At 54.1% G+C, this 57,671-nt stretch carries 55 protein-coding genes and 1 pseudogene (1 of these 56 running past the window's edge); 23 read left to right on the forward strand and 33 right to left on the reverse strand.

Annotated elements, in window-relative coordinates; genetic code table 11:
• Positions 1–89: 89 nt before the first annotated feature.
• Together rpmA and rplU are read right to left on the reverse strand one after the other, a co-directional pair.
• The gene (gene rpmA / locus JJB97_RS08275) at positions 90–347 is read right to left on the reverse strand and encodes a 50S ribosomal protein L27 (RefSeq protein WP_017374871.1); all 258 of its coding nucleotides are present in this window, start codon (positions 345–347) and stop codon (positions 90–92) included.
• A 15-nt stretch (positions 348–362) separates the two neighbouring features.
• Positions 363–674: a 50S ribosomal protein L21 gene (gene rplU / locus JJB97_RS08280; protein ID WP_238713558.1), complete on the reverse strand. Its 312-nt coding sequence runs from the start codon at positions 672–674 to the stop codon at positions 363–365.
• 261 nt (positions 675–935) lie between these two features.
• Between rplU and ispB the strand changes: the two genes are divergently transcribed.
• Positions 936–1,907, forward strand: coding sequence for an octaprenyl diphosphate synthase (ispB, locus tag JJB97_RS08285; RefSeq protein ID WP_238713559.1), 972 nt, complete (start codon positions 936–938; stop codon positions 1,905–1,907).
• A 192-nt stretch (positions 1,908–2,099) separates the two neighbouring features.
• A complete protein-coding gene (gene sfsB, locus JJB97_RS08290) occupies positions 2,100–2,366 on the forward strand; it encodes a DNA-binding transcriptional regulator SfsB (RefSeq protein ID WP_238713560.1) in 267 nt (88 codons plus the stop codon).
• A gap of 425 nt (positions 2,367–2,791) precedes the next feature.
• On the opposite strand, the pseudogene tnpA reads toward sfsB, so the two are convergent.
• The 8 genes and pseudogenes from tnpA to mlaF all read right to left on the reverse strand — a co-directional run bounded on the left by tnpA (position 2,792) and on the right by mlaF (position 8,127).
• Positions 2,792–3,193: pseudogene (gene tnpA, locus JJB97_RS08295) on the reverse strand (IS200/IS605 family transposase).
• Positions 3,194–3,329: 136 nt separating this feature from the next.
• Positions 3,330–4,589 carry a UDP-N-acetylglucosamine 1-carboxyvinyltransferase gene (gene murA, locus JJB97_RS08300; protein WP_238713561.1) on the reverse strand — a complete coding sequence of 420 codons (1,260 nt, stop codon included), beginning with the start codon at positions 4,587–4,589 and terminating at the stop codon, positions 3,330–3,332.
• 52 nt (positions 4,590–4,641) lie between these two features.
• Positions 4,642–4,896, reverse strand: a complete 255-nt coding sequence (gene ibaG / locus JJB97_RS08305) for a BolA family iron metabolism protein IbaG (RefSeq protein ID WP_238713562.1) — start codon at positions 4,894–4,896, stop codon at positions 4,642–4,644.
• 124 nt (positions 4,897–5,020) lie between these two features.
• The gene (mlaB, locus tag JJB97_RS08310) at positions 5,021–5,320 is read right to left on the reverse strand and encodes a lipid asymmetry maintenance protein MlaB (protein ID WP_238713563.1); all 300 of its coding nucleotides are present in this window, start codon (positions 5,318–5,320) and stop codon (positions 5,021–5,023) included.
• Positions 5,320–5,949, reverse strand: a complete 630-nt coding sequence (mlaC, locus tag JJB97_RS08315; protein ID WP_238713564.1) for a phospholipid-binding protein MlaC — start codon at positions 5,947–5,949, stop codon at positions 5,320–5,322. Before mlaC ends, mlaB begins: the two co-directional genes overlap by 1 nt.
• A gap of 16 nt (positions 5,950–5,965) precedes the next feature.
• Complete coding sequence (gene mlaD, locus JJB97_RS08320) at positions 5,966–6,520, reverse strand: outer membrane lipid asymmetry maintenance protein MlaD (RefSeq protein WP_238713565.1); 555 nt, start codon at positions 6,518–6,520, stop codon at positions 5,966–5,968.
• 4 nt (positions 6,521–6,524) lie between these two features.
• On the reverse strand, positions 6,525–7,307 hold the full coding sequence (gene mlaE, locus JJB97_RS08325; protein WP_238713566.1) for a lipid asymmetry maintenance ABC transporter permease subunit MlaE: 783 nt from the start codon (positions 7,305–7,307) through the stop codon (positions 6,525–6,527).
• 7 nt (positions 7,308–7,314) lie between these two features.
• Positions 7,315–8,127 (reverse strand): phospholipid ABC transporter ATP-binding protein MlaF, encoded by an 813-nt coding sequence (gene mlaF / locus JJB97_RS08330; RefSeq protein ID WP_238713567.1) that lies wholly within the window; start codon positions 8,125–8,127, stop codon positions 7,315–7,317.
• A 228-nt stretch (positions 8,128–8,355) separates the two neighbouring features.
• Between mlaF and JJB97_RS08335 the strand changes: the two genes are divergently transcribed.
• The 11 genes from JJB97_RS08335 to npr all read left to right on the forward strand — a co-directional run bounded on the left by JJB97_RS08335 (position 8,356) and on the right by npr (position 16,292).
• Positions 8,356–9,330 (forward strand): calcium/sodium antiporter, encoded by a 975-nt coding sequence (locus JJB97_RS08335; protein WP_238713568.1) that lies wholly within the window; start codon positions 8,356–8,358, stop codon positions 9,328–9,330.
• Between the two features lie 13 nt (positions 9,331–9,343).
• Complete coding sequence (gene kdsD, locus JJB97_RS08340; RefSeq protein WP_238713569.1) at positions 9,344–10,330, forward strand: arabinose-5-phosphate isomerase KdsD; 987 nt, start codon at positions 9,344–9,346, stop codon at positions 10,328–10,330.
• Between the two features lie 18 nt (positions 10,331–10,348).
• A complete protein-coding gene (gene kdsC / locus JJB97_RS08345; RefSeq protein WP_238713570.1) occupies positions 10,349–10,915 on the forward strand; it encodes a 3-deoxy-manno-octulosonate-8-phosphatase KdsC in 567 nt (188 codons plus the stop codon).
• Positions 10,912–11,475: an LPS export ABC transporter periplasmic protein LptC gene (lptC, locus tag JJB97_RS08350; RefSeq protein WP_238713571.1), complete on the forward strand. Its 564-nt coding sequence runs from the start codon at positions 10,912–10,914 to the stop codon at positions 11,473–11,475. Before kdsC ends, lptC begins: the two co-directional genes overlap by 4 nt.
• Positions 11,456–11,998 carry a lipopolysaccharide ABC transporter substrate-binding protein LptA gene (lptA, locus tag JJB97_RS08355; protein WP_238713572.1) on the forward strand — a complete coding sequence of 181 codons (543 nt, stop codon included), beginning with the start codon at positions 11,456–11,458 and terminating at the stop codon, positions 11,996–11,998. Before lptC ends, lptA begins: the two co-directional genes overlap by 20 nt.
• A gap of 6 nt (positions 11,999–12,004) precedes the next feature.
• Positions 12,005–12,730, forward strand: a complete 726-nt coding sequence (lptB, locus tag JJB97_RS08360) for an LPS export ABC transporter ATP-binding protein (protein ID WP_238713573.1) — start codon at positions 12,005–12,007, stop codon at positions 12,728–12,730.
• Positions 12,731–12,831: 101 nt separating this feature from the next.
• Entirely contained in the window at positions 12,832–14,265 is a 1,434-nt protein-coding gene (rpoN, locus tag JJB97_RS08365) for an RNA polymerase factor sigma-54 (RefSeq protein WP_238713574.1), read from the forward strand.
• A gap of 24 nt (positions 14,266–14,289) precedes the next feature.
• On the forward strand, positions 14,290–14,577 hold the full coding sequence (gene hpf / locus JJB97_RS08370; RefSeq protein WP_238713575.1) for a ribosome hibernation promoting factor: 288 nt from the start codon (positions 14,290–14,292) through the stop codon (positions 14,575–14,577).
• A 59-nt stretch (positions 14,578–14,636) separates the two neighbouring features.
• Positions 14,637–15,122: a PTS IIA-like nitrogen regulatory protein PtsN gene (gene ptsN, locus JJB97_RS08375; protein WP_238713631.1), complete on the forward strand. Its 486-nt coding sequence runs from the start codon at positions 14,637–14,639 to the stop codon at positions 15,120–15,122.
• Positions 15,123–15,168: 46 nt separating this feature from the next.
• Positions 15,169–16,023: an RNase adapter RapZ gene (gene rapZ / locus JJB97_RS08380; protein ID WP_238713576.1), complete on the forward strand. Its 855-nt coding sequence runs from the start codon at positions 15,169–15,171 to the stop codon at positions 16,021–16,023.
• Positions 16,020–16,292 (forward strand): PTS phosphocarrier protein NPr, encoded by a 273-nt coding sequence (npr, locus tag JJB97_RS08385; RefSeq protein ID WP_238713577.1) that lies wholly within the window; start codon positions 16,020–16,022, stop codon positions 16,290–16,292. The genes rapZ and npr overlap by 4 nt, the downstream gene beginning before the upstream one ends.
• Before the next feature lie 504 nt (positions 16,293–16,796).
• On the opposite strand, the gene mtgA is transcribed toward npr, so the two are convergent.
• From mtgA to JJB97_RS08405, 4 genes are all read right to left on the reverse strand, one after another.
• Positions 16,797–17,528, reverse strand: coding sequence for a monofunctional biosynthetic peptidoglycan transglycosylase (gene mtgA, locus JJB97_RS08390; protein WP_238713632.1), 732 nt, complete (start codon positions 17,526–17,528; stop codon positions 16,797–16,799).
• 10 nt (positions 17,529–17,538) lie between these two features.
• Positions 17,539–18,198, reverse strand: a complete 660-nt coding sequence (gene elbB, locus JJB97_RS08395; protein ID WP_238713578.1) for an isoprenoid biosynthesis glyoxalase ElbB — start codon at positions 18,196–18,198, stop codon at positions 17,539–17,541.
• Positions 18,199–18,437: 239 nt separating this feature from the next.
• Positions 18,438–20,783 carry an aerobic respiration two-component sensor histidine kinase ArcB gene (gene arcB, locus JJB97_RS08400; RefSeq protein ID WP_238713579.1) on the reverse strand — a complete coding sequence of 782 codons (2,346 nt, stop codon included), beginning with the start codon at positions 20,781–20,783 and terminating at the stop codon, positions 18,438–18,440.
• Between the two features lie 277 nt (positions 20,784–21,060).
• A complete protein-coding gene (locus JJB97_RS08405; protein WP_238713580.1) occupies positions 21,061–21,984 on the reverse strand; it encodes a TIGR01212 family radical SAM protein in 924 nt (307 codons plus the stop codon).
• A gap of 673 nt (positions 21,985–22,657) precedes the next feature.
• Between JJB97_RS08405 and gltB the strand changes: the two genes are divergently transcribed.
• Both gltB and JJB97_RS08415 read left to right on the forward strand, forming a co-directional pair.
• Positions 22,658–27,115: a glutamate synthase large subunit gene (gltB, locus tag JJB97_RS08410; RefSeq protein WP_238713581.1), complete on the forward strand. Its 4,458-nt coding sequence runs from the start codon at positions 22,658–22,660 to the stop codon at positions 27,113–27,115.
• Between the two features lie 9 nt (positions 27,116–27,124).
• Entirely contained in the window at positions 27,125–28,543 is a 1,419-nt protein-coding gene (locus JJB97_RS08415; protein ID WP_238713582.1) for a glutamate synthase small subunit, read from the forward strand.
• Positions 28,544–28,775: 232 nt separating this feature from the next.
• Here the strand turns inward: JJB97_RS08415 and sspB are convergent, their stop codons facing one another.
• The 5 genes from sspB to zapE form a co-directional block, all read right to left on the reverse strand.
• Positions 28,776–29,264, reverse strand: coding sequence for a ClpXP protease specificity-enhancing factor (gene sspB, locus JJB97_RS08420; protein WP_238713583.1), 489 nt, complete (start codon positions 29,262–29,264; stop codon positions 28,776–28,778).
• Positions 29,265–29,269: 5 nt separating this feature from the next.
• Positions 29,270–29,911 (reverse strand): stringent starvation protein SspA, encoded by a 642-nt coding sequence (sspA, locus tag JJB97_RS08425; protein WP_238713584.1) that lies wholly within the window; start codon positions 29,909–29,911, stop codon positions 29,270–29,272.
• A 294-nt stretch (positions 29,912–30,205) separates the two neighbouring features.
• Entirely contained in the window at positions 30,206–30,598 is a 393-nt protein-coding gene (gene rpsI / locus JJB97_RS08430; protein WP_017374840.1) for a 30S ribosomal protein S9, read from the reverse strand.
• A 15-nt stretch (positions 30,599–30,613) separates the two neighbouring features.
• Positions 30,614–31,042, reverse strand: a complete 429-nt coding sequence (gene rplM, locus JJB97_RS08435) for a 50S ribosomal protein L13 (protein ID WP_238713585.1) — start codon at positions 31,040–31,042, stop codon at positions 30,614–30,616.
• 351 nt (positions 31,043–31,393) lie between these two features.
• On the reverse strand, positions 31,394–32,518 hold the full coding sequence (zapE, locus tag JJB97_RS08440) for a cell division protein ZapE (protein WP_238713586.1): 1,125 nt from the start codon (positions 32,516–32,518) through the stop codon (positions 31,394–31,396).
• 183 nt (positions 32,519–32,701) lie between these two features.
• Between zapE and zapG the strand changes: the two genes are divergently transcribed.
• From zapG to degS, 3 genes are all read left to right on the forward strand, one after another.
• Positions 32,702–33,103, forward strand: a complete 402-nt coding sequence (gene zapG / locus JJB97_RS08445) for a Z-ring associated protein ZapG (RefSeq protein WP_238713587.1) — start codon at positions 32,702–32,704, stop codon at positions 33,101–33,103.
• 85 nt (positions 33,104–33,188) lie between these two features.
• On the forward strand, positions 33,189–34,553 hold the full coding sequence (gene degQ / locus JJB97_RS08450; RefSeq protein WP_238713588.1) for a serine endoprotease DegQ: 1,365 nt from the start codon (positions 33,189–33,191) through the stop codon (positions 34,551–34,553).
• 85 nt (positions 34,554–34,638) lie between these two features.
• Positions 34,639–35,703: an outer membrane-stress sensor serine endopeptidase DegS gene (gene degS, locus JJB97_RS08455; RefSeq protein ID WP_238713589.1), complete on the forward strand. Its 1,065-nt coding sequence runs from the start codon at positions 34,639–34,641 to the stop codon at positions 35,701–35,703.
• Positions 35,704–35,967: 264 nt separating this feature from the next.
• On the opposite strand, the gene mdh is transcribed toward degS, so the two are convergent.
• The gene (mdh, locus tag JJB97_RS08460) at positions 35,968–36,906 is read right to left on the reverse strand and encodes a malate dehydrogenase (protein ID WP_238713590.1); all 939 of its coding nucleotides are present in this window, start codon (positions 36,904–36,906) and stop codon (positions 35,968–35,970) included.
• Between the two features lie 486 nt (positions 36,907–37,392).
• On the opposite strand from mdh, the gene argR reads away from it, so the two are divergent.
• The 3 genes from argR (at position 37,393) to yhcN (JJB97_RS08475) (ending at position 38,825) form a co-directional block, all read left to right on the forward strand.
• Positions 37,393–37,863, forward strand: a complete 471-nt coding sequence (gene argR, locus JJB97_RS08465) for a transcriptional regulator ArgR (RefSeq protein ID WP_238713591.1) — start codon at positions 37,393–37,395, stop codon at positions 37,861–37,863.
• 314 nt (positions 37,864–38,177) lie between these two features.
• The gene (gene yhcN, locus JJB97_RS08470; protein WP_238713592.1) at positions 38,178–38,441 is read left to right on the forward strand and encodes a peroxide/acid stress response protein YhcN; all 264 of its coding nucleotides are present in this window, start codon (positions 38,178–38,180) and stop codon (positions 38,439–38,441) included.
• Positions 38,442–38,558: 117 nt separating this feature from the next.
• Entirely contained in the window at positions 38,559–38,825 is a 267-nt protein-coding gene (yhcN, locus tag JJB97_RS08475) for a peroxide/acid stress response protein YhcN (RefSeq protein WP_238713593.1), read from the forward strand.
• Positions 38,826–38,884: 59 nt separating this feature from the next.
• On the opposite strand, the gene JJB97_RS08480 is transcribed toward yhcN (JJB97_RS08475), so the two are convergent.
• From JJB97_RS08480 to aaeX, 5 genes are all read right to left on the reverse strand, one after another.
• Positions 38,885–39,157, reverse strand: coding sequence for a barstar family protein (locus JJB97_RS08480; RefSeq protein ID WP_238713594.1), 273 nt, complete (start codon positions 39,155–39,157; stop codon positions 38,885–38,887).
• 40 nt (positions 39,158–39,197) lie between these two features.
• A complete protein-coding gene (locus tag JJB97_RS08485) occupies positions 39,198–40,652 on the reverse strand; it encodes an NAD-dependent succinate-semialdehyde dehydrogenase (protein WP_238713595.1) in 1,455 nt (484 codons plus the stop codon).
• Between the two features lie 82 nt (positions 40,653–40,734).
• Positions 40,735–42,702: a p-hydroxybenzoic acid efflux pump subunit AaeB gene (gene aaeB / locus JJB97_RS08490; RefSeq protein ID WP_238713596.1), complete on the reverse strand. Its 1,968-nt coding sequence runs from the start codon at positions 42,700–42,702 to the stop codon at positions 40,735–40,737.
• Between the two features lie 5 nt (positions 42,703–42,707).
• Positions 42,708–43,637: a p-hydroxybenzoic acid efflux pump subunit AaeA gene (gene aaeA, locus JJB97_RS08495; protein WP_238713597.1), complete on the reverse strand. Its 930-nt coding sequence runs from the start codon at positions 43,635–43,637 to the stop codon at positions 42,708–42,710.
• A gap of 7 nt (positions 43,638–43,644) precedes the next feature.
• A complete protein-coding gene (gene aaeX / locus JJB97_RS08500) occupies positions 43,645–43,848 on the reverse strand; it encodes a p-hydroxybenzoic acid efflux pump operon protein AaeX (RefSeq protein WP_238713598.1) in 204 nt (67 codons plus the stop codon).
• Between the two features lie 181 nt (positions 43,849–44,029).
• Here aaeX and aaeR point away from each other — a divergent pair, with 181 nt between their 5' ends.
• On the forward strand, positions 44,030–44,968 hold the full coding sequence (aaeR, locus tag JJB97_RS08505) for an HTH-type transcriptional activator AaeR (RefSeq protein ID WP_238713599.1): 939 nt from the start codon (positions 44,030–44,032) through the stop codon (positions 44,966–44,968).
• A gap of 30 nt (positions 44,969–44,998) precedes the next feature.
• Here aaeR and tldD read toward each other — a convergent pair whose 3' ends face one another.
• The 8 genes from tldD to csrD form a co-directional block, all read right to left on the reverse strand.
• Entirely contained in the window at positions 44,999–46,447 is a 1,449-nt protein-coding gene (gene tldD, locus JJB97_RS08510; protein ID WP_238713600.1) for a metalloprotease TldD, read from the reverse strand.
• A gap of 111 nt (positions 46,448–46,558) precedes the next feature.
• Positions 46,559–50,353: an AsmA2 domain-containing protein YhdP gene (gene yhdP / locus JJB97_RS08515; protein ID WP_238713601.1), complete on the reverse strand. Its 3,795-nt coding sequence runs from the start codon at positions 50,351–50,353 to the stop codon at positions 46,559–46,561.
• Between the two features lie 32 nt (positions 50,354–50,385).
• Positions 50,386–51,855: a ribonuclease G gene (gene rng / locus JJB97_RS08520; RefSeq protein WP_238713602.1), complete on the reverse strand. Its 1,470-nt coding sequence runs from the start codon at positions 51,853–51,855 to the stop codon at positions 50,386–50,388.
• Entirely contained in the window at positions 51,845–52,438 is a 594-nt protein-coding gene (locus JJB97_RS08525) for a Maf family protein (protein WP_238713603.1), read from the reverse strand. The genes rng and JJB97_RS08525 overlap by 11 nt, the downstream gene beginning before the upstream one ends.
• Positions 52,439–52,445: 7 nt before the next feature.
• On the reverse strand, positions 52,446–52,934 hold the full coding sequence (gene mreD, locus JJB97_RS08530) for a rod shape-determining protein MreD (RefSeq protein ID WP_238713604.1): 489 nt from the start codon (positions 52,932–52,934) through the stop codon (positions 52,446–52,448).
• On the reverse strand, positions 52,934–53,977 hold the full coding sequence (gene mreC / locus JJB97_RS08535; RefSeq protein ID WP_238713605.1) for a rod shape-determining protein MreC: 1,044 nt from the start codon (positions 53,975–53,977) through the stop codon (positions 52,934–52,936). The genes mreD and mreC overlap by 1 nt, the downstream gene beginning before the upstream one ends.
• Before the next feature lie 60 nt (positions 53,978–54,037).
• Entirely contained in the window at positions 54,038–55,081 is a 1,044-nt protein-coding gene (gene mreB / locus JJB97_RS08540) for a rod shape-determining protein MreB (RefSeq protein ID WP_003855260.1), read from the reverse strand.
• 316 nt (positions 55,082–55,397) lie between these two features.
• Entirely contained in the window at positions 55,398–57,338 is a 1,941-nt protein-coding gene (gene csrD / locus JJB97_RS08545) for an RNase E specificity factor CsrD (protein ID WP_238713606.1), read from the reverse strand.
• Positions 57,339–57,574: 236 nt separating this feature from the next.
• Between csrD and acuI the strand changes: the two genes are divergently transcribed.
• Positions 57,575–57,671, forward strand: partial view of an acrylyl-CoA reductase (NADPH) gene (acuI, locus tag JJB97_RS08550; RefSeq protein WP_238713607.1) — the 5' end (the start) only. 881 nt of this gene lie beyond the right edge of the window; 97 of the gene's 978 nt are visible here — the first part of the coding sequence; the start codon lies at positions 57,575–57,577; the stop codon falls past the right edge of the window.

The following is a 57,671-nucleotide window of genomic DNA, read 5'->3' on the forward strand; positions in this document are numbered from 1 at the left end:
CACCTCCACAGGAGGTGGTGTTCAGATGGGTATAAAAAGCCCCGCAACGCGTTGCGGGGCTTCTTGTCCGTTACCGGGACGCGAAAAACTTACTCAGCAACGATGCTGACGAATTTACGGTTTTTCGGGCCTTTCACTTCAAACTTAACTTTGCCGTCAGCCAGCGCGAACAGAGTATGATCTCTGCCGAGGCCTACATTGCTGCCAGCATGAAATTTGGTGCCACGCTGGCGAACGATGATGCTGCCTGCCAGAACGGCTTCGCCGCCAAAACGTTTTACGCCCAGGCGTTTTGCTTCTGAATCGCGACCATTACGGGTTGAGCCGCCAGCCTTTTTGTGTGCCATTAGTTTCTGCTCCCCTTACGCGCTGATGCCAGTGATTTTTACATCAGTAAACCACTGACGATGGCCCTGCTGCTTACGATAGTGTTTACGGCGACGGAACTTAACGATTTTAACTTTCTCGCCACGACCGTGAGCAACGATTTCAGCTTTGATTACGCCGCCATCAACGAAAGGAACGCCGATTTTGACTTCTTCACCATTAGCAATCATCAGAACCTGGTTGAACTCAACGGATTCACCAGTTGCGATGTCCAGCTTTTCCAGGCGAACGGTCTGACCTTCGCTTACTCGGTGTTGTTTACCACCACTTTGGAAAACCGCGTACATATAAAACTCCGCATTTCGCACATGCCCTTTTATGTGATGCAGGCAGCGCTATAAATATTCACAATAGGGCGCGAATATTACGCAAATCGCGAAGCTTTGACAAGCCCGATCGTGAGCCCATGCAGAAAAAAAGCGCAACTGTGAGAGCAACATTTATCTGAGGCGTTTTTTCGGTACAATCTGAGCTACATTTACCATCCGTAACCCTTTTATCACCACATACGGACTTATGGTCAACAGCATGATAGCCAGAATTTTGCGATGAATTTAGAGAATATTAATCAGTTAACCGCGCAAGATATGGCGGGTGTCAATGCGGCGATTCTTGAACAGCTTAATTCCAGCGTTCAGCTCATCAATCAGTTGGGATACTACATCATCAGCGGCGGCGGAAAGCGTATTCGCCCTATGATCGCGGTCCTGTCAGCGCGTGCGCTCGGCTATGAAGGTTCGGCGCACATTGCTGTCGCAGCGCTTATTGAATTTATTCATACGGCGACGCTGCTGCACGACGATGTGGTTGACGAATCCGACATGCGTCGGGGAAAAGCGACGGCGAATGCCGCCTTTGGCAACGCCGCCAGCGTGCTGGTCGGCGATTTTATCTACACCCGCGCTTTTCAGATGATGACTCGCCTGGGATCGCTAAAAGTGCTTGAGGTTATGTCAGAAGCCGTCAACGTCATTGCTGAAGGTGAAGTCCTGCAGTTAATGAACGTGAACGACCCGGACATTACCGAAGAGAACTACATGCGCGTAATTTACAGTAAAACCGCACGCCTGTTTGAAGCCGCCTCCCAGTGTTCAGGCATTCTCGCCGGCGCGACGCCAGAACAGGAGCGAGCGCTCCAGGATTACGGGCGCTATTTGGGCACCGCTTTTCAGCTAATCGACGATCTGCTCGATTACAGCGCCGATGGCGAAACGCTGGGTAAGAACGTGGGCGATGATCTTAACGAAGGTAAACCCACCCTCCCGCTGCTGCACGCCATGCATCACGGTACGCCGAAGCAAAAAGAAATGATTCGACACGCTATCGAACAGGGTAACGGCCGCCATTTACTGGAGCCGGTTCTGGAAACAATGGCCGCCTGCGGTTCGCTGGAATGGACCCGCCGTCGCGCGGAAGATGAGGCGGATAAAGCGATTGCGGCGCTGGCGCCTCTGCCGGATTCTCTGTATAAAAAAGCGCTTATCGGCCTTGCGCATATCGCCGTCCAGCGCAGCCATTAATTTCCGTTAAGCTTTTCCCCAGCCGCGCGCCCGCAGGCGTGCGGCCTGCCCTGTAATTACATCGTCTTTCACCACCTTTGTGTGGCAGCACACAAACCTGCCCTTTTTGAGAAACAACAAGAATCAATAAATTGAACTTATGCTATAAAGTTCCAGAAAAACAAACCTGCCATCTAAAGACGGGGAGAGAAAATGGAACGTCAATTCATCGACTGGCATCATGCCGATATCATCGCTGCACTGCGTAAACGTGGAACATCGCTGGCTGCGGTATCACGGCAGGCTGGCCTTAGTTCATCCACGCTGGCTAACGCGCTAACGCGCCCGTGGCCAAGGGGAGAACAGCTTATTGCCGAAGCAATCGGCACGGAGCCCTGGGTTATCTGGCCGTCCCGCTATCACGATCCAGTCACGCATGAGTTCATCGATCGCCGGCAGTTTATTCGCAAGCGCTCGTAAACATGCATCCCGGAATGAGAATGAGGCGGCATTTTTCTTCACCCCGTAGAGAAAAATGCAAAAACCTGACGCTAACGCAACCAACGGGGTACAAAAACCGCGCGGACTGCTAAAGCATACGGCCTCCCTCAACCGGGCGCAGTTCTCTACAAATAAAAATCCGCCTTCACAGAAGGCGGGAGACTGCTGACAAACCCTATCCTGTCGCAGACAGGATGGATGAAATTCAATAAAAAACAAGGAAAATCAATGCATTGAGTTTCTCCTGCTTACCACAAGGAAGGAAAAACCCCGTTTTTTCCTTCCTTGTCAACAATCTGCGCCTTCACAGAAGGCGGCTTTGATTGCGCCCCACAGGGGCGTACTAAGCTCGAACTCGAAGAGCCCTCGCTTCACACATCATGCAGCGATAATTGCTTTTCATCCTATTCTTGCTTTTCCTGATGTTTTACGTGCTTGCGGATCATTTCCGCATTCACACCTACGGTATCCACGCAGTAACCTCTGGCCCAGAAGTAGTTTCCCTACAACTTATGCTTACGCAGCCAGGGTAACTTACTGAGCAACCTTATCGCCGTTTTGCCTTTCAGATGTCCCATCACTTCTGACACCGACAGTTTCGGCGGTATTCTTACCAGAAGCTGAACATGGTCAATTTGAACATTTAACTCAACTTACTGTATTTTAAATTTTTTTCTAAGAATCCAGATTTGACGATAGACTTCCTTCCCTACGTTACCTTTCAGTATTCGACAACGGCCTTTTGGCGTCCAGACGAGATGATATTGACAATGCCACAGCACGTGAGTTGTGGGGTTAACGGTCAGGGATTTTGGTATGGGTAGGTCTTTACAGGCAGAGCCAAAACCAGGCCGATAACCACCTCCACAGGACGCGGTTTTTAGCTATGAATAAAAAAACCGGGGCATGCCCCGGTTATTTGCCGCTGTGTCGATTTGCGCTTTATTCGCCCGCGATGCGTTCAATCTTCGCGCCCAGCGCCTGAAGTTTATCTTCAATGCGCTCGTAGCCGCGATCGATATGATAGATGCGATCGATAATCGTCGTTCCCTGGGCAATACAACCTGCCAGCACCAGGCTTGCAGAAGCCCGCAGGTCGGTCGCCATCACCTGCGCGCCCGACAGCTCTTCTACGCCGTGACAAATCAGCGTATTGCTTTCAATCTCAGCGTGAGCGCCCATGCGAATCAACTCAGGTACATGCATGAAGCGGTTTTCGAAAATGGTTTCTGTAATCACCCCTGTGCCCTGCGCAACCAGGTTGAGCAGCGACAACTGCGCCTGCATGTCGGTTGGGAATGCCGGATGCGGCGCCGTACGGATATTCACCGCTTTCGGACGCTGGCCATGCATATCAAGGCTTATCCAGTCTTCCCCAATCTCAATATCCGCCCCTGCCTCACGCAGTTTAGCAAGCACGGCGTCAAGCGTGTCCGGGCGGGCGTTACGGCAAATGACCTTGCCGCGAGAAACCGCGGCCGCCACAAGGAACGTACCCGTTTCAATACGATCCGGGATAACCCGCCAGGTACCGCCGCCCAGGCGTGCAACGCCCTCAATGGTAATACGATCGGTTCCCATACCGGAAATCTTCGCGCCCAGCGTATTCAGAAAGCAGGCGGTATCGACAATTTCCGGTTCGCGCGCGGCGTTCTCGATAATTGTGGTTCCCTGCGCAAGCGTTGCCGCGCTCATAATGGTCACCGTGGCGCCCACGCTGACTTTATCCATTACGATATGCGCCCCTTTCAGACGCCCTTTTACAGAGGCTTTAACGTACCCTTCTTCAAGCCTGATATCCGCGCCCAGTTGCTCCAGACCGCTGATGTGCAGATCAACCGGCCTCGCGCCAATAGCGCAGCCGCCCGGCAAAGAGACCTGGCCTTCGCCAAAACGCGCGACCAGCGGCCCGAGCGCCCAGATGGAAGCACGCATCGTTTTTACCAGGTCGTAAGGCGCGCAAAACACATTCACCTGACTGGCGTCGATATGCACCGACCCGTTACGCTCCACTTTCGTACCCAACCGGCTGAGCAACTTCATGGTGGTGTCAATGTCTTTCAGTTTGGGTACGTTTTGAATTTCTACAGGCTCTTCCGCCAGCAGGGCCGCAAACAGGATCGGAAGGGCGGCATTTTTCGCCCCGGAGATCGTCACTTCGCCACTCAGCCGGGTCGGACCCTGCACACAAAATTTATCCATAAAACCGCTCTCCAGATAATGTCAAAATCGCTATCGACGGCACGCCCACCGCTTAAAAGCCGTTCAGTTTCCGATCGCGTTCCCATTCCTGCGCAGTGTAGGTTTTAATGGAAACGGCATGAATGCGGTTATCAGCGATGAGCTCCATCAAGGGCGCGTAAACCGCCTGCTGTTTTTTTACGCGACTCATTTCAGCAAACATTTCGCCTACCGCGATAACCTGAAAATGGCTGCCATCGCCAGAAACGTGGACTTCTTCAAGGGGCAGCGCCTTCATCAGCACGGCCTGGATTTCATGATTTTCCATGGAAGCATTTCGTCAGAATTGTGGAAACAGCCACACATCTTAGAGGAAAGTCACGCGCGCTTAAACAAACAAAACGGCCCTGAACGTAATTCAATCGGGGCCGTACGGATAACCTGCTGAAAATTCAGGATGCCAGAGGAAACGCCGTTTCCGGAAGATTATAAAGGTTTGCCAGCGTGCGCAGGCTGGGACTGATGCCGGTTATTCGCGCCTGGCCATTGCGCGCCCTAATCTCTGCAACCAGATGCACAAGCAGCGCCAGCCCGGCAGTATCCACGCGCGTAACGGCGCTTAAATCGATTAACGCAACCCCTTTCGTTGCGCTAACGCGCTGCTGCCACAGCGGCTCAAGCGTTTCATATTCAAGAATATCAAACAGGCGCAGCGTATCGCCTTCACGCTGCCAGCGCAGTTGATCCGCCATTATTTTTTCTGATCCAGCGTAATTGGTTGGCGGGAGATAGCCCTGAGCTGTTCGGTCAGGCCGCCCACCCCTTTAGTACGCAGCAGGTCGCTCCACTCATTTTGTTTGGTCGTGATCATACTGACGCCTTCTGCAATCATATCAAACGCCTGCCAGTTACCGGTCTGGGAATTTTTACGCCACTGAAAGTCCAGGCGCACCGGCGGGCGGCCATTGGGATCGTTAATCGTCACGCGTATCGCTACAATGTTTTTATCACCCAGCGGTTGTTCGGGTGCGATCTGATAAGTTTGTCCGTGGTACATTGCCAGCGCCTGGCCATAGGCCTGCTTCAGATACTCGCGAAATGCAGCGAAATAGGCATCGCGCTGCGCGGGCGTAGCGCCTTTATAATAACGACCCAGCACCAACGCGCCGGCATATTTCACCTGCACATACGGTAACAGTTCCTGTTCCACCACATTGCGCAGGTAATTCGGATTTTGCCGAATCTGCGGCTGTTCGTTCTTTAGTCTATCGAAGGTTTTTTGCGCGGCCTCATTCATCAGCTTATAGGGATTGGACTGATCGGCCGCCATTGCCAGCGGAGCAATCGCCAGCATGGCGACCATTAACAGACGTTTAAACATGGATATTCTCCTTCAATCAATTCGTCGCACTGGGCTGCGTATGCGCCCCGTTATCTTCAGCCGATTGTTCACCGCTCCTGCCAGCGCTCTTAGCGTTGTCATCAGCGTTACTCTTATAGAGGAACTGGCCTATCAAATCCTCCAGCACCATTGCCGATTTCGTATCCTGAATCGTATCGCCATCCTTAAGAATAGCGGTTCCCAGCTCAGGATCTTCAAAACCAATATTTATCGCCAGATACTGCTCGCCCAGCAGGCCAGACGTGCGGATCGCCAGCGAACTGGTGTCCGGAATGCGATCATACTGGCGCTCAATCTCCATCGTAACGCGCGGCAGATACGTTTTAGCATCAAGCGTAATGTCGCTGACGCGGCCAACGGTGACCCCGCCGACGCGAACCGGCGAACGCGCCTTCAGACCGCCGATGTTGTCAAATGTAGCGTATAAACGATACGTCGGTTCGCTGCTAATAGCGCTAACATTCGCCACTTTCAGACAAAGGAAAATTATCGCCAGCAGCGCGGCCAGCATAAACGCACCGACCCAAATCTCATTTTTTTTCGTATGCATGAATTCAATTCCCGAACATCAGTGCAGTCAGTACAAAATCCAGCCCCAGTACCGCCAGCGAAGCGTGTACAACGGTACGCGTGGTGGCCCGGCTGATTCCCTCGGAGGTCGGCACCGCGTCATAGCCATTAAACAACGCAATCCAGGTGACCGTAATGGCAAAAACTACGCTTTTGATAACGCAATTCACCAAATCCATTTTCCAGTCAACGGCGTTCTGCATCGCAGACCAGAAAAAGCCGCTATCGATCCCTTTCCAGCTCACCCCAACCAATGCCCCGCCCCAGATTCCCACAGCGACAAAAATCAGCGATAACAGCGGTAGCGAAATTACCCCTGCCCAGAAGCGCGGCGAAATCACGCGGCGCAAGGGATCGACCGCCATCATCTCCATACTGGAAAGCTGTTCTGTGGCCTTCATCAGGCCAATCTCTGCGGTAAGCGCGGAACCGGCGCGCCCGGCAAACAGCAAAGCAGAGACGACAGGCCCAAGCTCGCGCAGCAGCGATAGCGCCACCAGCATGCCAAGGCTGGTTTCCGCGCTGTAAGTGGTGAGTATTAAATATCCCTGTAACCCCAGCACCATGCCGATAAACAGGCCGGAAACGATGATAATAAGCAATGACAGCACGCCAACGTTATAGAGCTGTTTAATCAACAGCGGCGCGTGCTTGCGAAACGCCGGCCGCCCGGTCAGGGCATTAAGCAGCATAAAACCGGCGCGGCCAAAGGACGCGCAGATTTGCAACCCACGATGGCCCAGTGACGCCAGTGCATTTAAAAACATGAGTAACTTAACTCCCTGATCCAGTAAGATCTCGTTGGTAATCGCCGGCAGGATAGCGAAACGGCACAGGGCCATCCGCCATGCCGTCCAGAAACTGGCGCACCCGTGAATCAGCGTTGTTTTCCAACTGTCGGGGACTGCCCTGCGCCACAATGCGCTGGTCGGCCACAATGTAAGCATAATCAGCGATACTCATTACCTCCGGCACATCGTGCGAAACGACAATGCAGGTAACGCCAAGCGAACTGTTCAGCTCAGAAATCAGCTTAACCAATACGCCCATAGTAATCGGATCCTGTCCGACAAAAGGTTCATCGAACATGATGAGATCCGGCTCCAGCGCAATCGCGCGCGCCAGCGCGGCGCGGCGCGCCATGCCGCCGGAAAGCTCAGAAGGCATAAGCTGCGCCGCCCCCCGCAACCCCACGGCTTCAAGCTTCATCATGACGGTGCTGCGCAGCAGCGGTTCCGGCAATCGTGTATGTTCACGCAGCGGCCAGGCAACATTCTCAAACACGGTCAAATCGGTAAACAGCGCGCCAGACTGAAACAGCATGCTCATGCGTTTGCGCACCTCAAAGAGGCGCGAGCGCGACATTGCCGGCACGTTTTCGCCGTCAAAAAGAATTTGCCCGCGTTCCGGCTGTATCTGCCCGCCGATCAGGCGCAGCAGCGTAGTTTTACCAATGCCGGACGGCCCCATAATTGCGGTAATCCTGCCGCGCGGCACCGAGAGCGAGATATCATCAAAAATTCGCCGCTCTCCCCTGGAGAAGGTCACTCCCCGTACTTCGACCAGATTGTTTTGCGTCTGGCGCATTAATTTTGTTTTCCATTCAATAAGGATACGCGGCAGACTGCCAGTCTGACCATCACACGCCATTTTTACAGAATAACCCACGCACCCGTTAGCAAAACCTGGCATTTGTTTTACTTTTGTCCCGCATAAAGTCAGAATTAAGACTTGTTCGTAATGATGTAAACTGTAGGCGTGTCCGGTGCTTTCAGGCCAGCGGAGCGGCGATTATACCTGACGAAAGGAGCCTGCGTGCTTTTAGCAACGGTGCTGTTAATTATTGGCTTAGTTATGGTGACTTACGGCGCCGACCGACTGGTATTCGCCGCGTCTATTTTGTGCCGCGGGCTGGGTATCGCGCCGCTGATTATCGGCATGACTATTGTTAGCATCGGCGCCTCGTTACCGGAAATTATCGTAGCTACGGCCGCCGGACTGAATGGCCAACTGGATTTGGCGGTCGGTACGGCTATTGGCTCTAATATCGCTAACCTCTTGCTGATCCTCGGGCTTGCCGCGCTGCTCCACCCTTTCGTCATCCACTCAAACGTCCTGCGCCGCGAATTGCCTTTGATGTTAATAATGAGCCTGTTGTGCGGCATAATGCTATGGGATGGCGGACTGGAGCGTATGGAAGGCGTATTGCTGCTGCTTACCGCCGTGATTTATTTACTTATAACCGTTAAAATCGCACGGCTGGCGGAGCGCCAGGGCAGCGATTCGCTCACCCGCGAGCAGCTTGCCGAGCTACCGCAAGCCAGCCAGCCGGTCGCCTTTCTTTGGCTGGCGGTGGCGCTGGTAATTATGCCGGTCGCCACAAAAATGATTATCGACAACGCTACCGTACTGGCGACTGCATTTTCAGTAAGCGAGCTGATCCCGGGCCTGACGATTGTCGCCATCGGCACCAGCCTGCCGGAACTGGCGACGGCCTTTGCCGGCATGCGTAAAGGTGAAGACGATATCGCCATTGGCAATATTATCGGCTCCAATATTTTTAATATCGCGATTGTGCTGGGCCTTCCAGCGTTGCTCTCTCCCGGCGCTTTCGATCCGCAAGCCGTGGTCAGAGACTACGGGGTGATGCTGGCGGCTAGCGTGATTCTCGCCCTGCTTTGCTGGCGGCGCCCTCGCGGCATAAGCCGCTACGCCGGGGCGCTATTAATCTGCGGGTTTGTCGCCTGGACTATCGTGGTATTTGTTACCGCCACTCGCCCCCTGGGGTAAACTGGGAAAGATTATGTCGCACATTGAAATACCGTCGGGTTTTGACTTCCAACTGGCGGGTAAAGAAGTGTTAGATATTGAACGCGAAGGGCTGGCCCAGCTCGATCGGTATATTAACGAGGATTTCGCGCGCGCCTGCGAGATGATGTTTCGCTGCCAGGGCAAAGTCGTGGTCATGGGTATGGGGAAATCCGGGCACATTGGGCGCAAAATGGCCGCTACGTTCGCCAGTACCGGCACCCCGGCTTTTTTTGTCCATCCCGGTGAAGCCAGCCACGGCGATCTCGGTATGGTGACCGGGAAAGATATCGTCATTGCCATCTCTAATTCCGGCGAATCTAACGAAATCCTGGCGCTGATCCCGGTATTAAAACGCCTTCAGGTGCCGTTAATTGGGTTAACCAGCCGCCCGGAAAGCACAATGGGCCGCGCGGCGGATATACACCTGTGCGTGAAAGTGCCTCAGGAAGCCTGCCCGCTGGGGCTGGCCCCTACGTCCAGCACCACGGCAACGCTGGTCATGGGCGATGCGCTGGCCGTGGCTTTGCTTAAGGCGCGGGGCTTTACCGCCGAAGATTTCGCGTTATCGCACCCAGGCGGCGCGCTGGGCAGAAAGCTGCTGCTGCGGGTAAACGATATTATGCATACGGGCAATGAGATTCCGCGCGTAGACAAAAGCGCCACGCTACGCGACGCGTTGCTGGAAATCACCCGTAAAAATCTTGGCATGACGGTCATCTGCGGCGATGACATGAAAATTGCCGGTATTTTTACCGACGGCGACCTGCGCCGCGTATTTGATATGGGCGTGGATCTCAATCACCTGCGTATTACCGACGTAATGACGGCAGGCGGTATTCGCGTTCGTCCCGGCACGCTGGCCGTGGATGCGCTCAATCTTATGCAGTCGCGCCACATTACCGCCGTTCTCGTCGCCGATGGCGAGCAGCTTCTCGGTGTGATACATATGCATGACCTGCTGCGCGCTGGCGTAGTCTGAATTAAGGATTCTCGGTAAATGAGCAACCCGGAAGCGATGCTGCCGACCTGTTATGGCCCGGTAAGCGCGCGCGTTATAGCAAAAGCGCAGGATATTCGCCTGCTGATACTTGATGTAGACGGCGTCATGTCCGACGGTCTGATTTATATGGGCAATAGCGGTGAAGAGCTAAAAGCGTTTAACGTGCGCGATGGCTACGGCATCCGCTGTGCGTTAACGTCCAATATTGAGGTGGCGATAATCACCGGACGCAAAGCAAAGCTGCTTGAAGATCGCTGCGCGACGCTCAAAATTAAACACCTTTATCAGGGCCAGTCCGATAAGCTTATCGCCTATCGGGCATTGCTGGATACGCTGGCGCTGGCGCCGCATAACGTGGCGTATATTGGCGACGATCTGATTGACTGGCCGGTTATGGAACAAATCGGCCTTAGCATAGCGGTCGCTGACGCCCACCCGCTGCTGCTGCCCCGCGTTGACTACGTTACCCGTATCGGCGGCGGCCGCGGCGCCGTGCGCGAAGTCTGCGATCTGCTGCTACTGGCGCAGGGCAAGCTTGATGAGGCCAAAGGGCAATCACTATGAGTAAGTTAAAACGCTGGACTGTCATCGTACTGGCGCTGATTGCGCTTATCCTTATCGGCGTGAATCTTGCCAACCGTGACGCCGACGCGCCGGTAGCCCGGAACGCCAGCGATCCCACTTATAAAAGCGAAGGCTCAACCACTGTGGTATATAGCCCTGCGGGCGCGCTGAACTATCGCCTGATTGCCGATCACATAGAGCACTATTCCGATACGGCCATATCGTGGTTTACCCGCCCGGTGATGACTGTCTACGATACGAACAAAATCGAAACCTGGTCGGTGCGCGCCGATCGCGCAAAACTGACTGAAGATCGTATGCTTTATTTGTATGGCAACGTCGAGGTTAACGCACTAACGGCCGATTCGCAGTTACGAAAAATCACTACCGATAATGCTCAGGTAAACCTTGTGACTCAGGATGTTACCTCTGACGATCTCGTTACGCTTTACGGAACCACGTTTAATTCCAGGGGTCTGAAAATGCGTGGGAATTTACGCAAGAAAACTGCCGAGCTGATTGAAAAGGTTAAAACCTCCTATGAAATTCAAAATAAATAAGTACAGCCTTACTGTTGTTATGGCCGGCATGCTTCTGGCGGCTTCACTCCCAACTATGGCGCTGACCGGCGATACGGATAAACCAATCCATATCGAATCCGATCAGCAGGCGCTGGATATGCAGGGCAATATCGTCACATTTACCGGCAACGTTATCGTCACTCAGGGCAGCATAAAGATTAATGCTGATAAGGTCGTGGTCACCCGCCCGGGCGGCGAGCAGGGCAAAGAAGTGGTGGAAGGCTACGGCAAACCCGCCACATTCTATCAGATGCAGGATAACGGCAAGCCGGTAAAAGGCCACGCAGATAAAATGCGCTATGAGTTGCAAAACGATTACGTCGTGCTGACCGGTAACGCCTGGCTTGAACAGCTTGACAGCAATATTAAAGGCGACAGGATAACCTATCTCGTCAAGGAGCAAAAAATGCAGGCCTTTAGCGAAAAAGGCAAGCGTGTAACGACCGTACTGGTGCCCTCTCAGCTCCAGAATAAAAACAACGCTGGTCAGAAGAAGAAGTAATCCGGTATGGCAACTCTTATCGCTAAAAATCTCGCCAAAGCCTATAAAGGCCGCAAAGTGGTTGAAGACGTGAGTCTGACCGTTAAGTCAGGGGAAATCGTCGGCCTGCTTGGCCCTAACGGCGCAGGCAAAACAACAACTTTTTACATGGTTGTCGGCATTGTGCCGCGTGACGCAGGCAACATCATTATTGATGATGAAGATATCAGCCTGCTGCCGTTGCACGCGCGCGCGCGCCGCGGCATCGGCTATCTCCCGCAGGAAGCCTCTATTTTCCGCCGCCTGAGCGTTTACGACAATCTGATGGCCGTATTGCAAATCCGTGAAGATTTAAGCGAAGAACAGCGCGAAGATCGTGCCAAAGAACTTATGGAAGAGTTTCATATCGACCATTTGCGCGAAAGTCTGGGGCAATCGCTGTCCGGCGGTGAACGCCGCCGCGTGGAGATCGCGCGTGCGCTGGCCGCAAACCCTAAATTTATTTTACTGGATGAACCCTTTGCGGGCGTGGATCCCATCTCCGTTATTGATATCAAGCGTATTATTGAACACCTGCGCGACAGCGGACTGGGCGTATTAATCACCGACCACAACGTGCGTGAAACTCTCGCAGTCTGCGAACGCGCCTATATCGTCAGCCAGGGGCATCTCATCGCCCACGGCACACCGGAAGAGATACTTGAAGACGAGCAGGTCAAACGCGTATATCTTGGGGAAGAGTTCAGACTTTGATAGGGTAGCTTTGCGCTGTGCCAGGCAGCGCCCCTTGTTGAACAGCGATTCAGCGGGGATAAGTCAGGCTGGCACAACTTTTGAGGAATGTTGCTCTGAATATGAAGCAGGGTTTGCAATTAAAGCTGAGTCAACAGCTTGCCATAACGCCGCAGTTACAGCAGGCCATTCGCCTGTTGCAGCTTTCCACGCTGGAACTTCAGCAAGAACTACAGCAGGCGCTGGAAAGCAACCCTCTGCTTGAACAAACCGATCCTCATGAGGAAATAGACGCCCAGGCAGCCCAGGATCGCGAAACGCTTGACAGCAGCGAAGCACTTGAGCAGCGCGAAATGCCCGACGAACTGCCGCTTGATACCAGTTGGGATGAAATCTACACCGCCGGAACGCCTTCAGGGACCGGCAGCGACTACCTTGTTGATGAGCTGCCGGTCTACCAGGGGGAAACCACCCAGACGTTGCAGGACTATCTGATGTGGCAGGTTCAGCTCACGCCCTTTTCAGATACCGACCGCGCTATCGCCACCTCTGTTGTGGATGCCGTTGACGAGACGGGATATCTCACTGTGCCGATCGAAGATATTATGGAAAGCCTGGGCAACGATGAAATAACGCGTGAAGAAGTGGAAGCCGTGCTTAAACGCATCCAGCGTTTCGACCCGGTAGGCGTTGCGGCTCGCGATTTGCGCGACTGCCTGCTTATCCAGCTCTCTCAGTTCAACCCGCAAACGCCACGCCTGGCTGATGCCCGGCTGATTATTTCCGATTATCTCGATCTGCTGGCAAACCATGACTTCCGCACTCTGATGCGCCTGACGCGCCTGAAAGAAGATGTGTTGAAAGAGGCCGTTGCGCTTATTCAGTCGCTGGATCCGCGCCCCGGGCAGTCCATTCAAACCGGCGAGCCGGAATATGTGATTCCCGACGTGCTGGTGCGCAAAGTACAGGGCCGGTGGAGCGTTGAGCTTAATAGCGACAGCATCCCGCGCCTGAAGATCAACCAGCAATACGCCGCAATGGGCAACGGCGCGCGTAACACAGCCGACAGCCAGTTTATCCGCAGCAATCTTCAGGAAGCGAAATGGTTGATTAAAAGCCTTGAAAGCCGCAATGACACCCTGCTGCGCGTAAGCCGCTGCATTGTGGAGCAGCAGCAAGGCTTTTTTGAACACGGCGAAGAATATATGAAACCAATGGTGCTCGCGGACATCGCCCAGGCCGTCGATATGCACGAATCCACAATTTCACGCGTCACCACGCAAAAATACCTTCACAGCCCGCGCGGTATTTTTGAACTGAAATATTTCTTCTCCAGCCACGTGAATACCGAAGGCGGCGGCGAAGCCTCTTCTACGGCAATCCGCGCGCTGGTGAAGAAATTAATTGCTGCGGAGAACCCCGCCAAACCGCTGAGCGACAGCAAGCTCACCACTATACTTTCCGATCAAGGGATCATGGTGGCGCGCCGTACTGTTGCAAAGTACCGAGAGTCTTTATCGATTCCTCCGTCTAACCAACGTAAACAACTGGTTTGACCCAACCTGATAAGGAAGACACTTATGCAGCTCAATATCACTGGACAGAACGTCGAAATTACCGAGGCCCTGCGCGAGTTCCTTGATAAAAAATTCGCTAAGCTGGAGCAATATTTTGAACGGATCAATCAGGTCTATATTGTGTTGAAAGTGGAAAAGGTGACGCATGCGGCGGATGCCACGCTGCACGTTAACGGCGGAGAGCTACATGCCAGCGCGGAAGGCCAGGACATGTATGCCGCGATTGACGGTCTAATCGACAAACTGGCCCGTCAGTTAAACAAGCATAAAGACAAATTAAAACAACACTGATAATCCGGGAATTCCCGCGCCTCGCTACCCGGCTGGGCGCGGGAAACTCAGGTAAAATGATGATGAATAATGATTCGGCACTGCAATTGAGCACTGTTCTTAATCAGGAATGTACCCGGGTCGGCGTACATTGCCAGAGCAAGAAACGCGCGCTGGAGATTATCAGCGAAATAGCCGCAGAGCAGCTAGGGCTGGCGCCTCAGGTTGTGTTTGATGCGGTTCTGACGCGTGAACGCATGGGAAGCACAGGCATTGGCAACGGCATCGCTATCCCTCACGGAAAACTGGAAGAAGATACACTCAGGGCCGTGGGAGTTTTTATACAACTGGAAACGCCCATTGCTTTTGATGCGATTGATAATCAGCCGGTCGATCTCTTATTTGCGCTGCTGGTACCGGCAGATCAGACAAAAGTCCATCTGCATACCCTGTCGCTGGCTGCAAAGCGCCTGGCCGATAAAAATATTTGTCGCCGCCTGCGGGCCGCACAAACTGATGAAGCGCTGTGGCAAATCATCACAGACAATTCAAACATCGATGAATAAGCCTGGCTGCGTATAGCGCAGCTTTCTCAGTGGGGAGAGATGTATCATGGTGCTGATGATTGTCAGCGGCCGCTCTGGTTCAGGGAAGTCTGTGGCATTGCGCGCCCTGGAAGATATGGGGTTCTACTGCGTGGACAACCTGCCGGTCGTGCTCCTTCCGGAGCTGGCCAATACGCTGGCAGAACGTAAAATCTCGGCGGCGGTGAGTATCGACGTGCGTAATATGCCGGAATCGCCGGAGATTTTTGAGCAGGCGATGGGCAATCTGCCTGCGTCATTCTCACCACAGTTGCTCTTTCTCGATGCCGATCGCAACACGTTAATTCGCCGCTACAGCGATACGCGCCGGCTGCACCCGCTCTCCAGCAAAAATTTATCGCTGGAAAGCGCCATCGACCAGGAAAGCGATCTGCTGGAGCCGCTACGCTCGCGCGCAGATCTGATTATCGACACGTCTGAGATGTCCGTTCACGAACTGGCGGAAATGCTGCGTACGCGCCTGCTTGGCAAACGTGAACGCGAACTCACTATGGTGTTTGAATCTTTTGGTTTCAAACACGGCATTCCCATAGACGCCGACTATGTATTTGACGTGCGCTTTCTGCCAAACCCGCACTGGGATCCTAAACTGCGCCCAATGACGGGCCTGGACAAGCCCGTCGCCGCGTTTCTCGACAGACACACCGAAGTGCATAACTTTATTTACCAGACCCGCAGTTACCTCGAGCTCTGGCTGCCGATGCTGGAAACCAACAACCGTAGCTATTTGACCGTTGCTATCGGCTGCACCGGCGGTAAACACCGTTCGGTTTACGTGGCAGAACAGCTCGCCGATTACTTCCGCTCACGCGGGAAGAACGTTCAGTCACGCCATCGCACGCTTGAAAAACGTAAAACATGACCGTCAGGCAAACCGTTGAAATCACAAACCGGCTGGGCATGCACGCCCGGCCCGCGATGAAGCTTTTTGATCTGGTGCAGAGCTTTGATGCGGAAGTCTTGCTGCGTAACGAAAGCGGCATCGAAGCGGAGGCCAGCAGCGTTATTGCCTTGTTAATGCTGGATTCCGCCCAGGGAGGACATATTGAAGTGGAAGCCAGCGGCCCGCAGGAACAGGAAGCGCTCAGCGCTGTCGTCGCGCTGTTCAATGCCGGTTTCGATGAGGACTGAACGCTACGCCAGCCTACTGGTAATTTTAATAATCTTAAACGCTGTCGCGTAATATACTATGGACGGATAAAACGGAAGGTGAAAGGAAAAAACAAGAGTAATCTATTGAAAATTAAATAAAATTTAAAATTTCGCGATTTTTTTAACTTTTTTCCAGCCGACATCAGGCTTCCGGGCCGCCATCTGCAAGTTATCGATAAAACGCCGACAGCCATTTTTCCGTATTTTATTTTCCCGCACGCCTCAATACGGCAGTGGACATATCAGTCTTACAATCACTTATTCTCATGAGCAGGTTGTCCGTTGCTATAAACCCCGCTGCACGGTTTGCCAATTTTTTAGTCCGATGCAGGTTTGATTAAACGCCTGCGCCGCCCCATTTGTCATGGTTGCGTCATGAGGCATTCACTTTGCAAACGAATTCTGACAGAACATCTGGCTGGAACGCCGGAATAAACGAATAATCGTGCCAGATGCGCATAACCCGTCAGTTGCCGCTACGGATCAAAAAATACGCTTAACGTCCAACCGTTTTTCCCCCATAACCGGCCTGAGAAAGGTTAAACCACCGAGCTGGCGCATCTGATGCTGGATCCACTGCTGACGCGCCAGCACATAGCCTGAAGGCGCGTTTGCCTTCAGGCGAATCGGGTTAGGCAACACGGCCGCCAGGCGTGCCGCCTGCGCCTGTGTCAGGCGGCTGGCGGGCTTGTGGAAGTAATGGCGCGCGGCGGCTTCCACGCCGAATATACCTTCGCCGAATTCAGCAATATTCAGATAAACCGTCAGAATCCGGCGCTTGCTCCACACCAGCTCAATGCCTGCCGTCAACCCTGCCTCAAGCCCCTTACGCAGCCAGCTACGTCCATCCCAAAGCAGCAGGTTTTTCGCCGTCTGTTGCGACAGCGTGGAAGCGCCGCGCATAGGCGTGTTTTCCCCACGGCTTGCCAGTACTTTCCGTATAGCCGCGACATCAAACCCCCGGTGGCTGGGAAACGTTTGATCTTCTGCGGCAATAACCGCCAGCGGCATCCACGGTGAAATATCCTCCATCGCCACCCAGTCTGAATGCGCCACGTAGCCTGTGTTGCCATGCAGCCATGCGCTAAGCTGGCGCTCAACCATAACCGCGGAAAAGGGCACCGGCAAAAAACTGAAAAGCACGATACCGCCGCTCCAGAAAACAATCAGCACAATGACTATTCTTCGCAGCCAGCGCGTCACCCATGCCCTTATCGAACGCAGCTTACGCATCCTCACATAGCGCCAACACGTTGGCTACCAGCTTTTCAATGCCGTCCGCCGCCTCATCAATACGCTGCGCCAGCATATAAGCCGGGGTGGTGACAATTTTGTGCGCCTCATCCACTACGATATCGTCAACCGGGCACGATATATGTTCACCGCCCATAGCTTCAATTGTTTCAACGGTGTCAATATCAGTCCCTATGGTCAAACGCAGCGGCATTTGCAAAATGGCAGGCAGCATCGCAGGCGCAATACACAGAAAACCGAGCGGCTTGCCCGCATCGTGGCAGTCGCGCACAAGCGTTGCAAAATCCGGATCGATCGTACAGGCGCGGCCCTGGCTGGCAAAATTGCTTAAATTTTTAGCTGCGCCGAAACCGCCGGGGACGATCAGCGCATCCAACTCCGCCGCCTTCGCTTCAGCCAGCGGTTTAATCGCGCCACGGGTAATACGCGCTGCCTCAATCAGTACATTGCGGCTTTCCGGTACCGGCTCGCCGGTAAGATGATTGATTACATCTTCTTGAGTTTTATCCGGCGCAAAACACACGGCCTGCGCACCGCCACGAGCGATTGCAAGCAGCGTAATCACGGTTTCATGAATCTCTGAGCCGTCGTAAACCCCGCATCCACTTAGTACCAAACCAATTTTTTTCATACTGGCATTCCTTTCTAATGGTCAGACAAGCTAAAGTAATTTTATTAATAAGAACGCTATGCTTCACATATTTTACTGAATCAAGTAACAAACAGTGTAAGATTTGCTATCTTATTGCCTGAACAAAAAGACGCCTCTTTCGTTTAAGCGCCGCCACAACCCACAACACAATCTGAACAGGCGGCGTAATGATTTCCCTGGTGTTGGCGCAGTATTCGCGCACCCCGGCCTGGCCGGGGTCATTTTTTTTGCGCACGGGCAACCCAGGCCTTCAACACCGCGACATCGTGCTGCCACTCCTGCTTCAGCTCCTCAATCCATTCCCCTACGTTATCCCACCATGCAGGAAGCTCAGGCGACTGAATCTGCTGCGCCAGTTGCTGCAAATGACGCAGCCCAACGGAACCGGCGGCCCCTTTGATTTTATGCCCCTCGTCCACAATGCCTTTCCTGTCACGCGCCGTCAGGTTGGATTCCAGAAGACTAAGATAGCCGGGCATCATCTTTTCAAACATGGTCAAACCATCGGTAATTAATTTCGGGCCGACCAGCTCCATATACTGTTCAAGCATGTCCATATCGAGCAGTGCATCATGCCTGCCTTCGTGATATTGCGCAGCGGCGGCAGCGCTGGTTTCACCTCCGGCGCACTCACCCCAGAATTTTTCAATCATCGCCGTTAACGCCGGCACCGCCAGCGGCTTACTCAATACGTCATCCATTCCGGCGTCAAGGTACTCTTTTTTATCTTTAAGTACGTTGGCCGTCAGGGCCACCAGCGGCGGGAGCGCGTCTTTGTTAAAACGCTTATGCAGCTCGCGAGCAATATCCAGTCCGGTCATGTCCGGAAGCTGGATATCCAGCAACAACAGGTCAAACTCACCCGGTCTGAACATTTCCAGCGCGGCCTGACCGGTCATGGCGACCTCAACGCTGTTGCCCAGTTTCTCCAGCACCGAACGCGCGACAATCACGTTCAGCTCAATATCTTCTACCAGCAACACATGCAGCGCCGGCAGCGGCACATCGTCCTGTTCCAGTCTATCCTCCTGCGCCTGCTCTACATGCGGCGCGTGTACCGTCAACGTAAAGATCGAGCCTTTACCCGGCAGGCTTGAAACGGTGATATCTCCCCCCATGCTTTTTGCAAGCCGCCGCGATACCGCCAGCCCGATACCCGTACCTGTCGCGGGCTTGCCGCCGTGGCTGCCCGTTACCTGATAATACATGGCGAAAATTTTGTCCTGTTCTTCCTGAGGAATGCCGATGCCGGAATCTTCAACGTCAAAACGCAGCATGCTGTTGTGCTGATAATGCACCCGAACGACTACCTGGCCGCTTTGGGTGAACTTTACTGCATTGCTGATAAGGTTCCACAGAATCTGGCGCAGGCGCGTACCGTCGGTGATGACTTTATGCGGTAAAGGCAAGTCGGGTTCGAGAATAAAGCGCAGCCCTTTCTGCTGCGCCTGCAGGCCGGAAAGGTTTTCAAGGTCAGCCAGAAAGCTGGTGAAATCAACAGGCTGGTTATCAAGCTGCACTTTGCGGCGCTCAATTTTATCCATGTCTATAATATCGTTGAATATATTGCCAAGCGTCACCGCGGAAACATGAATAGTTTTCAGGTATTTTTCCTGCTCCTGGGTTAGTTCTGTGTCCAGCAAAATACGGCTAAGACCAACGATACCGTTAAGCGGCGTGCGCAACTCATGGCTAATGGTGGAAATGAAGGTCGTTTTATCTCGACTGGCGCGCTCCAGCGCATCCTGATAACGCTTGCGTTCAGTAATGTCCCTGCTAAACCCCATCAGGCCATGTCGTTTCCCCACACGGTCATAATACGGCACTTTGCGAATTTCAAAGCAGGCTTTACGCCCGTCGGGATAATCCAGCCACTGTTCATAAGCCAGCGATACATTATGACGGAACACTTTCTCGTCTGATTCCATCACCTTCTGCGCAATCGCCGGTTCGTAGACTTCGGGGGGTTTTAACCCAATTAACTGCTTCTCGCTTTTGCCCGTCAGTAGCTCCATAGCCCGATTGCACCCGGAAAATTCGTTGTCTTCATTACGATAGAACACCAGATCCGGCGAAGCATCGAGAAAAGAACGCAAAAAAGAGGATTGCTGTTCAAGGCGCATCTGCGTTTCTTCACGCTCCTTCATCTCTACCTGCAACTGCTCAAGCATAGTATGGCGCTCCGCTTCCGCTTTTTTACGTTCGGCAATCTCCTGATTTAACTGGGCAATATTGTCTTTTAGCTGCACATTGAGCATTAAATCGCGCTCGCGCATCTCTTCGAGCTTTTCCACCAGCCGCGAGAGCCGCTGGCGCGACTCTTCCAGTTGTTCAACCACCACCGAAAGGAAATACACGGCCCAGGGAGTAATCAGCAGGCCGAAAAAGATGGAACGGATAACGTCGATACTTTCTACCTGACCACGCAGCAGCATAGTTACCGCCATCTGCACGACTATAGCCAGCACGACCAGCGCCAGCGCCAGCAGCAGGGAGAAGCGGACAAGGCCCAACTTCATCATCAGATCGACATAATACTGAGCCAGTTTGCGGATTTGCTTCATGAAAGTTCCTTTGCAGCGTTATGGGCCAGGCACAAGGCGGTTTCAGCGATAAACACGCTGTAAAAGCATAATAAAAACGCAGCACGAGGATTAAACGTGTGCGGACAGGGCGTCGCGCAATGGCGAAAGTCGCCATAATGTCAGGCTTTCAGCGCCCAATCATATAATTAAAATAAGGTGAGTGGCGAGAAAGGAGCAAGCGCGCCAGGCGTCGGAAAGCAAAACCGTGCGATATCGCTCGAAAAATACGCCTGTCTGGAAAAATGCCGGCGCTTATTCAGCGCGGTTGCCATGCCCGGCCCAGCGCCGATCCCTGCGCGCCGTGCGCCTGCAGCCAGCTATCGAGCGCGACCATCCCCGTCCAGCGGTTCTCGCACCACTGCGGCGCAAGTAGCGTGGGCCGTCGCGCGCTGGCGGAAATGCGGTGATACACCACTTCCGGCGGCGTATGGCGAATCATTTCACCCGCAATCACCGCATAGTTCTCAAGCGTTATCGCAGCAAGTCGCCCGGCCTGCCAGGCTTTCGCCATTGTGCTGCCGGACACGATATGTAAAGGATGCAGTTTGATTCCTTCAACGCCGGTTTCCACCACTTTATGCAGCGTAGTGAGGCAAGCCGCGCCATCTTCCCCCGGCAGCCCAACAATAAGATGGCAGCATACTTTCAGGCCACGCGCCCTGGCCCGCCGGGTTGTCTGCTGGTAACAGGCAAAATTATGCCCACGATTAATACGACGCAGTGTTTTATCATGCGCGCTCTGTAAACCCAGCTCCAGCCACACTTCATAGCCCTGTTCACGGTATTCGCTCAGTAAATCGAGCACGCTTTCCGGTACGCAGTCAGGGCGGGTGCCGATACACAGCCCAACGACATCCGCCTGGCTGACCGCCTCTTTATACATGCTGCGTAATACCTGAACTTCGGCAAAGGTACTGGTATAGGCCTGGAAATAGGCCAGATAACGGCTGGCGCGATTGATGCGGCCAGCCTGACGCGCCAGTTGCTCACTAATGGAGCGATGCTGTTCTGCTTCATCAGCAAACGAGGCAACGTTACAAAAGGTACAGCCGCCGCGCCCAAGCGTACCATCACGATTAGGGCAACTGAAACCGCCATGCAGCGTCAGTTTATGAACCTTTTCGCCGTAGCGGCGGCTGAGATCGCCGCCAAACATATTTACTAATTTTTGTAGCTGCATACGCCGTTAGGATGGCCGGATAAAAGGTCGCCAGCCTGCCATTTTCTTACGTTCATGGCGATGACGTGGATCAACCGCCTCCCATATGTTAAAAATGAATTTTTATTCACAAATAACGGCTTTTAAATCATCACGCAGGTGATTATTTTTAATAATACTGACGGCGTTTAAATAAAGAATTTCAACCGGGGTTAAAAACAGAGTCATACTGCAGACTTACTCCATTTATCAGCATAAATGTCTACCATAATCCAACATAACAGAATTCACCTGCTTTTTTCTCGCTTTCCATTAGTGAGTCAGATCACACTCTGTGCAGCGGAAAAAGGCGGCGTTTAGGTATGAAAAACCCTGTTAAACAACGCTAAAACAATGAGATAAAGTTTTTCCGGCGTTTAGCTGCTCCGATAAATTTGCCATTTGACCTGTGTGCGCTTTCCCGATAAGTTGGAATTTCGCTGGAAGCTATCTCGATGGAGACTCCCTCCATCATATTTATGCAGTAATTAAAGATTCCCTCCAAACAAGTCCTTAATACTTGTGTAACCGCTGCGATGGTTCAGGGGAGGCGAAACGGGCGAGCGCAGCGCGCTTTATACCGTCGTCTTGCCCTCGCTGCGCCCGCTCGCAACCGCTACAGGGGATCCCGCAGAGCCTGGGGAGGTTCACTCATATGTTGTACGATAAATCCCTCGAAAGGGATAACTGTGGTTTCGGCCTGATCGCCCACATAGAAGGCGAACCCAGCCACAAAGTAGTGCGCACGGCCATTCATGCGCTGGCTCGTATGCAGCACCGCGGCGCTATTCTTGCCGATGGCAAAACCGGCGACGGCTGCGGCCTGCTGCTGCAAAAGCCCGATCGCTTCTTCCGCCTGGCGGCCGAAGAACGCGGCTGGCGGCTTGCTAAAAATTACGCAGTCGGCATGCTCTTTCTGAACAAAGACGATGCCGTAGCACGCGCCTGTCGTAAGGTTGTGGAAGAAGAATTACAGCGCGAAACGCTCTCTATCGTCGGCTGGCGTGAAGTACCGACCAATACCGACGTACTCGGCGAGATTGCCCTTTCCTCCCTGCCCCGCATTGAGCAAATTTTTGTCAACGCCCCGGCGGGCTGGCGCCCCCGCGATATGGAACGACGCCTGTTTATCGCCCGGCGCCGCATTGAGAAGCGCATTGAAGATCGCGATTTCTACGTATGCAGCCTGTCAAACCTGGTGAATATCTATAAAGGCCTGTGTATGCCGGCGGATCTGCCGCGCTTTTATCTGGATCTTGCAGATCTGCGTCTGGAATCGGCTATTTGCCTGTTTCACCAGCGTTTTTCCACGAACACCGTACCGCGTTGGCCGCTGGCGCAGCCGTTTCGCTACCTGGCGCACAACGGCGAAATTAATACCATCACCGGCAACCGCCAGTGGGCGCGCGCGCGTACCTATAAATTTAAAACGCCGCTTATCCCTGACTTGCAGGATGCCGCGCCGTTTGTAAATGAAACTGGCTCCGACTCCAGTTCACTCGACAACATGCTGGAACTGTTGCTGGCAGGCGGCATGGACATTGTACGCGCGATGCGCCTGCTAGTGCCGCCCGCCTGGCAAAACAACCCACAAATGGATCCGGAACTGCGCGCATTTTTTGATTTTAACTCCATGCATATGGAACCGTGGGATGGCCCGGCGGGGATCGTGATGTCAGACGGCCATTTTGCGGCCTGCAACCTTGACCGCAACGGCCTGCGCCCGGCGCGTTACGTCATTACCAAGGATAAGCTCATCACCTGCGCGTCTGAAGTTGGTATCTGGGACTATCAGCCGGATGAAGTGGTGGAAAAAGGCCGCGTCGGCCCCGGTGAGTTAATGGTAATCGATACCCGCAGCGGCCGCATTCTGCACTCTGCCGAAACGGATAACGATCTCAAAAGCCGTCACCCCTATAAAGAGTGGATGGAAAAAAATGTACGTCGCCTGGTGCCGTTTGAAGCGTTGCCGGATGAGCGCGTCGGCGCCCGCGAAATGGACGACGACCTGCTGGCAAGCTACCAGAAGCAGTTTAACTACAGCGCTGAAGAGCTGGATACCGTTATCCGCGTACTGGGTGAAAACGGCCAGGAAGCGACCGGTTCGATGGGCGACGATACGCCATTTGCCGTTCTCTCCGGTCAGCCGCGTATTATATATGATTACTTTCGCCAGCAGTTCGCTCAGGTAACAAACCCGCCAATCGACCCGCTGCGCGAAGCGCATGTGATGTCGCTGGCCACGAGCATTGGCCGCGAAATGAACGTCTTTTGCGAAGCAGAAGGCCAGGCGCACCGCCTGAGTTTTAAATCGCCCGTTCTGCTGTTTTCCGACTTCAAGCAGCTCACGACGCAGGAAGAAGAATATTATCGCGCCGATACGCTGGATATCACTTACGACGCGACCCAAACCGATCTCGAAGCCGCTGTAAGAGCGCTGTGCGACGAAGCAGAACGCATGGTGCAGGCCGGTACCGTATTACTGGTGCTCTCCGATCGCAACATCGCGCCAAATCGTCTGCCGGTACCGGCGCCGATGGCGGTGGGCGCTATCCAGACCCGGTTAGTGGAAAGCAACCTGCGCTGTGACGCCAACATCATCGTTGAAACCGCCAGCGCCCGCGATCCGCACCACTTTGCCGTGCTGTTAGGCTTTGGCGCGACGGCCATCTACCCGTATCTGGCTTACGAAACGCTGGCGCGCATGGTCGATGCCGGCGCGCTTGCCAAAGACTACCGAACGGTGATGCTGAACTACCGTAATGGCATTAATAAAGGTCTTTATAAGATTATGTCCAAAATGGGCATTTCGACTATCGCCTCTTACCGCTGCTCGCGCCTGTTCGAAGCCGTAGGCCTGCATCGCGAGCTGACAGACCTGTGTTTTCAGGGCGTTGTCAGCCGCATCGGCGGCGCCAGCTTCAGCGATTTTCAGCAAGACTTAATGAATTTATCGAAGCGCGCCTGGCTTGCGCGCAAACCGCTGGATGCCGGCGGGTTGTTCAAATACGTACACGGCGGCGAATACCACGCCTACAACCCGGACGTGGTTCAAACGCTGCAAAAAGCGGTGCAGAGCGGCGAGTACAGCGATTATCAGCAATACGCGACGCTTGTGAACGAACGCCCGGTGGCGACGCTGCGCGATTTACTGGCGCTGAACCCGCAGGGCGAGGCTATCAACGTCGAACACGTTGAACCGGCATCCGAGCTGTTTAAGCGTTTTGACACCGCAGCGATGTCCATCGGCGCGCTCAGCCCGGAGGCCCACGAATCGCTGGCCGAGGCCATGAACAGCCTCGGCGGTTTTTCTAACTCCGGTGAAGGCGGTGAAGACCCGGCGCGCTACGCGACCAACAAAGTCTCACGCATTAAACAGGTAGCGTCCGGCCGCTTCGGCGTAACCCCGGCTTATCTGGTCAATGCCGACGTTATCCAGATTAAAGTCGCCCAGGGCGCGAAGCCCGGCGAAGGCGGCCAACTACCCGGCGATAAGGTCACGCCGTACATTGCCAGACTGCGCTACTCTGTGCCAGGCGTGACGCTGATTTCTCCACCGCCGCACCACGATATTTACTCTATTGAAGATCTCGCGCAGCTCATTTTCGACCTCAAGCAGGTCAACCCGCAGGCGATGATTTCCGTGAAGCTGGTGTCCGAGCCTGGCGTTGGCACTATCGCCACCGGCGTGGCGAAAGCCTATGCTGACCTGATAACGATAGCCGGTTACGACGGCGGCACCGGCGCCAGCCCGCTGACGTCGGTGAAATATGCAGGCTGTCCGTGGGAACTGGGGCTGGTGGAAACCCAGCAGGCGCTGGTGGCAAACGGCCTGCGCCACAAAATTCGCCTGCAGGTAGACGGCGGCCTCAAGACCGGCCTCGACATTATCAAAGCGGCCATTCTCGGCGCGGAAAGCTTCGGCTTCGGTACCGGTCCAATGGTGGCGCTGGGCTGTAAGTATCTGCGTATTTGCCATCTGAACAACTGTGCAACCGGTGTGGCAACCCAGGACGATAAGCTGCGCAAAAATCACTATCACGGCCTGCCGTTTAAGGTGACTAACTACTTTGAGTTTATCGCCCGCGAAACTCGCGAGCTGATGGCGCTGCTGGGCGTAAAGCGCCTGGTAGACTTAATTGGCCGCACCGACCTGCTTAAAGAGCTTGAAGGCTTCACGGCTAAACAGCAAAAACTTGAGCTGTCGCGACTACTGGAAACAGCCGAGCCACTGGCCGGCAAAGCGGTACACTGCACCGAGAGCAATCCATCGTTTGATACCGGTGAGCTGAACGCGCAATTGCTCAGGCAGGCGCAGCCGTTTGTTGACGAGCGCCAGCGTAAAACGCTGTGGTTTGATATCCGCAACACCGACCGCTCCGTAGGCGCCACGCTGTCAGGTTATATCGCCAGCAAATACGGCGACCAGGGGCTGGCGGCAGATCCGATTCGCGCGCACTTTAACGGCACCGCCGGGCAAAGTTTCGGCGTCTGGAACGCAGGCGGCGTTGAGCTGTTCCTGACAGGCGATGCTAACGACTACGTCGGCAAAGGCATGGCGGGCGGGCTTATCGCGGTGCGCCCGCCGGTAGGCTCGGCGTTTCGCGGCTGCGACGCCAGCATCATCGGTAACACCTGCCTGTATGGCGCAACGGGCGGGCGTCTGTATGCCTCCGGGCGTGCGGGCGAGCGCTTTGCTGTGCGTAACTCCGGAGCTATTACCGTGGTGGAAGGCATCGGCGACAATGGCTGCGAGTACATGACCGGCGGCATCGTCTGCGTGCTCGGTAAAACCGGCGTGAACTTTGGCGCAGGCATGACCGGCGGTTTCGCCTACGTGCTCGACGAAGACGGCGAGTTCAGCAAGCGCGTCAACCCGGAGCTGGTGGAAGTGCTGAGCGTGGAAGAACTGGCGATACACGAAGAGCATTTGCGTGGACTTATCACCGAGCACGTGCAGCATACCGGTTCGCAGCGCGGCGAGGAGATCCTCGCTAACTGGCCGATATTTGCTGCGAAGTTTGCGCTGGTAAAACCAAAATCCAGCGATGTGAAAGCGTTATTAGGTCACCGCAGCCGTTCCGCAGCCGAGCTGCGCGTGCAGGCACAGTAAGGGGTTGTCATGAGTCAGAACGTTTATCAGTTTATCGACCTGCAGCGTGTTGATCCGCCGAAAAAGCCCGTCAAGCTGCGTAAAATTGAGTTTGTCGAAATCTACGAACCTTTCTCCGATAGCCAGGCTACAGCGCAGGCAGACCGCTGCCTCGCCTGTGGTAATCCTTACTGCGAGTGGAAATGTCCGGTTCATAATTACATCCCTAACTGGCTAAAGCTGGCCAATGAAGGGCGCATCATTGAAGCGGCCGAGTTATCTCACCAGACCAACACGTTACCGGAAGTATGTGGGCGCGTGTGTCCTCAGGATCGCTTGTGTGAAGGCGCCTGCACGCTGAACGATGAATTTGGCGCGGTCACTATCGGTAATATTGAACGCTACATCAACGACAAAGCATTTGAGATGGGCTGGCGGCCGGACTTGACCGGCGTAAAACAAACCGGTAAACGCGTGGCGATTATCGGCGCAGGTCCTGCCGGGCTTGCCTGCGCTGATGTGCTGACGCGCAACGGCGTGAAAGCGGTGGTGTATGACCGTCATCCGGAAATCGGCGGCCTGCTGACCTTTGGTATCCCGGCATTCAAGCTGGAAAAAGAGGTGATGACGCGTCGCCGTGAAATCTTTACCGGTATGGGTATTGAATTCAAACTCAACACCGAAGTAGGTAAAGATATCGAACTGGATGCATTGCTGAATGAATATGACGCCATTTTCCTCGGTGTCGGCACCTATCAGTCAATGCGCGGCGGGCTGGATAATGAAGATGCACAGGGCGTAGTCGATGCGCTGCCGTTTCTCATTGCAAATACCAAACAGCTAATGGGTTTTAACGCCGATGCCAGTGAACCCTATATTAGCATGGAAGGTAAACGCGTGGTGGTGCTGGGCGGCGGCGATACCGCAATGGACTGCGTGCGCACCGCTGTTCGCCAGGGCGCAACGCACGTAACCTGCGCCTATCGCCGTGATGAAGCCAACATGCCGGGTTCAAAACGCGAAGTTAAAAACGCGCGTGAAGAAGGCGTGGACTTTCAGTTCAACGTACAACCTCTGGGCGTTGAGATTAATGGCAATGGCCGGGTGAGCGGTGTGAAAATGGCGCGTACCGAAATGGGCGCGCCAGACGACAAAGGCCGCTGCCGCGCGCAAATCATCCCAGGCTCAGAGCACACCCTGCCCGCGGATGCGGTTATTCTGGCTTTCGGATTTCGCCCACATGCCATGAGCTGGCTGGAGAAGCACAGCGTTGAACTGGACGCTCAGGGCCGCATAGTGGCGCCGCAAGGCAGCGAAAACGCCTTTCAGACCAGCAACCCGAAGATTTTCGCCGGCGGTGATATCGTTCGCGGATCGGATCTGGTGGTAACCGCTATTGCAGACGGCCGTAAAGCCGCAGACGGGATTATGAACTTCCTCAACGTTTAACCGCAGGCGGCATCCCGCCAGTTTACTGGCGGGTAGTCAGTTTGATGGCAAAGGGGCAAAACCGTTTTTTGACCTCAGATGAGTAACGGGGAGGACAAAAACGTGATTTGCCCTCCCCGTCGCCGTCAGCCGAAACTCAACCGGCTGATTTCTAATTTCTTTTCTGCCTTTTCGGGCCGAAGCCGCGCGTATCGGCGTTTGCTAACAGCCGCAACTACCTGGCTGCGTTGCGTTATTTCACGACCCGTAACGCAGGTCGTCCGCCCCGCGGCGGCGGCACATCATCCGGATCGGGTTTGTCGTCACTGTCCGGACGATCGCCATCGATAACCGACATCAAACCGCTCGCGTCTTCCACGTCGTTTTCCATCAGTTCAGGAACGTCTTCGTCATAACCTGCTTCCGGCTCAAACATGGTGCCTGCGCCATTTTCACGCGCGTAAATCGCCAGCACAGCGGCCAACGGAACATTAACCTGGCGCGGTACGCCGCCAAAGCGCGCATTGAAGCGCACCTCATCGTCGCCCAGTTCCAGGTTCCCTACGGCACGCGGCGCGATATTGAGCACTATTTGCCCATCACGCGCGTATTCCATTGGCACATTCACGCCAGGCAGCGTTACATCCACCACAAGGTGCGGCGTGAGCTGGTTATCCAGCAGCCAGTCATAAAACGCCCGCAGCAGATACGGGCGGCGCGGCGTTAACTGCGAAATATCCATCAAACTTAACCTCGACCCTGCAAGCGCATTTCACGCTCGGCCTCGGTCAGGGAAGCCAGGAATGAGTCGCGCTCAAATACGCGGGTCATATAACCCTTCATTTCTTTCGCGCCTGCGCCGCTCAGCTCAATGCCCATCTGCGGCAAACGCCACAGCAGCGGCGCCAGATAGCAATCGACCAGGCTGAACTCATCGCTCAGGAAATAGGGCTTTTGGGTAAACACCGGCGCAATTGCCAGTAACTCTTCACGCAACTGCTTACGCGCCGTTTCCGCTTCCTGATTGCTCCCGTTTTGAATAATATTCATCAGTGAATACCAGTCTTTTTCGATACGGTGCATATAAAGGCGGCTTTCCCCGCGAGCAACCGGATAAACCGGCATCAAAGGCGGATGAGGAAAACGCTCATCAAGATATTCCATGATAATACGGGATTCCCACAAGGTGAGTTCCCGATCAACCAGGGTGGGTACGCTCTGGCCTGGATTAAGGTCGATCAAGTCCTGAGGGAGATTATCCATCTCAACATGCTCAATCTCAAAACTGACGCCTTTTTCAGCCAAAACAATACGTACCTGATGGCTATAGATATCAACAGGACCAGAAAACAGCGTCATTACCGAACGTTTGTTGGCAGCGACAGCCATGAAAACCTCCAGGTGTATTCAAAAAAACCAAGCTGCCAGCCGCAACCAGGACCGGCGTAGTTATGTACCCTTTCCTGCCAGCACGCCATACCCGTTGTCATTTTGAGCGACACGGGAACGGTAACCGCCATTTGGGCATAAAAGTGTATGATAGTTTACCAGATTTTAGGCAACATGTGAGGAAGGGATTTGCGGATTTGATGCAAAAGCGCAACAGGCGCGCATATCCACAAAAACGCTCCCACAAAAAACCCGGCGCTGAGGCCGGGTTTTGCGCAAATTGTACGAAGACAATTAACGTTTGGAGAACTGCGGACGACGACGAGCTTTGCGCAGACCGACTTTTTTACGTTCAACCTGACGCGCGTCACGGGTGACGAAGCCAGCTTTACGCAGTTCAGAGCGCAGAGATTCATCGTACTCCATCAGCGCGCGGGTGATGCCATGACGGATCGCCCCCGCCTGACCGGAGATACCACCACCTTTAACGGTGATGTACAGATCCAGTTTCTCAACCATCTCTACCAGTTCCAGCGGCTGGCGAACGACCATGCGGGCAGTTTCGCGACCGAAGTACTGTTCCAGAGAACGCTGGTTGATAATGATTTTACCGTTGCCCGGTTTGATGAACACGCGAGCGGCGGAGCTTTTGCGGCGACCAGTGCCGTAGTATTGATTTTCAGCCATTGCCTGTAATCCCGATTAAATGTCCAGAACTTGCGGTTGCTGCGCCGCGTGATTGTGCTCGTTACCCGCGTAAACTTTCAGCTTACGGTACATAGCACGACCCAGCGGGCCTTTCGGCAACATGCCTTTAACCGCGATTTCAATCACACGCTCAGGACGGCGGGCAATCATCTCTTCAAAGGTCGCTTGTTTGATACCACCGATGTGGCCGGTGTGGTGGTAATACACTTTATCAGAACGCTTGTTACCGGTTACGGCAACTTTCTCTGCGTTCAGAACGATGATGTAATCACCGGTATCAACATGCGGAGTGTATTCCGCTTTATGCTTACCGCGCAGGCGACGAGCCAGTTCGGTAGCCAGACGGCCCAGGGTTTTACCGGTCGCGTCAACAACATACCAGTCGCGTTTTACGGTTTCTGGTTTAGCTGTAAAAGTTTTCATTAAAAGCTTACCCAAATATAAGTTACACGCAGGTGTTCACCCAAACGTTTCAAATCAGTTAAGGTTCACACGACATTGTCCAGTAAACCTACCCCCTCGGATAGTTTTCACCGGCACACTAAAGTTTCGGGAAAAAAACTTTGTTGTAACGTGGGGTCGCAGGATTATAGAGAAGTCACGCATAAAAATCGACCCCTTTTTACTGTGAACGGCGCGGCGACGGATGTCGGGGCAGCCTGTCCGATGCCGGATATCATTCGTGGCCCAGCAACCGCAGCGTATGTAAAGGACGTTGAGGCCGGCGGGCGACGCGGCATTAAAAACACAAATGAAAACACCCAGTTGTACCAGTTAAGGCAGGTGGGGACATTGAAGATAATCCTCGCTTTGCATCTCCTGCAAACGCGAAAGACAGCGCTGAAACTCAAATTTCAGCCGTTCCCCCTGATAGATATCAAACAGGGCGGCCTGCGCCAGTACAACCAGCTTCACGCGTCGTTCATAAAACTCATCCACTAACGCAATAAAGCGCCGGGCCTCGCTTTCCATCGTTGGCGTCATTACCGGCACATCGTAGAGCAGCACGGTATGAAACGATTTTGAGAGCGCGATATAGTCATGCTGGCTACGGGCCTCCACGCATAGCGTCGTGAAAGACACGGCCAGCGTCTGGTGAACCTTGCCGGCTATCGCCAGCGGACGATGATTCACTTGCAGCGTTTGCGCCGCCTGTATCGACGTGCCTGTCAGCGCCTGCCACAGATGCGCCATTTTTTGGCGCATCTGTTCATTTAACGGCGACAGCCAGAGATGCGCCTGGGTCAGCGTACGCAGGCGGTAATCAATTCCTGCGTCCACGTTTAACACGTCGCAGTGCCGCGTGATAGCGTCAATGGCCGGTAAAAAACGCGCGCGCTGTAGCCCATTACGATAAAGCGCATCCGGCGGGATATTGGATGTGGCCACAAGCGTAATACCGCGCCGAAACAGCGCCTGCATCAACCCACCCAGCAGCATGGCGTCTGTAATATCAGAAACAAAAAATTCGTCGAAGCAAATAACGTCCGCCTGCGCTTTAAACCCGTCAGCGACGCTTTCCAGCGGATCGCTATGGCCCTGTAACGACGTTAGCGTTTCGTGTACGCGTAACATGAAGCGGTGAAAATGCAGACGTAACTTGCGATCGCCAGGAATACTCTGGAAAAACAAATCCATAAGCCAGGTTTTGCCACGCCCAACGCCCCCCCACATATAGAGGCCGCGTACCGGTTCCGCCTGCGACGCAGGGCGCCTACCCAGCAGTTTACCAAAACGCGCCATCAGCCCTGACGAAACCGGCGGGGCCTTTTCTCTGGCTACAAGCTCCTGCCAAATAAGATCGAGGCGCGAAATCGCCTCGCGTTGTACATCATCAGCGTGATAAGCGCCCTCGTTAAGGGCTGCCTGATAGCGAACTATCGGAGAAAGGCTTTGCATGGTGTTATTATCATTCTTTATCAATAAGCGCAGATGGCGAAAAAAAGTCCGCCCTACATTAAGCGATGTACGCGCGGGATTCCACTTCTGGCGGTTTAACAGTTATAGTGGCTAACAGACAGAGGCGCGTACAACCGTCCGGCCTCAGCACGCTACGGAACAACAAAACAACGGGAGTCATTCATGACCTGGGAATACGCGATCATTGGTTTAGTCGTCGGTCTTATTATCGGCGCTGTCGCGATGCGTTTTGGCAACCGCAAATTACGTCAGCAGCATGCCATGCAATACGAGCTGGAACAGAAAAAGGCCGAACTGGAAAACTGGCGTGAAGAGCTGGTTGGCCACTTTGCGCAAAGCGCAGAGCTGCTCGACAAAATGGCCCAGGACTATCGCCAGCTTTATCAACACATGGCGAAAAGTTCCAGCACGCTGCTACCTGAAATGACGGCGGAAACAAACCCGTTTCGCAACCGCCTGAGCGAATCTGAAGCCAGCAACGATCAGGCGCCGGTTCAGATGCCGCGCGACTATTCAGACGGCGCATCCGGCCTGCTGCGCGCAGACCGTAGCCGGCATGAGTAACATGATTTTTTACAGGGCGCGAGGCGCCCTACTTTTTCCGCCGCACACCGACGTCCCAACAGTCAGGTAACGAGATTCTGTAGCGATGAAAAGACCTAAACTATTTTTCAGCGCGCTGGCGCTGAGCACTGGATTAGCGCTGTCGCTGTCCGTTAATGCTGCGCTACCGCTGCAGGTTGCAGGCCAACCCGCAATGCCAAGCCTGGCCCCCATGCTTGAAAAAGTACTGCCTGCGGTCGTGAGCATTAAAGTGAAAGGCTCGGTGCCTCAGCAGAGTGTGCAAATTCCGCCGGAACTAAAAAAATTCTTCGGCGATAACTTTAGCGAAGGCGCGCCCCGCGAGTTTGAGAGCCTGGGATCGGGCGTTATCATTAATGCCGAAAAAGGCTATGTGCTTACCAACAACCACGTGATTAAACAGGCGCAGAAAATTGCCGTACAACTCAGCGATGGTCGTGAGTTCAGCGCCAAACTTATCGGCAGCGACGGACAGAGTGATATTGCGCTGCTGCAGTTGGAAAAAGCCAACAAATTGTCCGAAGTAAAGATTGCCGATTCTGACAAACTCCGGGTAGGTGACTTTACCGTCGCCGTCGGCAACCCGTTTGGCCTGGGGCAGACGGCCACTTCCGGCATCATTTCCGCGCTTGGTCGCAGCGGACTCAATCTGGAAGGGCTGGAAAACTTTATTCAGACGGATGCATCTATTAACCGCGGCAACTCCGGCGGCGCGCTGATAAATCTCAATGGCGAGCTCATTGGCATCAATACCGCCATTCTGGCCCCCGGAGGCGGCAATGTCGGCATCGGTTTCGCCATTCCATCCAATATGGCGCTGGCGTTGGCAAAACAGTTAATTCAGTTTGGCGAAGTCAAGCGTGGCTTACTGGGCGTGCGCGGTACGGAAATGAATGCGGATATTGCCAAAGCGTTTAATCTTGATACGCAGCGCGGCGCCTTCGTCAGCGAAGTCCTGCCAAATTCCGCTTCCGCAAAAGCCGGCATTAAAGCCGGAGATGTTATTACATCCCTGAACGGCCGCTCACTTAGCAGTTTTGCTGAACTACGCTCGCGTATCGCCACTACCGATCCGGGTACCAAAGTGAAGCTGGGCGTTCTGCGCAACGGCAAGCCGATGGAAGTAGAGGTAACGCTTGACAGCAACACCGCATCCTCTGCGAGCGCTGAATTAATTATTCCAGCGTTAAAGGGAGCGACATTTAGCGACGGTCAGTTAAAAGACGGCACACAAGGCATTGAAGTCGATAATGTTGTGCAAGGCAGCGTCGCCGCGCAGGCAGGATTGCATAAAGGCGACCTGATTGTCGGCGTGAACCGCGAACGCGTGCGCAGTATCACAGAAATGCGTAAGAAGCTCGAATCGAAACCCGATCTCATTGCGTTGAGCATAATACGCGGTAAAGAAAACCTTTATATTCTGCTGCGTTAACGCAAAATTCGGCGGACATCCACGTGGGATGTCCGCTAAACTCATGTTATTCTCCCTGCGTCTTCTTCTTTGATTACGTCGCTCCATGATGCTGAAACTCTTGCGCCCGCTGATTGTTGGATTAATTGTTGCCGGGCTATTGCTCGCGTTTATCCCGGCATTGCGTCAGCAAAGCCCATTCATTGCGCCCCAAACCGGCAGCGCAGATGAAACGCCGGTAAGCTATAACGCTGCGGTTCGCCGTGCGGCGCCTGCCGTCGTGAACGTTTATAACCGCGGGGTGAACGGTTCCGCGCGTAATCAACTGGAGATCCGTACGCTTGGTTCCGGCGTTATTATGGACGATCGCGGCTATATCATTACGAATAAGCACGTAATTAATGATGCAGACCAGATCATTGTAGCCCTTCAGGATGGACGCATTTTTGAGGCGCTGCTGGTCGGTTCAGATTCGCTGACCGATCTCGCCGTACTCAAAATCAACGCGTCAAATCTACCGGTTATCCCTATTAATGTGAAGCGAACGCCGCACGTAGGGGATGTCGTGATGGCGATTGGCAACCCCTACAACCTTGGGCAGACCATTACCCAGGGAATTATCAGCGCCACCGGGCGAGTAGGACTCAACCCTTCCGGCCGCCAGAATTTTCTGCAAACCGATGCCTCCATTAATCACGGTAACTCAGGCGGCGCCCTGGTCAACTCGCTGGGCGAGCTGATGGGCATCAACACACTCTCTTTTGACAAAAGCAACGACGGCGAAACGCCGGAAGGTTTAGGTTTTGCCATACCGGTACAACTGGCGACCAAAATTATGGACAAGCTTATCCGCGATGGTCGGGTTATCCGCGGCTATATCGGCATTACCGGGCGTAACAGCCCCTCCCTGCATGGCCCCGGACCCGGCATTGATCAAATTCAGGGGATTATTGTCAACGAAGTCGCGCAGGATGGCCCGGCTGCGCGCGCGGGGATACAGGCGAACGATGTGCTTATTGCGGTGAATAATAAACCGGCGATCTCCGTGCTGGAGACAATGGATCAGGTCGCTGAAATTCGCCCTGGTTCGGTTATTCCGGTAGAAGTGATGCGTGAAGACCGCAAATTAACTTTCCAGGTCACTATCCAGGAATATGAATTCAATAACTGACATAACACGCTTTTGCTAAAAACAGGCGAAACGAAACAGAGCGTCAAACCGAGCCGGTTGCAGGCTGTTGGTCGAAAGATGAGCGCGCCGCGAAGCAATGCTGCCTTTGCAGGGCCGCCGCCATTTGCAAAAAGGGCTGCGGCGACCCACTTTTCCCGTTCAGAAAGCCCCTTTGTCATCGGGCTTAAGTAAACGGAACATACTCCCTTAAGTTACCCGCATCAAAACGCAGCGACTGGACTTGTTAAGGGTTATACACCACCATTACTTACTGACAAATTCCTCGCCCAACGCAATGTCTTTTCTGAGCGTATCCAGCATATCGTTGAGCGCTTTTTCTTCAAACGCGCTGAGTTTACCGATATGACGGCGTTCCGCCACGCCGTCTTTCCCCAGCAGCAGCGGCTGCGAGAAAAAGCGGGCACAGGCGCCATCGCCTTCAACGTAGGCGCATTCAACCACGCCCTGCTCCCCCTGTAGCGCACGCACCAGAGAAAGGCCAAAACGCGCTGCGGCCTGCCCCATAGATAGCGTGGCGGAGCCGCCGCCGGCCTTAGCTTCAACCACTTCTGTTCCCGCATTCTGGATACGTTTTGTAAGCCCGGCCACTTCCTGATCGCTAAAAGTAACGCCCGGAATCTGAGACAGCAGCGGCAGGATGGTCACACCGGAGTGCCCGCCAATAACCGGCACCTCCAGCTCGGTCGCTTTTTTACCTTTCAGCTCAGCAACAAAGGTATTGGAACGGATAATATCCAGCGTCGTTACGCCAAACAGTTTATTTTTATCGTAAACCCCTGCTTTTTTCAGCACTTCCGCCGCTATCGCAACAGTAGTGTTCACCGGGTTGGTAATAACGCCAATGCAGGCTTTCGGGCAGGCTTTCGCAATCTGTTCAATCAGGTTTTTAACGATACCGGCGTTAACATTAAACAGATCGGAACGATCCATACCCGGCTTGCGGGCAACCCCCGCAGAAATCAATACCACATCCGCGCCGTGCAACGCAGGCGTGGCATCCTCGCCAGAAAAACCTTTTACTTTAACGTCGGTAGGGATGTGGCTCAGATCGACGGCGACCCCCGGTGTGACGGGAGCGATATCATAGAGGGAGAGCTCTGAACCTGAGGGCAATTGGGTCTTTAACAGAAGTGCCAGCGCCTGGCCAATACCGCCTGCTGCGCCGAGGACTGCAACTTTCATCCTAAACTCCTTATTATAGTTAGCTAAGTCTTTCTGGCTGTGGCGGGCGACCATAAACTACGGAGCAGGTAAATACAAACATTGCAGGCCCGTATTGCTAAGCCAGGCAATGATTTAACAATAGCCCTGCGTTTAACCTGACGTGAAAATCAGCACTCGCCACGCTGCTGCCTGAAAAACAACATGCGACAACGCATAACATTACACCCGTAGCATTGGGCAAAACAACTTCATTTTAATAACATTTATTTAACCTTGATCGTTGCCACACTATTCCCTGCTTTAAAGGCTAAGCCCGCCTGTTTCGCCTGGTAAAAAGCCGCTACCAGACCGGAAATCAGCGCTGGCGAACGACCGGCGTATTTATTGTGGGTGATTTTTGGTAAAATAACGCGCTTTCCCGCTTATTTAGCCCCTGTTTCATCTTTAATGTGCATTTTACTGCATAATAATGTGGCTTATATCGTTTAACAGGTAACACAACCTATGCGAAGTTCCTCCAGGCAAGAAGAATTGGTGAAAGCGTTTAAAGCGCTGCTTAAAGAAGAAAAGTTCAGTTCCCAGGGCGAAATTGTTCAGGCGTTACAGGAGCAAGGTTTCGACAATATCAACCAGTCGAAAGTCTCACGCATGCTGACAAAATTTGGCGCAGTTCGCACACGTAACGCCAAAATGGAAATGGTGTACTGCCTGCCCGTTGAACCTGGCGTTCCCACCACGTCCAGCCCGCTAAAAAATCTGGTGCTCGACATTGATTACAACGATGCGGTTGTTGTCATTCACACCAGCCCCGGCGCAGCCCAACTGATTGCCCGTCTGCTGGACTCACTTGGCAAAGCCGAAGGCATCCTTGGCACCATTGCAGGCGACGATACAATATTTACCACGCCGTCGCGTAATTTCACCGTTCGCCAGCTATACGAAGCTATTCTGGTTTTATTCGAACAGGAACTCTGACTCTGAGCCGCCCGCCCGGGCGGTACCTTTTTTCTACCTGCCATCACGCCCCGCCTTACGGTTAAAGACCGCACAAAAGGCAAATTTTCTATAGCCTTTTGATTTTAATAAAAAAACACTCATAACGAGTGAAAAAAACTGCGTTTTAATAACCAATTTGCATAATAAACGGGTTTCAGAGCTCAAAGTTTCATTGGTTATAGTTAGCGTGGTATTAATTTTTATAGTTATTAGTGTATACTTTGTTTTGTGATTAAGATCACTAAATAACATTTAAATAAAAATCACAAAAAGATTACGACAAGGAACACATTATGAACGTTAAAACTACCGTTACCGCATTAAGTCTGCTGTCTATGCTTTCATTTGGCGCTTTTGCCGCCACCCCTATTAGCGCCGGGCAGGCTCAGGGGCGCCAGCCGATAGGGTCTATTTCCGTCAGCAAAGTTGGCGGCGCGCCGATGGATATGCGCCAGGCGCTGAGCAAAAAAGCCGAGCAGAAGGGCGCCAGCGCCTGGCGCATAACGGAAGCCCGTACCGGCGACACCTGGCATGCTACCGCCGAGCTGTATAAATAACATGCCAACAGACGGCAACTATTATCTCCGCAACAGCTAAATCCATTTCCGGCGGCATCACGAATACCAAATATTTTGCCGCTATGGCCGCCGGTATAAAAAATTCAGGAGCTAAAAATGAACACTATCGCAACTGCCGCGGCTCTCAGCCTTGCTTCTTTTATAACCTTTGGCGTTAGCGCAGCGGCGCATCAGATAAGCGCGCAACAAGCGCAGCAGCTTAAACCTGTAGGTACGATTTCTGTTTCCCAGGTCGGTGGCGCGCCGATGGATATGCGCCAGGCGCTGAGTAAAAAAGCCGAACAGAAGGGGGCTTTAGCCTATCACATCACCGAAGCGCATACCGGCGATACCTGGCATGCCACTACTGAATTGTATAAATAGCGCTCCACCGTCTATGCCTGTTGATTCGCCCCTGACGAGCCAGGGGCTTTTTTGGGGCATCACGCCTGCACGTTGAAACGTAGCAGGCCTACCAATTCTTCCTCGGCTTCTTCAAACAACAGTATCAGCGCGCCGAATCGCCGCCGTCCGGATTCATTTAAATTAACAAATTCAATCGCCTGCGGCAGAGGTATCGCGCCCTCTGTTACGGTTTCCCAGAGGAGATCCAGATCGCTGATTGTTCTGTTCGACAGCCCAAAAACCTGCTCAAACGCCCGGAAAAACTCATCGTTTGAGGTAATATTGTTAAAGTCGAAGGTAGAAACATTCACAGGTAGCCCCCACTGACCGGCAGCGCTGCCGCCTCTGTTGCTAAAGCCCGCCAAGGTGCAGCGTTTTCACCTCAAGGAATTCATCCAGCCCCAGTACCGAGCCCTCACGTCCCAGACCAGACTCTTTCATTCCCCCAAACGGCGCCAGCTCAGTCGAAACCGAGCAGGCATTAACCCCGATCATCCCGCTCTCAAGCCGGGAAGAGACACGAAAGACTCGCTGTAAATTTTGGGTATAAAAATATGCAGCCAGCCCGTAAGGCGTTGCGTTAGCACGCGCAATCGCCTCTTCTTCAGTATGAAAGCGCAAACAGGCGGCCACCGGCCCAAAAGTTTCTTCCTGCGTCAGCAGCATATCGTCGCGCACATCAATCAGCACGGTCGGTTGCCAAAAATTACCGCCCAACGCGTGCGGTTTGCCGCCAGTCAGCGCGCGCGCGCCTTTGTTAAGCGCATCATCGACATGTTGCTGTACCTTTTTCACCGCAGCCGGTTCAATCAACGGTCCAACCACCACTCCCTCTTGCGCGCCGTTGCCAACCTTTAACGACTTTACCGCTTCAGCCAGCTTATTGACGAAGCGATCGTAGATACCATCCTGAATAAAAAAACGGTTAGCGCTAACGCAAACCTGGCCTGCGTTTCGGAATTTATTGGCTATCGCGCCATTAACCGCCGCATCAAGACAGGCATCATCGAACACGATATACGGCGCGTTGCCGCCCAACTCAAGCGATACTTTTTTTACCGTATTCGCCGCATTACGCATGAGCGTTTTGCCGACTTCGGTCGAGCCGGTAAAGGAAATTTTCCGCACCGCGTGACTTGCCATAATGGCATCGCTAATTTCAGCCGTGTTACCCGCTACCGCGTTCAACACCCCGTCTGGCACGCCTGCCTGTTGCGCCAGCGCCAGCAGCGCAAACGCGCTAAGCGGCGTGTTATTGGCCGGTTTAATCACACCTGTACACCCCGCAGCCAGCGCGGGGCCAAGCTTGCGGGTGAGCATCGCCATCGGGAAGTTCCAGGGCGTAATGGCCGCCACCACGCCAACCGGTTCGCGAGTTGCCAGGATACGTGAGCCAGGCTGTGCGGGAGGAATAATTTCACCGTTGACGCGTTTCGCCTGTTCGGCGAACCACTGGATAAAGCTTGCCGCATAGTCAATTTCGCCTGCCGCCTCTTTTAGCGGCTTGCCCTGTTCGCTGGTCATCAGCCGCGCCAGCCACGCTTTATTTTCAATCATCAACTGATACCAGCGGTTGAGGATTTCACTGCGCGCTTTCGCCGTCTGCGCACGCCAGGCAGGAAAGGCGCGCGTGGCCGCCTCAATTGCCGCCTCAGTCTCAGACCGACCGGCCTTCGCCACCTGCGCAATAACATCCCCGGTTGCCGGGTTTACCACGTCGAACGTTTCGCTCAAATTGCGCCATTCACCGTCAACCAGATACCCGCTGCGAAACAGCGCGTGCCCCGTTAATTCTACATCTGCCATATTCTTCTCCTGTCTGATAGCGCGAGTCTGGCTGTAAGTATAGAAAAGCCGACGCAGAGCGTCGGCGCACTGGCGGCAGGCGTCAGTTTTCAGTCAGGGCGTGTTTATATTTATTAAGTATGCTGGTCAACCGTTCCACCGGTTCAGTCACCTGGCGCGGCGCATCCCAGTTACGCAGCTTCTCCTGGTAAATCGCCAGCTCGTCGAGCAACTGCTGAAAACGTTGAGCACGTTTGTCATCGGAGCCTGCGCTAATAACACGATCGGCAGTATGTCTTAACTGCCGATGGTAAGCGGACAAATCATCATTGTTGGGTATCGGCGCATCGCGCAAACGCTGGTGAGCAATAATGAGCGTTAGCGCGAGGCGGTATTTGGCTATATCGTCAGGAAATTTATTTAACAGCAAAAACAACTGTTGATACAGCGCCGGGAGATGATTTTCCCGCCGACGCGCCCTGTTGGTCGTCAACGCCGATATCGCCGCCGACACAAACTGGTTAAGCAACGTACGCCCGGTACGTTCGCGAGAATTATCGCGAATCAGCAAAATAACCATCATCGCCAGCACTGCGCCCACCAGTTGACCAAGCGCGCTATCAAGAAACGAGCTAAATTTGAAGGTCATCGGGTTATCAAGCACCAGAACATTGATAGTCCCCGCCAGCGCGCCAAGCGTGCCCAGACGCCGCTTTTGAACTTCTATACCGATAAAAAACGCCAGCAGCGCCAGGCTTATGCACAACAGCAGCATACTTTGCTGCGTGGCGGGTAAGATTATCAGGAAATAGAGTGAACCAAGCGGCAATGCCATCAGCATGCCGTACACAAAATCGAGCGCCACCATTCTCGGGTTCGGCAAACGCATGGCCAGCGATATCACTACAGCAATCATCACCATTGCCGAACTACCGGACGTCCAGCCCGTCCATAGCCAGAACAGCGTGCCAAGCAGGCAGGAAACCGTGGTACGCCAGAAGTTCACCATCGCATGATGGCGCTCGGCGGATTCCGGCCTGACAACCGTTTCGCCGGTCAGGATCTCTTCTTCCACGGCGCTGATGCGCGTATTGCTAATGATGCCGCGCCGGATAAGCATATAGCGCGTGGCCGCGCCGACCCAGCTATAGAGCGTCACTGGCGTGCCGCCCCCCCCGATCCAGGAGAAGACACGGCGAATATGTTTAAGGCGCTTATGGACATCGGCGACGGTTTCCACGGGTTCAGCAAATAATTCCCGAAATGCCGGCGCGATTGCCTCAGGCCGTGTGTTTTGTACCAGGAAGGTTTCACAGGCCTGGGTAATCATCGTCAACAGCAGCGTATTAATGGCATGCAGACGACGATTAGCGCGCATCCAGCGTGTAGACTCCATATTCAGGTTGCTGCGCATCCCTTCCAGCGCGGTGGTGCGCTGGACCAACCCGCTCCACGCTTTATCCACAGCTTCGCGATCGCCATGCGCAACACACAACTGCATCAACCGGTACTGATCCACCAATAGCGAATCCAGTTCTTTATCAATTTCCTGTTTGATCGATCGTGGTGAAAACAGCAGATCGGCCACAATGGCGCAAACGATGCCGATGACAATCTCGCTGCAACGCTCAATGGCAAACTGCGGCGCTACCAGCGGCGTATGTTCAACACTGATGATAATAATCAGCGCGGTATAGCCGGAAAGCCCCCACGCATAGGAATTTTCAACGCGCACCAGCGAAGAAACCCAGGTACAAAAGCCGGCCCAGATACATACCACCAGCAACATGACAACCGGCGCCTGAATAAGCGAAGTAATAATGATCAACGCAGCAAGACAGCCGATAAACGTGCCGATAATACGCAGCATGCCGCGATAGCGTATCGCGCCGGAATAGGGTTCCCCTCCTGCCGCAAAAGCGGGACCCGCTGCGACAAGCGCCGCAGTCAGCACTGCCCAGCGCGGTGTTTCCAGTTGAAAATGGAAACCCACAAACAGCGCCAGCACCACCGCGCATGCGAGTTTAATAGCAAAACGCAGATGTAAACGGGAAATGGCAAAGGCGTCCATGTCAGTTAACCAAACTCACGCAGACGGCGCAGCAATTTCATAAAAGGAGATGTTTTACTTCTGTCCCGGTCTTTGCCAGTGACAACAACCGTTGCCGTGGTACCCGCCGGGTAGAGATTGCCCGCCTGCTTATCAAGACGAATGCGTACCGGCACGCGCTGCGCCAGGCGCACCCATTCCAGATTAGAATCAACAGACGCCATCCCCTTGCTGTCACTGGTGCTGCTGGCGTTCGTCACGCCTGCCGAAATGCTTTCTACAGTACCGGTCAGAATGTTTTCTGCGCCCAGCGGCGTAATTTCTACCCGCAACCCCGGTCTTATCCTGTTGAGTTTGGTTTCCTCCATATACGCCAGTACGTAGAACGTGTCTTTTTTTACCAGCGCCACGGCCGTTGCGCCGCGGGTAATAAACTCGCCAACGTAAACGTTCAGGTTAGTCACCCAGCCGTCCGCCGGCGCGCGGATAACGGTACGCTCCAGATCCAGTTTCGCCAGTTCGCGCGTGGCCTGCGCTTTCGCGAGCTGGTGCAGCGTGGTTTGTAGCCCGCTATTGGACTGTTCTATTTCTTCACGCGACATTGCCTGAATACCCAGCCGGTTGCGGCGCCCGGCTTCGCGGCGCTTTTCATTTGCCAGAGACGTATAATACCCTACATCTGCCTGCGCCTGCGCCAACGCCTGCTCATAGCGGGGCCGGTCTATCGTGAATAATACCTGGCCTTTTTGCACCTGCTCATTATCATGCACTTTTACATCGGTAATCAGCCCGGCCACGTCCGGAGCAATAGCAACAACATCAGCGGTGAAGCGGGCGTCGCGAGTCCAGGGCGATTGCGTATAAAAACTCCATATGCGCAAAATAGCGATAAAAGCAATCAATACCAGCACCAGCGTTACCGCCATACGTACGATTTTTCTTGTTAGTGTTTTCACATCCACCTCAAACAAACAGGCGCGAGATTAGCCAGAAGAGACAGCAGTAAAGCGCCGTATTGAACAACGCTGGATGCCAGACAAAGTCATAAATCCCCGTTGGGGCCAGTAAGCGTCTGACCAGCCAGAACAGCGCCAGAGAGAGAAGTAGCTCAACGAATATCGGTGGGAAAGACAGACCAAACACCACGATAACCGGAAATAAACTCATGTTAATCCTGAAAGAAAGCAGGTAGCCGATTTTTTATATGCCGCGGATTGTCGCGACATAATGGCCGATAACAACCTGGCAAGCGTGCGGCGACGATGTTGTTAGTAATAATATAGTAACGTAACAGTTAACCTGTTATCTATAATGTGTGAACTAAATCACTTTTAAGCCAGAGTGAACAATGGAGAGATTAAAACGGATGTCGGTCTTCGCCAAAGTGGTCGAACACGGCTCCTTTACGGCTGCGGCCCGGCAGTTGCAAATGAGCGTATCGTCCATCAGTCAGACCGTGTCACGGCTGGAGAATGAGCTACAGGTAAAGCTACTCAACCGTAGCACGCGCAGCATTGGCCTTACTGAAGCCGGTAAAATTTATTATCAGGGCTGCCGCAAAATGCTGTATGAAGTACAGGAGGTGCATGAACAGCTCGACGCTTTTAATAATACCCCTACCGGAACGCTGCGCATCGGCAGCTCTTCAACTATGGCGCAAAATGTCCTGGCAGAGATGACGGTTGACATGCTCAGAGAATATCCCGGTCTGACCGTGAATTTGGTTACGGGCATTCCGGCGCCAGACCTGATTGCCGACGGGCTGGATTTAGTTATCCGCGTTGGCGCTTTGCAGGATTCAGGTCTGTTTTCGCGCAAACTCGGGGCTATGCCAATGATAATTTGCGCAGCCAAAAGCTACCTGGCGCAGTACGGGGTGCCGGAAAACCCCGGCGATCTGACCAGGCACAGTTGGCTTGCCTACAGCGTGCTTCCGGATAATGAATTCGAACTGATTGCTCCGCAAGGATTAGCCATCCGCCTTGCGCCTGAAGGGCGCTTTACCACTAACGACCCAATGACGCTGACGCGCTGGATCTCCGCCGGCGCCGGCATTGCCTACGTACCGCTAATGTGGGTTATCGACCAGGTAAATCGGGGCGAGCTGGAAACGCTGCTTCCGCACTATCAGTCCGATCCTCGTCCTGTTTATGCGCTTTATACCGAAAAGGATAAGCTGCCGCTGAAGGTACAGGTATGCATAAATTATCTGGCGGAGTATTTTAATAAGTTCGCGTTGATTTATCAGAATATGCGTGAGGGCAAAGGCGGTATTGAAGAACGGTGATCCCCTTGCAAACACAAGGGGAAACGGGCATCAGGCGGTGCCGCCAACCGTCAGGTTATCCACCCGAAGCGTCGGTTGTCCTACACCAACCGGCAGGCTTTGCCCTTCTTTACCGCAAACGCCTACGCCATTATCCAGACGCAGATCGTTACCTACCATTGAGATTTGCTGCATCGCTTCAATACCGGAGCCAATGAGCGTCGCCCCCTTCACGGGCCTGGTTACTTTACCTTTCTCAATCAGATAGGCCTCGGAGGTAGAGAACACAAATTTACCCGAGGTGATATCCACCTGCCCGCCGCCAAAGTTTGGCGCGAAAATACCGTACTCCACCGACTCGATTATCTCCTGCGGCGTGGATTTCCCGGCCAGCATATAGGTGTTTGTCATACGCGGCATCGGCAGGTGCGCATAGGATTCACGGCGCCCGTTACCGGTTGGCTCAACCCCCATCAGACGCGCGTTAAGCTTGTCCTGCATATAACCTTTCAGCACGCCGTTTTCAATCAGCACGTTGTACTGCCCCGGCACGCCTTCATCGTCAATGGCGAGTGAACCGCGACGGTTCAGCATTGTGCCATCGTCCACTACGGTACACAGCGGCGAGGCGACCCGTTCCCCTACCTGGCCGCTGAACACCGAGGTGCCGCGGCGATTAAAGTCGCCTTCCAGGCCGTGGCCGACCGCTTCATGGAGCAGCACTCCCGGCCAGCCCGCGCCCAACACCACGGGCAGCGTACCGGCCGGCGCCGCAACGGCGTCAAGATTTACCAGCGCCATACGCACCGCCTCTTTCGCCCAGGCATCGGCGCGGACGTCGCCGCCTTCCACTGTTTCAAGAAACCATTCATAGCCAAAACGCCCGCCGCCGCCGCTTGTGCCTCGTTCACGCTTACCCGCCTGCTCAACCTGCACGCTGACCGACAGGCGCACCAGCGGGCGTATATCCGCCGCCAGCGTACCGTCGGTTGCGGCAACCAGAATCAGTTCATACACGCCGGTCAGGCTGGCGTTAACTTCCTGTACGCGGCGATCGGCCGCGCGAGCCGCGGCGTCAACACGCTTAAGAATATCCAGCTTCTCTTCACGGCTCAGGCTGGTAAGCGGGTCAACGGCAGTATAAAGCGATTTATGGGTGACTTCGCCTAGCGTGCGCACACGCCCTTCACCCTGTTCCATAACAATGCTGCGCGCCGCATGGGCGCTCTGCTCAAGCGATTGCAGGCTAATCTGATCGGCGTAGGCAAACCCCGTTTTTTCACCACTGATGGCGCGAACGCCAACCCCCTGATCAATGTTGTATGAACCCTCTTTAATAATGCTGTCTTCCAGCACCCAGGATTCGTGATAGCTGGACTGGAAATAGAGATCGCCATAGTCAAGACGCCGCTCAGACAACTGGCCAAGGATGGAAAACAGATCCTGATGATTCAGGCCATGCGCCCCGAGTAATTGTTCACTAACCAGCTTCAAACTCATTTTTCGTTACTCATTCGTTTATTGACCCGGCAATGGGGTATCTGGTGAGACTGGGATAATCCACCGCTCACGTCAACTTAAAGCGCAAACTCAGATGCTTTTGTTGGTTTATTACTTGCTGCTTGCTCGCGGCTGGCGCAGCACTTCATTAATTTGCGGCCGCTCAATCGGCCCGGTAATACGGTAGCGCAGTACGGAAATTTTGCTCCACAGCGGCCCCAGCACTCTGCTGGCGGCAAACACGGCGGCGCCGACTATAGGATTAATGGCAAACGCCGTCGCCACGCCTACGGTTGCGGAGATTTCCGGCGCAACGACCGCTTCTACGTTCAGTTCGCGCTTCACCAGATTGACCGCCCCTTTCATAGCGATATCCGCCTCCAGCCCATCGATCAACGTATCATCTGTATGTAACACGCCATCCTTAATCCAGGCGGTGCTTCGGATGGCGTCAAAATAGAATCCATCGCTAAACGTATCGCTGAAGTCAAGACGTAGCTTGCGCAACAGCGCATCAAAACTCAGCAGGCGCAGCACTTGCCCGGCGTGCCCGGTGCCGAATTCAGCTATCTGCCCTTTGCCAAAACGGGTACGCACAATTCCGTTCAACGAGGCTTCTTGCGGTTGCCACGGCGCATTTCGCCAGTGTAAATCGTAGTCCACATTAAACGACGCCCCTTGTATGGGGCTACTGGCGCCAAAAAAACTCGCCGCAGCATCAATACGTTTTCCCTGAAGCTGCCCCTTAAGCGACGTGCGCTGTTCACCTTTGCGGTTAACCCACTCCCCCTGCGCGTTAAGCCGGGCAAAGCCGGTATCCAGCACGCCGTTGCTGAGGCTGAGCGTATCTCCCTTTACGGTTAAATCCGCATCGATGCGCCCATATTTTTGCCCCCACAGCCAGCATTGCGCACAACGCAGCGCCAGGTTGGGCCAGCCGCTAAAACTTATCTGCCGGGTCGGCATAAACGGCGTGTTCTTATACGTATCGCCTGGTTTCGCCTGCTCGGGGTTGTAGTAAAGGTAATTGATATCCGCCTGCCAGGGCGCGCTATCGCGCATCATAAGCGTACCGGTAAGCTCGCGTCCCTGAACGCTAACGCGCGTGCCGCCGCTTACCGGCTGCGATACAATGCCAAGGTTATTCCAGCGCTGGCCGCCCAGCATAAGCGCTGGCGTGCGCAGCGTTATCGATTTTGGAAAAAGCACGCTGTCGCGGGACCGCTGCATAGTATCTTGCTGAAATAACGCCAGCCATCCGGCGCCGTCCAGCGGCGGCAGATTCAGTTCCACGCCCGCTTTATCTGGTAACGCAGGCAGCGTTTTACTATCCGTCACCCAAATGGCGCGGTCGAGTCGTAATTTTTCTCCCAGTAGCCAGCGGCTGTTGAAACGACCGCCGTCGCCCGCTTTTGCGATAATATCGACATGCCTGAGATCGCCTTTTGCGGACACGTTGACAGGAAGATTCACACCCGCATTTTTCTCCAGTGGAGAGGGTAACTGACTGCTCACATTTTTCAGTTCGCCGTTTAATGCGACGTTATACGTTGCGCTACCGTGATAGGGCAACGTAATCGCTACCGTCCCCTTCCACGGCACGCTGCCCTTAATCTGCCTGTTCAGCGCCGGCGGCAGCAACCCGGTCGCCGCCGGCTGCCAGTTGCCGTTTAGATTGACGCCCACGTCATACGACGTTGCTCCCTGATGAGTCGTGAAATTCAGGCCGAGCGGCTGATTAAACCAGCGCGCAGTAAGCGACTTACTGGTCAGGTTGCCATTATTGAAGCTAAAATCACCGCTAAGGCGCTCCAGCTTGCTACCAAGCGGCTGAATAAAAAGCGAGTTTTGGCGTAGCATAACGTCGCCTTTCGCAGTAACTTTTTCGCCATTTAACGGAATATCAAGATGTAAGCGAGCGCTCACATCCCCATCAATCTGGAGTTCATTAAGGGTGGCCCCCAGCGAATCACGCAGCGGCGTTTGCCGGAAATAAGGCCCGATCGCCCGCCCCGGTCCGCGTATATCAGCATCAATCCGCAGCTTCCTGCGCGCATAATCAGAAATAGCCGCCACAAGATTTGTTGCTTTCACATCGCCAAGCATCGCTTCCGGCGCTTTCATCCACAGCGCGTCGTTCAAAAAATCCAGTTCAATATCCAGATTTTTTAACGCGGGCCATTCGGGCTGGAAAGCAAAGGTGGCGTTACGCAGCGGCGCCAGCACTTCAAACTGCCCTTCATTGTGTTTATAAGGAAACAGGTGAGGATTACCGTTGTAAACCAATGTGGCATTGTCCACCTGACCGCCTTTGATTGCGCCGCTCAGATAACCCACCAGCGTTTCGCCCATCAGGTTTTCCGGAAAGTAGCGCCATGCCTGGCTGGCGTCAGCGGTGCGAACGCCGGCAAGTATGCTCAGCCAGGGCGCCCCCCCCTTTGGCTGGAGATAGCGAAAACTGCCATTAGCCCATAACGCTTTCGCCTGCACATCAATACGTTTCCCCGACAGGCTGAACCCCTCATTTATATCGTTGCGCCAGTCGAGCGTTGCACTCCCTGCGGCAATGTCCAGCGGTGCGGGAAATACGCCGCTATATGGCATACGCGCACCACGCATCGTAAGCACAAGTCGGCCGTTTTCCAGGCTGCCAGCGACATTACCCGCAAGATGCTCTACGCCAGGCAGCAGCTTCCACTGTCGCCAGGCGATATCCTGCCATCGCCCCTGAAGGCGGGTCTTTTCCGGCTGCTGTAGCGGGATATCCAGCGCCAGCGCCTCAATCTTTCCCTGAGGCTGCATTGTGCGCCACACGCCGCTCGCTTCAGGTGCGAACTTTTCCGCCACCGGCAGCAAAGGCAGCAGCATCGCCAGTTCCACATTGCTGGCGCGCACGCGCAGCTCTTCGCTGCGTACGCCGCCGGGGCCGCCGGCCTCACGCTCAGGCAGCCAGCCGAGCGTTAACGCCCCCTTCGGCCACTTAAGCCCATCTATCTCAATACGGGTATCCGGGATCGCAATCTGCCAGCCATCAATAATCCTGCTAACGTGTGCGGTAAGGTTGTCTACGGAAAGCCGGTGCGTGCGGCCATCGCCGGGCCAGGTCGCACCGCCCTGTTTAAGCAATAAGTCGCCGCCGCCAGGCCTGCCGCCTTCCACCGTCATCCAGCCCTGCAGGCTAAAGCGCGCATGGCTGAGCTTAACTTTTTCATTCATCCAGCGGCTAAGCCACGGGGTAACGTCAACATCATCCGCCTGCATCCAGATCGTGCCATTGCTGAGCAGCCCCTGATCATCACGCAGATCCATACGCATACGCACAACGCCATGCTGCCCATTAAAGGTTGACAGGCTAATTTGCCCCTCGGCGCGATGGCGGCGATGAGTGTTCAGCCAGGTCAGTTGAGGAATAGCAAGACTGGCCCGTTGTCCGGAGGGCGTGACAAAGCTAACGGCGCTGTCACGCAGGTCAAAGTGATCAAACTGATTCAGAAACAGATCGACAATGCGATCCGGCTCAATGTTATCCCCGTTATTCTTTACCAGCGGCGCGTTAAGGCGCATCCGCATCTGATAAAAAGTGAGATCGCGAAACTGCCAGCGCAGGTGAAGAAGGCTTTGCCAGATATCCAGCGCCAGCGTAACGCGCTGCACTTCCAGGCTTCCGCCATCTTTAAGGCCGGTCTGCAAATTTCGCACATCAAGCGTTGGTCCGAAATTTCGCCAGGCGGCATTAACGCGCCCGACAGATACCGGCACGCCAGCGGCCTGCTCGATTTTTTCAACCAGCGCAGGCCGCCAGGTATCCAGGTGCGGCAACAGCAGGCGCAGCCCGCTCACCAGCAGTGCGACAATAACAATTAGCGTTGCGCCTATGAGTAGCAGTATACCCGGCAGTCGCCTCACCTTTATACTCCTTGTCAGCGGCCGCGCCGCAGCTACATCATGACGACGTCAAACTGCTCCTGGTTGTAGAGCGGTTCAATTTGAACTTTCACCTGCTTGCCAACGAAGATTTCAACTTCAGCCAGCGCGTGGGACTCCTCTCCCTTAAGCGCTTCAGCGACGGTGGGAGAAGCATAGACCAGAAAACGATCGGTATCATAAGCGTGGTGTACGCGTACTATTTCTCGCATAATCTCATAGCAGACGGTTTCCACCGATTTTACCGTTCCACGACCGTGGCAAGTGGGGCATTCATGGCACAGAACATGTTCCACGCTTTCGCGGGTGCGCTTGCGCGTCATCTCCACCAGCCCCAGCGCTGAAAAGCCATTAATGCTGGTTTTTACGCGATCTTTACTCAGCGCCTGCTCCAGAGAATGCAGCACGCGCCGACGATGATCGTCATTCCCCATATCAATAAAGTCGATGATGATAATACCGCCCAGATTACGCAAACGTAACTGGCGGGCGATGGCCTGCGTGGCTTCAATGTTGGTATTGAATATTGTGTCATCAAGATTGCGGTGCCCAACAAACGCGCCGGTGTTGATATCGACGGTCGTCATCGCTTCTGTCTGATCGATAATCAGATAGCCGCCTGATTTCAGTTCAACTTTTCGCTCCAGCGCACGCTGAATCTCATTTTCGACATCGTAAAGATCGAAAATGGGCTGATAGCCGCTATAGTGCTCAAGTTTATTCGCCATATCAGGTATATACTCGGCGGTAAACTCCAGCAGCATATCGTAAGTCAGGCGCGAATCGACACGGATGCGATCCAGGGATGCGTCGGCAAAATCGCGCAGCACACGCTGCGCTAATGCCAGTTCACCGTAGAGCTTGCACCGCGTCTGGTTACGTTTTTTACGCTCCATCACTTTATGCCAGACGCGCTTAAGATACGCGGCATCCGAACTTAGCTCTTTAGCGCTAACGCCTTCGGCTGCGGTACGAATGATAAAACCACCCTGCTCATCACAATATTCGGCAACGATCTGCTTAAGCCTTTCGCGCTCTTCTTCTCCCTCAATGCGTTGGGAAACGCCGACGTGAGAGGCGCCCGGCATAAAAACCAGATAGCGCGACGGCAGCGTGATATCAGTAGTAAGTCTTGCGCCCTTAGTGCCAAGGGGGTCCTTAACCACCTGCACCATAAGATCCTGCCCCTGGCGCACCAACTGAGAAATATCACGCACGGTAAAATTTTTTTGCTCATCTCCGGCCACGCATTCGGTATGGGGCATGATATCGGAGGCGTGCAAAAAGGCGGCCTTATCGAGGCCAATATCTACAAATGCCGCCTGCATACCCGGCAGGACCCGGCTAATACGACCTTTGTAGATATTGCCTACAATACCCCGCCGCGCTTCACGCTCAATATGAATTTCCTGTAGCGTCCCTCCGTCAATGTACGCAACCCGCGTCTCCGACGGGGTAATATTTACCAACAATTCAGCCGTCATTTTGTCCCCATTCATCACGCAGCGCGTGAAAATTGCGCAGCAGCTCCCAGGTTTCTACCAGCGGCAAACCGACAACAGCATGATAGCTGCCGTTTATTGTTCTGACAAAACAGCCGCCGACGCCCTGAATGCCATACGCGCCCGCCTTATCCAGCGGCTCGCCGCTGGCGACGTAATCGGCAATATCCTGCTCCGACAACGTGCGAAAAGTCACTTCCGTTATCACCAGGCAATCCAGCATTCGCTTTCTGTCGGCAATAGCTACCGCCGTCATAACCCGATGCGTCTGGCCGGACAAACGACGCAGCATGGCAGACGCGTGCTCCGCATCACGAGGTTTTTCAAACACTTCATCGTTAAGAACAACGAGGGTATCGGCACCGAGTACCGGCAAGTCGCGCCCGGCAAGCGCCACGCCGGCTCGCGCTTTATCCTGCGCCAGACGCAAAACGTACTGCTGAGCGGTTTCACCGGCATGCCGAACCTCTTCCACACCCGGTATGACGTGCGTAAACGATACGCCAAGCTGCCTGAGCAGCGCCTGACGTCGGGGGGATCCAGAAGCAAGCAGGATATCGATCATGGGCGCCTTATTGTACGGAGAACTGCTGGCGAATCTTACGCATCAGCAGAAAAAGCCACGGCCAGAGCACCCCGTTTACCAGGCTGCTCCAGAAAACTTCCGGGCGGAATGAAACATTGATCACCAAAAACTCGGCCCAGAACACAATCACGTCAGCAGCCAGAGAGAGCACCATAACCAGCAGCGCCTGTTGCCAGAGCGCGAGATTGCGCACCAGTTGGAATTTGAGCGCCACCAGCCAGGCAACAATGCTGATTGCCAGGGCGCGCACGCCCAGCGTTGAACCGCTAATCAGATCCAGAATGCCGCCCAGCAGAAACCCCGTGCCCACGTTAATCCGATGCGGCAGCGCCAGGATCCAGTAGATCAGAATCAACAGCACCCAGTTAGGCCGGAACACAATAATTTTGTCCGGCCAGGGCATTATCTGGAGCAGTAATGCAATCAAAAAGGAGAGCCAGATAACCCAGCGCCCCTGGCTACGATAGCTCGCCACTAGCGGCCTCCCTGCGGCGCAGACGGCGCCGGGCTCGCCGCAGGCGCGGGCAATGTCCGCGCCTCCTCTGCGGGGGACGCCGCCATACCGGTTGCCGGCGCCGGAATGGGCGCAGGCGGCCCCATCGTATTTGGTGCAGGCAACACCTGAGGCATCATCTGCATCAGGCGCTCATTGGCAACGCGATGCACTTCTTCCGGGGTCATAGGATTAAGGCCTTCACGGTCAGCGCCCCACAAAAGCAGCAAATAGCGTAAACGCTGCAGGCCTGCGGTCGGGCGCGCCTGAATAACGGTATAGGCACGTTGGTTATCCACGCGCACAGACGATACCACGCCAACCGGATATCCCTCCGGGAAGCGCCCGCCAAGGCCGGACGTGACCAGCACATCCCCGACGCGAATGTCGGTATTCGCAGGCAGGTGTTCTAACTGAAGATCGTCCGTACAGCCGTTACCGGCAGCAATCACGCGGATATCGTTACGCAATACCTGAATCGGCAATGCGTGGGTCGCATCGCAAATCAGCAGCACCCGGCTGGTCAGCTTAGCGACAGCAACGACCTGGCCGACCACGCCTTTGTCGCTAATGACCGGCTGGCCTTCATAAACGCCGTTCACGCTGCCTTTATCGATCACAACCTGATCGCTGTAAGGATCGTTGACAGTAGAAATAACCTGCGTGACCATCTTCTGCTCGTCCTGACGCAGCGGCGAACCCAGCAATTCGCGCAAGCGCGCGTTTTCCTGGCGATACTGTCCCAGCATCATCAGCTCGCTGTTCTTCAGCAGCAGTTCCTGGCGCAGCGCCCGGTTTTCTTTTTCCAGACGATCCCGAGTAGAGAGCGACAAAGACACGCTGTCGAGAAGTTCACGTGGACCGTTTGAAATAAAATAGAAAGGGCTGACGGCCGTATCCATATACGTTCGGATTTGGCTGAACGTACCAAGACGGCTGTCGGCAATAATCACGCCAAGCGCCACCACTACCGCCAGAATGAGGCGAATTTGCAGCGATGGGCCACGGCTAAAAATCGGCTTCATAGACTGTGTGTTTCCCGAATTCGGAAAAGGGGGCCGACGCCCCCTTCCTGCAGCGACAAATTACTCTTCGCTGAACAAGTCACCGCCGTGCATATCGATCATTTCCAGCGCTTTTCCGCCGCCGCGCGCCACACAGGTCAGCGGATCTTCTGCGACAACGACCGGGATACCCGTTTCTTCCATCAGTAACCTGTCGAGATTACGCAGCAGCGCGCCGCCGCCGGTCAACACCATACCGCGTTCGGAGATATCAGAGGCCAGTTCCGGAGGGCACTGCTCCAGCGCAACCATAACGGCGCTGACGATACCCGTAAGCGGCTCCTGCAACGCTTCAAGGATTTCATTCGAGTTCAGGGTGAAACCGCGCGGTACGCCTTCGGCCAGGTTACGCCCACGCACTTCGATTTCACGTACTTCATCCCCCGGATAGGCGGAACCGATTTCGTGCTTAATGCGCTCGGCAGTCGCCTCTCCGATAAGCGAACCGTAGTTGCGACGCACATAATTGATAATGGCTTCATCAAAACGGTCACCGCCGATGCGTACAGACGAAGAGTAGACAACGCCGTTCAGGGAGATAACCGCCACTTCCGTTGTACCGCCGCCGATATCCACTACCATAGAGCCGGTCGCTTCTGAAACCGGCAGACCCGCGCCGATCGCGGCCGCCATCGGTTCTTCAATCAGAAAAACCTCGCGGGCGCCGGCGCCCTGAGCGGATTCGCGAATAGCGCGACGTTCGACCTGGGTTGCGCCCACCGGCACACAGACCAACACGCGCGGGCTTGGGCGCATAAAGCTATTGCTGTGAACCTGTTTGATGAAGTGTTGCAGCATTTTTTCAGTAACGAAGAAATCGGCGATAACGCCGTCTTTCATCGGACGAATAGCGGCAATATTGCCAGGCGTACGGCCCAGCATCTGCTTTGCATCGTGGCCAACGGCCGCTACGCTCTTGGGAGAACCTGCGCGATCCTGGCGAATAGCAACCACTGAGGGTTCGTTCAGTACGATGCCTTGTCCTTTAACATAGATGAGGGTATTCGCGGTACCCAGGTCAATGGACAGGTCATTAGAAAACATGCCACGAAATTTTTTAAACATACTAAGGGATAATCCTGAAAGCTGGGGCGGAAAACAAAATCCGCTTACTTTACCAACCACGCGAAGCAGCGACAAGGCGCAAAAACGTTCTGCTTCGGTGAAAAATAGTACGGCTCATTTCACCCGTTACATTCGCTACACACACGCATCGCCATAAAGACGGAGAAAACGGTGTTATGGGCGCAGCTTCTTGTGTCCTGTAACTATGGGATGCAACGAACCCGTGTTATTTAATACTGCGATATCGCCGGCAGGCGTAACGCCCCCTTGTGATGCAGCGCGCAACATTCTACGTGAAAACCAGTTAAACAACAGGTTAAACAGGGTATCTGTGTGAATATTTTTTCACGTTGCTGTCAAGCGGGCGAGGGCCGACAAAGAAATCGCCCTGCGCGCCGGAAACGCCCTTCTCAATCAACGCCAGCCACTCGCCGCGAGTATGCGTCCCCACGCCCATGACTCGGGTGCGGGTACCGCTACAGGCTTCCACCAGGCTTCCGACCAGAAGCTGATTTTCGGTACGCCTGTCGATATTACGAACAAGCGCCGGATGCAGCTTAATCAGTTCCGGGTCAAACGCCTGAATATATGCCGTGCTGACCAGCGTCAGGCCCGCCTGGGTGATGACGATGCGCGGCCCCAGCGCTTTTATCAGACGAATCACTGGCTGTAACGAGCTGATGTGTTGACAAACATCTGCCTCAGCAAGTTCAAAAAGAATTCGATTTCTGAGCAATTTTTCATTTTGCATAAGCGTATCGCGCAGCCAGCGTTGGAATGGACGATGCAACAGCGACGCTACGGTTACCGGAATCGCCAGCGACTCTTCCGGCCAGTACCGCAGCAGTGGAATAATGCGCGAAATCAACAGGCGATCGTACTGCTCCGCCAGGCCAAACTGCTGCACCAGCGGCATATATTCAGCAGGCATGACCTCCTGCTCGCCGTCGATCATGCGACACATAATTTCACGGTGATGAACCAGCCCATCGCGCATAACCGCAGGCTTCTGATACAGGCGAGGTCCGCCGCGGCGCATCATATCTTCAAGCATTGTGCGCCACTTAACATTTCCGCGCCCTTTGTCCGGCTGCGCCAGACTGTAGACCGCCCAGCCGTTGCTCCCCTGCAGCGTCGCGCTACGCGCCGCCTCTTCAGCGTGCTCCATCACCTGATCCACCGTCTGGCCGCTACTCCAGGTACAAATGCCGATATGCAGCATATCGTGTCTGTCGAGCATGCGGGTGTGCGGGAGCGCATCCAGCGAATTGAGCAACTGGCTGGCGATGCCGTCCGCCTCTCTTAACGTACTGTGCGGCAGCAATACGGCAAAATCGCTCTGGAAGTATCGCGCCAGCAGCGCGCCCGGGTAGCGAGTGATAAATGTTGAAAGCAGATTAATAAGCGAATCAAGATACTCTTCAACCGCGTTACGCCCCCACGTCTCGCCCAGGATGTCAAAGTCCGGCAAACGCAGCATCATCACAATACCGTGCGCCCCAACATGCTCGCGGTCTTCAAGCAGTGTGGCAAGCTGGCTTTCAAAAAACAGGCGGTTATTCAGGCCGGTCTGGGCATCCTGCGCGGCATAGGAGCGAATTAGCGTGCCTACACGGCTACGCTGCTCACTGGCATGCTGCAGCTCTTTTAACAACATATCCAATGCCCTGCTGCTGTGAGCAGGCCATTCATTTGTCGCGCCTAAAACCTCCGAACCTCTTTCTCCGTTAAGGATGCGCGCGGCGCGATTATCCATCTGCTCAAGCCCGATAAACTGCCGCCTTATCCAGCGAGAGGTCAGCAACACCATCGCTATCATAAAAATAATCGCGATGGACAGCGGCGCCGTGGTCACCAGCGAGTGAAAATAATCGTTAATAGGATCGCGATAAACCACTTCAACGGTAAAGCTGGGATGTTTAAGCAGACGCGCGGTGCGCGTGCGTATAATGTACTGCTGTCTGGTCTTCAGATAACCCGACGGCATTTCATAATCCAACACCACGGTTTTGCCGGATAAAACAGTAAGGCGAGAGATATCCAGCGGCAGCATCACGACATAAAGCCGCTCGCCCAGTTTTTCAGGCGAATGGGTGAGCAAATCTATATCCACCAGCGTCATTATAGCGTCCATACGCTGCGCGACCTTCCCGTGAACAGACTGATAGAAACTCCATGAAGCGCCCAACAAGGTGATAAATACCGCAATTCCCGTCAGCATAGCCGCAAAGGCAGTAATTCTCGTCGTTAAGCGCATCCTTGTGTTAACTCCGTCGGAAAGTTGGCCAGTGGCACCTCAAAACGCGCCAACACAGGCCCGCAGGCTTAAAGTGAGCGCTAACTACTAAGTCAGGATAAGTACTGTATCAAATTTCCAGGTAAACCGCTGTGTTCTTTCTTGCGCAAATGGAAATTTTCGCCGTATGGAAACAGGTAACGAGTATAGTAGTACAAACGTATTTTCAGAACGTATTATTTTCCGGAGAACATTTTATGCAGGCATTAATTCTTCAGCAGCAGGACAATAAAACGCAGGCAACGTTACAGCCGGTAGACGAAACCATGCTGCCTGAAGGCGATGTTACCGTTG

This window comes from Tenebrionibacter intestinalis, from assembly GCF_016632365.1.
Classification (GTDB): Bacteria; Pseudomonadota; Gammaproteobacteria; order Enterobacterales; family Enterobacteriaceae; genus Tenebrionibacter; species Tenebrionibacter intestinalis.

What these genes read in the sequence shown, in the direction of transcription:
- mdh (WP_238713590.1), bottom strand. Translation starts at nt 36,906, where the DNA reads ATGAAAGTTGCAGTCCTCGGCGCAGCAGGCGGTATTGGCCAGGCGCTG.
- rpmA (WP_017374871.1), bottom strand. Translation starts at nt 347, where the DNA reads ATGGCACACAAAAAGGCTGGCGGCTCAACCCGTAATGGTCGCGATTCA.
- zapG (WP_238713587.1), top strand. Translation starts at nt 32,702, where the DNA reads ATGACCTGGGAATACGCGATCATTGGTTTAGTCGTCGGTCTTATTATC.
- sspB (WP_238713583.1), bottom strand. Translation starts at nt 29,264, where the DNA reads ATGGATATTTCGCAGTTAACGCCGCGCCGCCCGTATCTGCTGCGGGCG.
- rplM (WP_238713585.1), bottom strand. Translation starts at nt 31,042, where the DNA reads ATGAAAACTTTTACAGCTAAACCAGAAACCGTAAAACGCGACTGGTAT.
- rpsI (WP_017374840.1), bottom strand. Translation starts at nt 30,598, where the DNA reads ATGGCTGAAAATCAATACTACGGCACTGGTCGCCGCAAAAGCTCCGCC.
- ptsN (WP_238713631.1), top strand. Translation starts at nt 14,637, where the DNA reads ATGATGAATAATGATTCGGCACTGCAATTGAGCACTGTTCTTAATCAG.
- JJB97_RS08485 (WP_238713595.1), bottom strand. Translation starts at nt 40,652, where the DNA reads ATGGCAGATGTAGAATTAACGGGGCACGCGCTGTTTCGCAGCGGGTAT.
- yhcN (WP_238713592.1), top strand. Translation starts at nt 38,178, where the DNA reads ATGAACGTTAAAACTACCGTTACCGCATTAAGTCTGCTGTCTATGCTT.
- hpf (WP_238713575.1), top strand. Translation starts at nt 14,290, where the DNA reads ATGCAGCTCAATATCACTGGACAGAACGTCGAAATTACCGAGGCCCTG.
- lptC (WP_238713571.1), top strand. Translation starts at nt 10,912, where the DNA reads ATGAGTAAGTTAAAACGCTGGACTGTCATCGTACTGGCGCTGATTGCG.
- npr (WP_238713577.1), top strand. Translation starts at nt 16,020, where the DNA reads ATGACCGTCAGGCAAACCGTTGAAATCACAAACCGGCTGGGCATGCAC.
- lptA (WP_238713572.1), top strand. Translation starts at nt 11,456, where the DNA reads ATGAAATTCAAAATAAATAAGTACAGCCTTACTGTTGTTATGGCCGGC.
- mreC (WP_238713605.1), bottom strand. Translation starts at nt 53,977, where the DNA reads ATGAAGCCGATTTTTAGCCGTGGCCCATCGCTGCAAATTCGCCTCATT.
- mlaB (WP_238713563.1), bottom strand. Translation starts at nt 5,320, where the DNA reads ATGGCGGATCAACTGCGCTGGCAGCGTGAAGGCGATACGCTGCGCCTG.
- ibaG (WP_238713562.1), bottom strand. Translation starts at nt 4,896, where the DNA reads ATGGAAAATCATGAAATCCAGGCCGTGCTGATGAAGGCGCTGCCCCTT.
- kdsC (WP_238713570.1), top strand. Translation starts at nt 10,349, where the DNA reads ATGAGCAACCCGGAAGCGATGCTGCCGACCTGTTATGGCCCGGTAAGC.
- mreB (WP_003855260.1), bottom strand. Translation starts at nt 55,081, where the DNA reads ATGTTTAAAAAATTTCGTGGCATGTTTTCTAATGACCTGTCCATTGAC.
- sspA (WP_238713584.1), bottom strand. Translation starts at nt 29,911, where the DNA reads ATGGCTGTCGCTGCCAACAAACGTTCGGTAATGACGCTGTTTTCTGGT.
- aaeX (WP_238713598.1), bottom strand. Translation starts at nt 43,848, where the DNA reads ATGAGTTTATTTCCGGTTATCGTGGTGTTTGGTCTGTCTTTCCCACCG.
- JJB97_RS08525 (WP_238713603.1), bottom strand. Translation starts at nt 52,438, where the DNA reads ATGATCGATATCCTGCTTGCTTCTGGATCCCCCCGACGTCAGGCGCTG.
- mlaE (WP_238713566.1), bottom strand. Translation starts at nt 7,307, where the DNA reads ATGTTTTTAAATGCACTGGCGTCACTGGGCCATCGTGGGTTGCAAATC.
- csrD (WP_238713606.1), bottom strand. Translation starts at nt 57,338, where the DNA reads ATGCGCTTAACGACGAGAATTACTGCCTTTGCGGCTATGCTGACGGGA.
- sfsB (WP_238713560.1), top strand. Translation starts at nt 2,100, where the DNA reads ATGGAACGTCAATTCATCGACTGGCATCATGCCGATATCATCGCTGCA.
- JJB97_RS08415 (WP_238713582.1), top strand. Translation starts at nt 27,125, where the DNA reads ATGAGTCAGAACGTTTATCAGTTTATCGACCTGCAGCGTGTTGATCCG.
- lptB (WP_238713573.1), top strand. Translation starts at nt 12,005, where the DNA reads ATGGCAACTCTTATCGCTAAAAATCTCGCCAAAGCCTATAAAGGCCGC.
- tldD (WP_238713600.1), bottom strand. Translation starts at nt 46,447, where the DNA reads ATGAGTTTGAAGCTGGTTAGTGAACAATTACTCGGGGCGCATGGCCTG.
- yhcN (WP_238713593.1), top strand. Translation starts at nt 38,559, where the DNA reads ATGAACACTATCGCAACTGCCGCGGCTCTCAGCCTTGCTTCTTTTATA.
- degS (WP_238713589.1), top strand. Translation starts at nt 34,639, where the DNA reads ATGATGCTGAAACTCTTGCGCCCGCTGATTGTTGGATTAATTGTTGCC.
- aaeB (WP_238713596.1), bottom strand. Translation starts at nt 42,702, where the DNA reads ATGGACGCCTTTGCCATTTCCCGTTTACATCTGCGTTTTGCTATTAAA.
- mlaC (WP_238713564.1), bottom strand. Translation starts at nt 5,949, where the DNA reads ATGTTTAAACGTCTGTTAATGGTCGCCATGCTGGCGATTGCTCCGCTG.
- gltB (WP_238713581.1), top strand. Translation starts at nt 22,658, where the DNA reads ATGTTGTACGATAAATCCCTCGAAAGGGATAACTGTGGTTTCGGCCTG.
- ispB (WP_238713559.1), top strand. Translation starts at nt 936, where the DNA reads ATGAATTTAGAGAATATTAATCAGTTAACCGCGCAAGATATGGCGGGT.
- murA (WP_238713561.1), bottom strand. Translation starts at nt 4,589, where the DNA reads ATGGATAAATTTTGTGTGCAGGGTCCGACCCGGCTGAGTGGCGAAGTG.
- kdsD (WP_238713569.1), top strand. Translation starts at nt 9,344, where the DNA reads ATGTCGCACATTGAAATACCGTCGGGTTTTGACTTCCAACTGGCGGGT.
- argR (WP_238713591.1), top strand. Translation starts at nt 37,393, where the DNA reads ATGCGAAGTTCCTCCAGGCAAGAAGAATTGGTGAAAGCGTTTAAAGCG.
- zapE (WP_238713586.1), bottom strand. Translation starts at nt 32,518, where the DNA reads ATGCAAAGCCTTTCTCCGATAGTTCGCTATCAGGCAGCCCTTAACGAG.
- rapZ (WP_238713576.1), top strand. Translation starts at nt 15,169, where the DNA reads ATGGTGCTGATGATTGTCAGCGGCCGCTCTGGTTCAGGGAAGTCTGTG.
- mlaF (WP_238713567.1), bottom strand. Translation starts at nt 8,127, where the DNA reads ATGCGCCAGACGCAAAACAATCTGGTCGAAGTACGGGGAGTGACCTTC.
- rpoN (WP_238713574.1), top strand. Translation starts at nt 12,832, where the DNA reads ATGAAGCAGGGTTTGCAATTAAAGCTGAGTCAACAGCTTGCCATAACG.
- arcB (WP_238713579.1), bottom strand. Translation starts at nt 20,783, where the DNA reads ATGAAGCAAATCCGCAAACTGGCTCAGTATTATGTCGATCTGATGATG.
- elbB (WP_238713578.1), bottom strand. Translation starts at nt 18,198, where the DNA reads ATGAAAAAAATTGGTTTGGTACTAAGTGGATGCGGGGTTTACGACGGC.
- mlaD (WP_238713565.1), bottom strand. Translation starts at nt 6,520, where the DNA reads ATGCATACGAAAAAAAATGAGATTTGGGTCGGTGCGTTTATGCTGGCC.
- degQ (WP_238713588.1), top strand. Translation starts at nt 33,189, where the DNA reads ATGAAAAGACCTAAACTATTTTTCAGCGCGCTGGCGCTGAGCACTGGA.
- rplU (WP_238713558.1), bottom strand. Translation starts at nt 674, where the DNA reads ATGTACGCGGTTTTCCAAAGTGGTGGTAAACAACACCGAGTAAGCGAA.
- aaeR (WP_238713599.1), top strand. Translation starts at nt 44,030, where the DNA reads ATGGAGAGATTAAAACGGATGTCGGTCTTCGCCAAAGTGGTCGAACAC.
- rng (WP_238713602.1), bottom strand. Translation starts at nt 51,855, where the DNA reads ATGACGGCTGAATTGTTGGTAAATATTACCCCGTCGGAGACGCGGGTT.
- JJB97_RS08405 (WP_238713580.1), bottom strand. Translation starts at nt 21,984, where the DNA reads ATGCAGCTACAAAAATTAGTAAATATGTTTGGCGGCGATCTCAGCCGC.